53 protein-coding genes and 1 tRNA gene (1 of these 54 running past the window's edge) are annotated in these 55,961 nt (G+C 66.9%); 17 read left to right on the forward strand and 37 right to left on the reverse strand.

Annotated features, from left to right (window positions below):
* Nucleotides 1–242: 242 nt before the first annotated feature.
* Nucleotides 243–1,124, reverse strand: coding sequence for a LysR substrate-binding domain-containing protein (locus tag DXK93_RS22710; RefSeq protein ID WP_119451198.1), 882 nt, complete (start codon nt 1,122–1,124; stop codon nt 243–245).
* A 238-nt stretch (nt 1,125–1,362) separates the two neighbouring features.
* Between DXK93_RS22710 and DXK93_RS22715 the strand changes: the two genes are divergently transcribed.
* Complete coding sequence (locus DXK93_RS22715; protein WP_054455202.1) at nt 1,363–2,124, forward strand: aspartate/glutamate racemase family protein; 762 nt, start codon at nt 1,363–1,365, stop codon at nt 2,122–2,124.
* Nucleotides 2,125–2,140: 16 nt separating this feature from the next.
* Here the strand turns inward: DXK93_RS22715 and DXK93_RS22720 are convergent, their stop codons facing one another.
* The 11 genes from DXK93_RS22720 to DXK93_RS22770 form a co-directional block, all read right to left on the reverse strand.
* The gene (locus DXK93_RS22720) at nt 2,141–2,770 is read right to left on the reverse strand and encodes an ANTAR domain-containing response regulator (RefSeq protein WP_054455204.1); all 630 of its coding nucleotides are present in this window, start codon (nt 2,768–2,770) and stop codon (nt 2,141–2,143) included.
* Nucleotides 2,770–3,924: a transporter substrate-binding domain-containing protein gene (locus DXK93_RS22725; RefSeq protein WP_054455892.1), complete on the reverse strand. Its 1,155-nt coding sequence runs from the start codon at nt 3,922–3,924 to the stop codon at nt 2,770–2,772. The genes DXK93_RS22720 and DXK93_RS22725 overlap by 1 nt, the downstream gene beginning before the upstream one ends.
* 97 nt (nt 3,925–4,021) lie before the next feature.
* On the reverse strand, nt 4,022–6,001 hold the full coding sequence (locus tag DXK93_RS22730; RefSeq protein WP_225590430.1) for a nitric oxide reductase activation protein NorD: 1,980 nt from the start codon (nt 5,999–6,001) through the stop codon (nt 4,022–4,024).
* A 2-nt stretch (nt 6,002–6,003) separates the two neighbouring features.
* Nucleotides 6,004–6,810, reverse strand: coding sequence for a CbbQ/NirQ/NorQ/GpvN family protein (locus DXK93_RS22735; RefSeq protein ID WP_054455209.1), 807 nt, complete (start codon nt 6,808–6,810; stop codon nt 6,004–6,006).
* A gap of 69 nt (nt 6,811–6,879) precedes the next feature.
* Nucleotides 6,880–7,917: an aliphatic amidase gene (locus DXK93_RS22740; RefSeq protein ID WP_119451200.1), complete on the reverse strand. Its 1,038-nt coding sequence runs from the start codon at nt 7,915–7,917 to the stop codon at nt 6,880–6,882.
* Between the two features lie 25 nt (nt 7,918–7,942).
* A complete protein-coding gene (gene urtE / locus DXK93_RS22745) occupies nt 7,943–8,632 on the reverse strand; it encodes an urea ABC transporter ATP-binding subunit UrtE (RefSeq protein ID WP_054455212.1) in 690 nt (229 codons plus the stop codon).
* Between the two features lie 14 nt (nt 8,633–8,646).
* Nucleotides 8,647–9,408, reverse strand: coding sequence for an urea ABC transporter ATP-binding protein UrtD (gene urtD / locus DXK93_RS22750; protein ID WP_082401110.1), 762 nt, complete (start codon nt 9,406–9,408; stop codon nt 8,647–8,649).
* A gap of 32 nt (nt 9,409–9,440) precedes the next feature.
* Nucleotides 9,441–10,487: an urea ABC transporter permease subunit UrtC gene (urtC, locus tag DXK93_RS22755; protein WP_119451201.1), complete on the reverse strand. Its 1,047-nt coding sequence runs from the start codon at nt 10,485–10,487 to the stop codon at nt 9,441–9,443.
* A gap of 4 nt (nt 10,488–10,491) precedes the next feature.
* Nucleotides 10,492–11,394 carry an urea ABC transporter permease subunit UrtB gene (urtB, locus tag DXK93_RS22760; protein ID WP_054455216.1) on the reverse strand — a complete coding sequence of 301 codons (903 nt, stop codon included), beginning with the start codon at nt 11,392–11,394 and terminating at the stop codon, nt 10,492–10,494.
* 69 nt (nt 11,395–11,463) lie between these two features.
* Nucleotides 11,464–12,657: an urea ABC transporter substrate-binding protein gene (gene urtA / locus DXK93_RS22765; RefSeq protein ID WP_059377226.1), complete on the reverse strand. Its 1,194-nt coding sequence runs from the start codon at nt 12,655–12,657 to the stop codon at nt 11,464–11,466.
* Between the two features lie 355 nt (nt 12,658–13,012).
* Nucleotides 13,013–13,936, reverse strand: a complete 924-nt coding sequence (locus DXK93_RS22770) for a LysR family transcriptional regulator (protein WP_119451202.1) — start codon at nt 13,934–13,936, stop codon at nt 13,013–13,015.
* A gap of 100 nt (nt 13,937–14,036) precedes the next feature.
* On the opposite strand from DXK93_RS22770, the gene pcaD reads away from it, so the two are divergent.
* On the forward strand, nt 14,037–14,834 hold the full coding sequence (gene pcaD / locus DXK93_RS22775) for a 3-oxoadipate enol-lactonase (RefSeq protein ID WP_119451203.1): 798 nt from the start codon (nt 14,037–14,039) through the stop codon (nt 14,832–14,834).
* Between the two features lie 4 nt (nt 14,835–14,838).
* Here pcaD and DXK93_RS22780 read toward each other — a convergent pair whose 3' ends face one another.
* Nucleotides 14,839–15,741: an NAD(P)/FAD-dependent oxidoreductase gene (locus DXK93_RS22780; RefSeq protein ID WP_054455224.1), complete on the reverse strand. Its 903-nt coding sequence runs from the start codon at nt 15,739–15,741 to the stop codon at nt 14,839–14,841.
* Between the two features lie 124 nt (nt 15,742–15,865).
* Here DXK93_RS22780 and folB point away from each other — a divergent pair, with 124 nt between their 5' ends.
* On the forward strand, nt 15,866–16,225 hold the full coding sequence (gene folB, locus DXK93_RS22785; protein ID WP_008164827.1) for a dihydroneopterin aldolase: 360 nt from the start codon (nt 15,866–15,868) through the stop codon (nt 16,223–16,225).
* 2 nt (nt 16,226–16,227) lie between these two features.
* Nucleotides 16,228–17,196, forward strand: a complete 969-nt coding sequence (ttcA, locus tag DXK93_RS22790) for a tRNA 2-thiocytidine(32) synthetase TtcA (protein WP_054455226.1) — start codon at nt 16,228–16,230, stop codon at nt 17,194–17,196.
* A gap of 63 nt (nt 17,197–17,259) precedes the next feature.
* Here the strand turns inward: ttcA and DXK93_RS22795 are convergent, their stop codons facing one another.
* The 5 genes from DXK93_RS22795 to apaG form a co-directional block, all read right to left on the reverse strand.
* The gene (locus DXK93_RS22795) at nt 17,260–18,216 is read right to left on the reverse strand and encodes a D-2-hydroxyacid dehydrogenase family protein (RefSeq protein ID WP_119451204.1); all 957 of its coding nucleotides are present in this window, start codon (nt 18,214–18,216) and stop codon (nt 17,260–17,262) included.
* 61 nt (nt 18,217–18,277) lie between these two features.
* The gene (locus DXK93_RS22800; RefSeq protein ID WP_054455230.1) at nt 18,278–19,075 is read right to left on the reverse strand and encodes a DsbC family protein; all 798 of its coding nucleotides are present in this window, start codon (nt 19,073–19,075) and stop codon (nt 18,278–18,280) included.
* A gap of 142 nt (nt 19,076–19,217) precedes the next feature.
* Complete coding sequence (locus DXK93_RS22805) at nt 19,218–20,387, reverse strand: UbiH/UbiF family hydroxylase (RefSeq protein WP_054455232.1); 1,170 nt, start codon at nt 20,385–20,387, stop codon at nt 19,218–19,220.
* Nucleotides 20,384–21,685, reverse strand: coding sequence for a murein transglycosylase A (locus DXK93_RS22810; RefSeq protein WP_054455234.1), 1,302 nt, complete (start codon nt 21,683–21,685; stop codon nt 20,384–20,386). The genes DXK93_RS22805 and DXK93_RS22810 overlap by 4 nt, the downstream gene beginning before the upstream one ends.
* A 38-nt stretch (nt 21,686–21,723) precedes the next feature.
* Nucleotides 21,724–22,098 carry a Co2+/Mg2+ efflux protein ApaG gene (apaG, locus tag DXK93_RS22815; protein WP_039882644.1) on the reverse strand — a complete coding sequence of 125 codons (375 nt, stop codon included), beginning with the start codon at nt 22,096–22,098 and terminating at the stop codon, nt 21,724–21,726.
* A gap of 129 nt (nt 22,099–22,227) precedes the next feature.
* Here apaG and rpe point away from each other — a divergent pair, with 129 nt between their 5' ends.
* The 7 genes from rpe to DXK93_RS22850 all read left to right on the forward strand — a co-directional run bounded on the left by rpe (nt 22,228) and on the right by DXK93_RS22850 (nt 28,793).
* Nucleotides 22,228–22,956 (forward strand): ribulose-phosphate 3-epimerase, encoded by a 729-nt coding sequence (rpe, locus tag DXK93_RS22820; protein ID WP_054455236.1) that lies wholly within the window; start codon nt 22,228–22,230, stop codon nt 22,954–22,956.
* Nucleotides 22,957–22,971: 15 nt separating this feature from the next.
* Nucleotides 22,972–23,679, forward strand: coding sequence for a phosphoglycolate phosphatase (locus tag DXK93_RS22825; protein ID WP_054455239.1), 708 nt, complete (start codon nt 22,972–22,974; stop codon nt 23,677–23,679).
* 258 nt (nt 23,680–23,937) lie between these two features.
* Nucleotides 23,938–25,458, forward strand: coding sequence for an anthranilate synthase component I (gene trpE, locus DXK93_RS22830; RefSeq protein WP_119451205.1), 1,521 nt, complete (start codon nt 23,938–23,940; stop codon nt 25,456–25,458).
* 56 nt (nt 25,459–25,514) lie between these two features.
* Nucleotides 25,515–26,081 carry an aminodeoxychorismate/anthranilate synthase component II gene (locus tag DXK93_RS22835; RefSeq protein ID WP_054455244.1) on the forward strand — a complete coding sequence of 189 codons (567 nt, stop codon included), beginning with the start codon at nt 25,515–25,517 and terminating at the stop codon, nt 26,079–26,081.
* A 12-nt stretch (nt 26,082–26,093) separates the two neighbouring features.
* The gene (gene trpD, locus DXK93_RS22840; protein WP_054455246.1) at nt 26,094–27,125 is read left to right on the forward strand and encodes an anthranilate phosphoribosyltransferase; all 1,032 of its coding nucleotides are present in this window, start codon (nt 26,094–26,096) and stop codon (nt 27,123–27,125) included.
* Nucleotides 27,122–27,910: an indole-3-glycerol phosphate synthase TrpC gene (trpC, locus tag DXK93_RS22845; protein WP_054455247.1), complete on the forward strand. Its 789-nt coding sequence runs from the start codon at nt 27,122–27,124 to the stop codon at nt 27,908–27,910. Before trpD ends, trpC begins: the two co-directional genes overlap by 4 nt.
* Before the next feature lie 19 nt (nt 27,911–27,929).
* Complete coding sequence (locus DXK93_RS22850) at nt 27,930–28,793, forward strand: LysR family transcriptional regulator (RefSeq protein ID WP_054455250.1); 864 nt, start codon at nt 27,930–27,932, stop codon at nt 28,791–28,793.
* Nucleotides 28,794–28,802: 9 nt separating this feature from the next.
* Here the strand turns inward: DXK93_RS22850 and DXK93_RS22855 are convergent, their stop codons facing one another.
* The 8 genes from DXK93_RS22855 to DXK93_RS22890 all read right to left on the reverse strand — a co-directional run bounded on the left by DXK93_RS22855 (nt 28,803) and on the right by DXK93_RS22890 (nt 37,623).
* The gene (locus DXK93_RS22855; protein WP_054455252.1) at nt 28,803–29,975 is read right to left on the reverse strand and encodes a thiolase; all 1,173 of its coding nucleotides are present in this window, start codon (nt 29,973–29,975) and stop codon (nt 28,803–28,805) included.
* Complete coding sequence (locus tag DXK93_RS22860) at nt 29,972–30,358, reverse strand: Zn-ribbon domain-containing OB-fold protein (RefSeq protein ID WP_054455254.1); 387 nt, start codon at nt 30,356–30,358, stop codon at nt 29,972–29,974. The genes DXK93_RS22855 and DXK93_RS22860 overlap by 4 nt, the downstream gene beginning before the upstream one ends.
* Complete coding sequence (locus DXK93_RS22865; protein WP_119451206.1) at nt 30,355–31,599, reverse strand: CaiB/BaiF CoA-transferase family protein; 1,245 nt, start codon at nt 31,597–31,599, stop codon at nt 30,355–30,357. Before DXK93_RS22865 ends, DXK93_RS22860 begins: the two co-directional genes overlap by 4 nt.
* Nucleotides 31,600–31,634: 35 nt before the next feature.
* Entirely contained in the window at nt 31,635–33,713 is a 2,079-nt protein-coding gene (locus DXK93_RS22870) for a 3-hydroxyacyl-CoA dehydrogenase NAD-binding domain-containing protein (protein ID WP_119451207.1), read from the reverse strand.
* Nucleotides 33,714–33,750: 37 nt separating this feature from the next.
* Nucleotides 33,751–34,728, reverse strand: coding sequence for a tripartite tricarboxylate transporter substrate binding protein (locus tag DXK93_RS22875; RefSeq protein WP_147400262.1), 978 nt, complete (start codon nt 34,726–34,728; stop codon nt 33,751–33,753).
* A 38-nt stretch (nt 34,729–34,766) separates the two neighbouring features.
* Entirely contained in the window at nt 34,767–35,159 is a 393-nt protein-coding gene (locus DXK93_RS22880; RefSeq protein ID WP_119451209.1) for a MaoC family dehydratase, read from the reverse strand.
* A gap of 10 nt (nt 35,160–35,169) precedes the next feature.
* On the reverse strand, nt 35,170–35,604 hold the full coding sequence (locus tag DXK93_RS22885; protein ID WP_054455264.1) for a MaoC family dehydratase: 435 nt from the start codon (nt 35,602–35,604) through the stop codon (nt 35,170–35,172).
* Between the two features lie 156 nt (nt 35,605–35,760).
* On the reverse strand, nt 35,761–37,623 hold the full coding sequence (locus DXK93_RS22890) for a sigma-54-dependent Fis family transcriptional regulator (protein ID WP_119451210.1): 1,863 nt from the start codon (nt 37,621–37,623) through the stop codon (nt 35,761–35,763).
* A gap of 304 nt (nt 37,624–37,927) precedes the next feature.
* Here DXK93_RS22890 and adh point away from each other — a divergent pair, with 304 nt between their 5' ends.
* Together adh and DXK93_RS22900 are read left to right on the forward strand one after the other, a co-directional pair.
* Entirely contained in the window at nt 37,928–39,457 is a 1,530-nt protein-coding gene (gene adh / locus DXK93_RS22895; protein ID WP_054455268.1) for an aldehyde dehydrogenase, read from the forward strand.
* A gap of 57 nt (nt 39,458–39,514) precedes the next feature.
* A complete protein-coding gene (locus DXK93_RS22900) occupies nt 39,515–39,892 on the forward strand; it encodes a DUF779 domain-containing protein (protein ID WP_054455269.1) in 378 nt (125 codons plus the stop codon).
* Nucleotides 39,893–39,922: 30 nt separating this feature from the next.
* Here DXK93_RS22900 and DXK93_RS32185 read toward each other — a convergent pair whose 3' ends face one another.
* From DXK93_RS32185 to DXK93_RS22910, 3 genes are read right to left on the reverse strand one after another with little or no spacing between them, the layout of a single operon-like run.
* On the reverse strand, nt 39,923–40,090 hold the full coding sequence (locus tag DXK93_RS32185) for a hypothetical protein (RefSeq protein ID WP_166738452.1): 168 nt from the start codon (nt 40,088–40,090) through the stop codon (nt 39,923–39,925).
* Between the two features lie 41 nt (nt 40,091–40,131).
* Nucleotides 40,132–40,785 carry a 2-hydroxychromene-2-carboxylate isomerase gene (locus DXK93_RS22905; RefSeq protein ID WP_119451211.1) on the reverse strand — a complete coding sequence of 218 codons (654 nt, stop codon included), beginning with the start codon at nt 40,783–40,785 and terminating at the stop codon, nt 40,132–40,134.
* 23 nt (nt 40,786–40,808) lie between these two features.
* A complete protein-coding gene (locus DXK93_RS22910; RefSeq protein ID WP_082401069.1) occupies nt 40,809–41,018 on the reverse strand; it encodes a DUF2917 domain-containing protein in 210 nt (69 codons plus the stop codon).
* 171 nt (nt 41,019–41,189) lie between these two features.
* On the opposite strand from DXK93_RS22910, the gene DXK93_RS22915 reads away from it, so the two are divergent.
* Both DXK93_RS22915 and DXK93_RS22920 read left to right on the forward strand, forming a co-directional pair.
* Entirely contained in the window at nt 41,190–42,107 is a 918-nt protein-coding gene (locus DXK93_RS22915) for a LysR substrate-binding domain-containing protein (protein ID WP_054455278.1), read from the forward strand.
* A 95-nt stretch (nt 42,108–42,202) separates the two neighbouring features.
* Nucleotides 42,203–44,269 (forward strand): LTA synthase family protein, encoded by a 2,067-nt coding sequence (locus DXK93_RS22920; RefSeq protein WP_119451212.1) that lies wholly within the window; start codon nt 42,203–42,205, stop codon nt 44,267–44,269.
* A gap of 22 nt (nt 44,270–44,291) precedes the next feature.
* On the opposite strand, the gene selD is transcribed toward DXK93_RS22920, so the two are convergent.
* Nucleotides 44,292–45,356 carry a selenide, water dikinase SelD gene (gene selD / locus DXK93_RS22925; RefSeq protein WP_119451213.1) on the reverse strand — a complete coding sequence of 355 codons (1,065 nt, stop codon included), beginning with the start codon at nt 45,354–45,356 and terminating at the stop codon, nt 44,292–44,294.
* 139 nt (nt 45,357–45,495) lie between these two features.
* On the opposite strand from selD, the gene DXK93_RS22930 reads away from it, so the two are divergent.
* Together DXK93_RS22930 and DXK93_RS22935 are read left to right on the forward strand one after the other, a co-directional pair.
* Nucleotides 45,496–46,596, forward strand: coding sequence for a transglutaminase-like domain-containing protein (locus tag DXK93_RS22930; RefSeq protein WP_119451214.1), 1,101 nt, complete (start codon nt 45,496–45,498; stop codon nt 46,594–46,596).
* Between the two features lie 31 nt (nt 46,597–46,627).
* A complete protein-coding gene (locus tag DXK93_RS22935) occupies nt 46,628–47,167 on the forward strand; it encodes a TlpA disulfide reductase family protein (protein ID WP_119451215.1) in 540 nt (179 codons plus the stop codon).
* Nucleotides 47,168–47,183: 16 nt separating this feature from the next.
* Here the strand turns inward: DXK93_RS22935 and DXK93_RS22940 are convergent.
* The 7 genes from DXK93_RS22940 to fdnG all read right to left on the reverse strand — a co-directional run.
* Nucleotides 47,184–47,279: transfer RNA gene (locus DXK93_RS22940), tRNA-Sec, on the reverse strand.
* Between the two features lie 24 nt (nt 47,280–47,303).
* Nucleotides 47,304–49,238 carry a selenocysteine-specific translation elongation factor gene (gene selB, locus DXK93_RS22945; RefSeq protein ID WP_119451216.1) on the reverse strand — a complete coding sequence of 645 codons (1,935 nt, stop codon included), beginning with the start codon at nt 49,236–49,238 and terminating at the stop codon, nt 47,304–47,306.
* On the reverse strand, nt 49,235–50,665 hold the full coding sequence (gene selA / locus DXK93_RS22950) for an L-seryl-tRNA(Sec) selenium transferase (protein WP_119451217.1): 1,431 nt from the start codon (nt 50,663–50,665) through the stop codon (nt 49,235–49,237). The genes selB and selA overlap by 4 nt, the downstream gene beginning before the upstream one ends.
* A complete protein-coding gene (gene fdhE, locus DXK93_RS22955) occupies nt 50,665–51,609 on the reverse strand; it encodes a formate dehydrogenase accessory protein FdhE (protein WP_119451222.1) in 945 nt (314 codons plus the stop codon). Before fdhE ends, selA begins: the two co-directional genes overlap by 1 nt.
* Before the next feature lie 139 nt (nt 51,610–51,748).
* Nucleotides 51,749–52,381 (reverse strand): formate dehydrogenase subunit gamma, encoded by a 633-nt coding sequence (locus tag DXK93_RS22960; RefSeq protein ID WP_119451218.1) that lies wholly within the window; start codon nt 52,379–52,381, stop codon nt 51,749–51,751.
* A complete protein-coding gene (gene fdxH / locus DXK93_RS22965) occupies nt 52,374–53,273 on the reverse strand; it encodes a formate dehydrogenase subunit beta (protein ID WP_054455293.1) in 900 nt (299 codons plus the stop codon). The genes DXK93_RS22960 and fdxH overlap by 8 nt, the downstream gene beginning before the upstream one ends.
* 10 nt (nt 53,274–53,283) lie before the next feature.
* On the reverse strand, nt 53,284–55,961 hold the 3' portion of the coding sequence (fdnG, locus tag DXK93_RS22970; protein ID WP_147400263.1) for a formate dehydrogenase-N subunit alpha. It continues 391 nt past the right edge of the window; the window shows 2,678 of its 3,069 coding nt (coding positions 392–3,069); the start codon falls outside the window, past its right edge; the stop codon is at nt 53,284–53,286.

Here is a 55,961-nt window from a genome sequence, read left to right on the forward strand (position 1 = left end):
AGATGTGTATAAGAGACAGCCCTTGGGCTTATCGACGCCCCGCGCCACCGGCCGGGCCGCCGCGCCAGGCTGTGCTGTTTGAATCTTGACGCGACCTGGGGCGAGCTGTGTTCTTGGCGTTCTCGCCTCGGTCGGGGATAGTGGCGAGGATCTTGTAATGCCCGCCCCCGGCCGGCCGCGCGGGCGGCCTTTGGGGGCTTACGCGATGTCTTGCAGTTTCGGGGGATGCTGCGCGGTTGCCATCATGCCTCCTGCATCTGGGCAGCGGTTTGCAGGAACGTGTCCAGTGCGCGCCTGCGTCCTTGCCGGCGTGTGACGGCGTAGACCATGGCGCGCGCGATGTCGGCGGGCAGCGTGCAAACGGCAATGCGGTCGGTTGCATGGCGGCATGTGGAACGCGGCACCAAGGCCACCCCCAGGCCCGCGGCGACCAGAGCCAGCTGGGCCGGGACTTCGGCGACGGTTTGGGCGGCGGACAGGGGCAGGCCGGCGCGCGCGCAGGTTTCGGCCAGCGTGCGGGCGAAGGCGGAGGTGTCCTGGCGCAGCATGACGAAGGCCTCGCCGGCGAGGTCGCCGAGCGCCAGCCGCTTGCGGGCGGACAGAGGGTGGCCCTTGGGGAGCACGGCCACGACGGGATCAGGCCATAGGGGCATGGACTGTAGTTCCTCGTCGTCGACGGCGGTGCGGGAGATGCTGACGTCGATGCGGTGGCCGCGCAGCGCGTCCAGTTGCGCGGCGGGGTTCATTTCGTTGAGCAGGACTGAGACCTGGGGGTGGGAGGCCTTGTAGCGGGCGATCAGCGCGGGTACCGGGCCCATGAAGTGCGAGCCGGACAGGCCGACCTCGATGCGGCCGGCCAGGCCCTGGTCCACGGCGCGGGCTCGGACGGTGGCGTCCTTCAGGCTGGCGAGGAGCGCACGCACGTCGTTGAGAAAGGCTTCGCCGGCTTCGGTCAGGGTGACGCGGCGGTTGTTGCGGTCGAACAGCTTGACCTCGAGTTCGCGCTCCAGCTGCGCGATCTGGAGGCTGAGCGGCGGTTGCGAGATGTGCAGGCGCGCGGCGGCCCGGGTGAAGTTCAGCTCTTCGGCCAGCACGGCGAAATAACGGAGTTGGCGGATTTCCATGGCGGCCAGTTATTTGGGAAAGATATCAAACCAGATAAAAACTATATTGGAAAATATCGTTCCCGGCGACCAGAATAAGCCTTGCCGATAGAGCACACGACAAACATCCGGGGACCTGCCATGAGACCAGCGCTCACCGCCGCAGGCACTGCCACCGGCTGACATCCGTATTCCGCATTGCCGGGTTCCCGCGCGCCGCCGCGGGCCGGCCCTCTTACGCCTTTCGAGGAGCATCGCCATGACCGCATCCCCCCGCGCCCTGCGCATCGGCCAGATCGTCCCCAGTTCCAACACCACCATGGAAACGGAAATCCCGGCCATGCTGCGCCTGCGCGAGACCATCGCGCCGGAGCGTTTCACTTTCCATTCCAGCCGCATGCGCATGAAGCAGGTGACGGCGGCGGAACTGGCGTCGATGGACCGGGAGTCGGACCGTTGCGCACAGGAACTGTCCGATGCACGCGTGGACGTGCTGGGCTATGCCTGCCTGGTGGCGATCATGAGCCAAGGGCTCGGCTATCACCGCGTCTCGCAGGAACGCCTGCACCAGGCCACGGTGGACAACGGCGCGCCGGCGCCGGTGATCTCCAGCGCAGGCGCGCTGGTGGAGGGCCTGCACGCCATCGGCGCGCGCAAGGTCGCTATCCTGACGCCCTACATGAAGCCGCTGACCAAGCTGGTGGTGGACTACATCGAGAACGAAGGCATCGAGGTGCAGGACAGCCTGTCGCTGGAGATTCCCGACAACCTGAAGGTTGGCGCGCAGGATCCGATGGCGCCGGCCAGCCACGTGGAACGCCTGAACACGCGCGGCGTGGACGCAGTGGTGCTGTCCGCCTGCGTGCAGATGCCGTCCCTGGCGTCGATTCAGCCGGTGCAGGACCGCCTGGGTCTGCCGGTGGTGACGGCGGCCGCGGCCACCGTCTATCGCATGCTGAAGGTGCTGGACCTGGAAGCGCGCGTGCCCAACGCGGGCGAGTTGCTGACGGGCAAGTACTGAAGCTGCGCGGCGCGCCCTACTTGCCCAGCGAAAGGATTTCGTTGGCGTTGACGATGGCGCCGGCGATTTCTTCAGTAGTGACGCGCTTGTTCATGGCCTGCTCGCGGATCAGGTCGTAGGCCTGGTCCTCGGTGACGTTGCGCGTGCGCATGAGGATGCTCTTGGCTTCCGCGATGCGGCGCACGCCCAGGAGTTTTCCCTCCAGCTTGCGCAGGCGCCGGGCATGCGACTTGATGTCGTCGTAGACCTGGCGCGCCACCACCAATGAAGACAACAGGCCGAACGAGCGCACGGGCGAAGGCAGCACTGCTTTCGCGCCGATGCGCAACACGGCCTCGACGATGGTCGGATTTTCGTAGGTGACGATGGCGATGACCATGGGCGCGTCTTCGCTCTTGGCCCATTCGAAGCCCAGGTCGATCACATCTGGCCGCACGGCCAGGAACACCGCGTCCAGCCCTTCGGGCAACGTGGGCGCCGGAGGCCAGAAGGTCTGCACCTGACAGCCGATCCGTTGCAGCTGCTGCGTCAGTTGGCGGCCGTCGGCGTCGTCGGGATGATAGACGGCGATCCGCAGCGTACGCAGGTCCTTGAGCAGGGATGGCGTCGCGCGCTCCGCGCGCTGGCGGCTGGCGGTATCGCCCATCAGATATCCAGCGAACTCAGGGTGGCCGTCCAGTCGCCCAGCGAATGGGTGACCAGGTACGGATCGGGATGCACGGGCCGCGTGGCCTCGCGCACGATGGTGAACTGGCCCTTGCCGTTGACCCGGCCGACGCGCGGATACAGGCAGGTGTGGTGGTTGGTGGGGTCGATGCGCACGCGGCCCTGGGGCGCCTGGAATTCGCTTTGCAGCACGCGCGGCAGGATCTGCGCGATCTCGTCGGTGCCGGTGTCGCGGAAAGCGTTGGCGAAGATGTGCATCTGGAAGTACGCCGCTTCCCAGCAGAGATTGGGCACGCAGTCATGCCCGAAGCGCCGCCGCAATCGTTCCAGGCAGCGCCGGTTGATGTCGGAATCGATGGATTGGAAATACGGCGCGGAAGTGAAGTGGCCGGCGGCGACCTCGGGCTCCATCTGGGAGATCTCCGCTTCGGACGTCGTCAGGCTGGCGATGGGCATGGTCTTCGGATCGAAGCCCGCGTCCGCGTAGGCGCGGTACAGGCAGGCCGTGGAATTGCCCACCACCGTGGAGAAAATGAAGTCCGGACGCTTGTTGCGGATGTCGTCCAGGATCTCCCGGTAGTCGCGTTCCGTCGCGGTCAAAGGCACATAGCGTTCGCCCAGCTTGGCGCTGTCCTGCCGCTGCAGCACGAGTTCGCCCATGATGCGGTTGGACTCGTAGGGATAGATGTAGTCCGAACCGATCAGGTAGACCCGCGCGCCGAAGTTGGCGGTCATGAATTCGGCCAGTTGCACGCTGTTCTGGTTGGGCGCGGCGCCGGTGTAGATGATGTTGTTCGAAAACTCGAACCCTTCGTACAGCGTCGGGTAGAACAGCAGGCGGTTCCATTTCTCGACCACCGGCAGCACGGCCTTGCGGCTGCTGGACATGTAGCAGCCGAATATGACGTTGACGCGGTCTTGCGTGATGAGTCTTTCAGCCAGCACGCTGTAGGTGGCGGGGTCCGATCTCGGGTCGTAGCGCACCGGCACGATCTCGCGGCCGTCGACCCCGCCCGCCTCGTTGATCTCGTCGATGGCCAGCAAGGTGCCATGGAGCTGGGACCGGCCTATGGTCGATGTGGCACCTGTTTCGGAAAACAGCACGCCTACGCGGATAGGATCTTTGTTTGCCATGATCGGGAGGCCCGCTGGCGCGGACATCCATCCTTTGTCGAGTTCATCAGTTTCAGCACAGCCGCAGCCGCCGTCAACACGTGGATTCCTGGGGTGGTCATGGCGCGGTCCTGGCATAGGCGCGAACCAGCGCCTGCGGCAATGCCGCCGGGTTCGTCACGATCCGGTAACCGCGAAAGCCGAACATCGCGCGCAACTGCGGTTCGGCCTGCGCGTCCAACGCGACGCAATGCACGCTGACGCCTCGCCCGCGCAGTTCCAGCACCGCCTCGCGCGCATCGTCCACCAAATAGCGCGGGTCGTGCACATCGACATCGGAGGGTTCGCCGTCGGTGACGACGATGATGGCGCGCCGCTCTCCCGGCGCCTGCAGCGCCAGCGCGCCGGCATGCCGCAGCGCCGCGCCCAGGCGCGTTGAATAACGGGCCTGGGCGCCGCCTATGCGGCCCAACGCCGCCGCGACCGGGGCGCCGGATTCAAGCAGGCGGTAGTAGTACACCGCCGCCCGCGTGTCCGAACAAAAGCCGTGCACGGCGATCAGGTCGCCTTCGCCTGATGTGGCCTGCGCCAGCAGCATCGCCGCCCGCTTCTCCAATTCCAGCACTGTCGCCCCTGCGTCGGACGCCAGGTCGTTGGCCGAGGCCGACAGGTCCAGCAGCACCAGCGTGCTGCTGGCGCAGGGCTGGCTGCCCGGGCGCATGAAGAAGCGGGCGTCGGGCGCCAGGTCCAGGCGCCGGTCGATCAGGACCTCGATCGCGGCGTTCAGGTCGATGTCATCGCCCTCCCATTGGCGCCTCAGACGGCGCGCGCGGCTCAGGCGGCGCGACTGCGGCAGGGCCAGGCGCTGCGCGGGTCCGGCGGGCGCGGGCGGCGGCATGCCGGTCCAACCCGGCAGCTTCTCGATCACGGTGCACCAGTCCGGCCGGCTTCGGTCCAGCTTGTAGTCCCATTCGGGATAACGGTAGCGTCCCAGTTCCGTTTCGCTGGCCGCTCGCGCGGGCTGCTCCTGGCCTTGCGGCGCGGCGTCGCGCCGCTCGGGCGCCACACCCTGCGACCCCAGGGTCAGCTCAGGCGGCGGCTCTGCCGCGTCGCCGTAGTCCCACAGATAGGCGTTGTCGTCGCGGTAGGGCACGGGTACGGCGTACTGCTGTGGATTGAAGCGCACCCGCATCTGGCCCAGGTCATTCGCCAGCACCGACGCCAGGCGACGGAAGGCCGCCGTGTCACGCAGGTCGGCGGCCTGCGCCTCGAATAACGTGCGCGCCTTGTTCACCCAATGGTTGTCGTCGTGCAGCGACGGATCCATCAACAGCCGGCTCATGCGCTGGATCAGGGCCGCGAATCCCAAGTCCGCCGGATCGGGCGGCGGCGGCACGAAGGACAGGAACCAGCGCCGCACGCCGGGATAGTCGGCCGCCAGCAGCCGCTCCACCCGCGCATCCTCTATGGCGGATACCACCGCCACGCCCATGGGCTTGAGGCTCAGTACCGGCTGCGCCGCTGGCGAGTAACGCAGATGGGCGGCCGCATGCGCCACCGCCGCGCGGTACAGCGCCCAGCGGTCGGCGCCGTCCAGCACGGTGTAGCTGTCCGGCACCAGCAGGTGCGAGGGCGCGAGGATGGGGCGCGACGGCGGGCCGTCCAGCGCCGGACGCCGCAAGGCTTCGACCGCCATGCCCCTGCCCGACAGGCCGCACAAGAGCCACGCCAGCCTGGCCTGCGCGGCTTCCAGTTCCGGCGCGCCTGCTTCGCCGTTCAAGGCCTCGCGGGCGTAGGCGTCGCGCAGTTGGAAATATGCGCGCAGAGGACCGGGCTGGCGCTCGTAGCGCCGCAGGCCCGCCAGCATCCAGCGCCCCAGCCCGCCGGCCGTCAACTTCGCCATCAACTGGTCGAACCGCTCTGCCACCGCGGCAGCGCAATCGGGGTCTTCGCCGTGCAGCGCGTCGATCCAGCGCCGCGCTTGAACCGCCTGGTCCTCGCCGCTGCGCGCAGCCAGCCGGCGCAGTTTGTCATCCAGCGTCCCGGCCAGGCCTGCGCCGGCGCCAGCCCCTTCCCCCGCGGACAGGACGGCTCGCATGTTCATTCCAGGTTCGCGTCGACCAGCGCCCGCAGCGCCGCGGCCATGTCGGGGTCGTCGGTCAGCGCGCGCGTCATCGTCATGTCGCAGCTCTCGGCGGGGCTGACGCCGTCGCGGATGAGGATGCCGGCGTAGATCAGCATGCGGGTGGACACGCCCTCGTCCAACCCATGGCGCTTGAGTTCGCGCGAACTGTGCGCGATCCGCACCAGCCGCTGCGCCAAGCCGGTGTCTATGCCGGCCTCGTGCGCCACGATCTCCGCTTCGCGCCCGGGCTCCGGATAGTCGAAATCCAGCGCCACGAAGCGCTGCCGGGTAGAGGGCTTGAGATCCTTGGCGCTGCTTTGGTAGCCGGGGTTGTAGGACACCACCAGTTGGAAGTCGGGATGGGCCCGCACCACCTCGCCCTTCTTGTCCAGGGGCAGGATGCGCCTCGCGTCGGTCAGCGGATGGATGACCACCGTAGTGTCCTGGCGCGCTTCGACGATCTCGTCCAGGTAGCAGATGCCGCCATGGCGCACGGCCTGCGTCAGCGGGCCGTCGTGCCATGCGGTGCCGTCAGCGTCCAGCAGGTAGCGGCCCACCAGGTCGGAAGCGGTCATGTCCTCGTTGCACGCCAGCGTGACCAGCGGGCGTCCCAGCTTCCAGGCCATGTACTCCACGAAGCGCGTCTTGCCGCAACCGGTGGGGCCCTTCAGGATCATGGGCAGCCGGTGCGCGTACGCATGTTCGTACAGCGCGGTTTCCCGCCCGGAGGGACGGTAGAAGGGTTCTTGCGCAATCCGGTAGGTTTCGAGCGGAGACGGCACGGTTCATGTCCTCGGGAATCGTCCGTCCGGCGCGGCGGGCCGGACGGACCGGATGGTCGGCAGGCACGCCTAGCGGTGCTTGGCGTCCTCGTTGGGTATGCCGTCCATGGGGCACTCCGGCGTACCCACGGTGGACCGGGTGAAGGATTCGACCATCTTGCGCGTGCCCTCCGGATCGTTGATCCAGTTGGCGTAGAAGTTGTACGGGCATGCCGCGACGCCGGTGGTCTCTTCGCCGGAATTGATCTTGCCGGTGTAGCCGCGGTGCACCAGCTTGAACAAGTGGTTCTGCGACTGCATGTTCTTGCGCGCGTCGCGGATCAGGCTGGTGGAGAGCTCGGCGTACTGCACGCCCATGTCTTCTTCACCGCATTCGCCCAGCGTGCGGCCGTCGAAGCCGATGATGGCCGAATGGCCGAAGTAGGAATACACGCCGTCGAAGCCCGCGGCATTGGCCACCGCCACGTAGACGTTGTTCATCCACGCCATGGCCTTGGACACCATGACCTGCTGGTCCTTGGCCGGGTACATATATCCCTGGCAACGCACGATCAGCTCGGCGCCGCGCATGGCGCAATCGCGCCAGATCTCGGGGTAATTGCCGTCGTCGCAGATGATGAGGCTGATCTTCAGTCCCTTGGGGCCTTCCGACACATAGGTGCAATCGCCCGGATACCAGCCTTCGATCGGCACCCAGGGCATGATCTTGCGGTACTTCTGCACGATCTCGCCCTTGTTGTTCATCAGGATGAGCGTGTTGTACGGCGCCTTGTTCGGGTGCTCTTCGTGGCGCTCGCCCGTCAGCGAAAACACGCCCCATACGTTGGCCTTGCGGCAGGCGTCGGCGAACACAGCGGTCTCTTCGCCCGGAATGGCCGAAGCGGTTTCGTACATTTCCTTGGCGTCGTACATGATGCCGTGGGTGGAGTACTCGGGGAAGATGACCAGGTCCATGCCGGGCAGGCCGCGCTTCATGCCCACGACCATGTCGGCGATCTTGCGGGCGTTCTCCATCACCTCCGCGCGGGTATGCAGCCGCGGCATCTTGTAGTTCACGACGGCCACGCCCACGCAATCGTTGCTGCTGGAGATATCTCCGTGTCTCATGACAATGCTCCTCGGTGGTTGACGGTCATACCGTCAGGAAAGATCTGACTTTGTCCTGGTCCAGGCTCTCGCGGCAGGCCTCGTGCACGATGCGGCCCCGGTCTATCACCAGGAAGCGGTCGGCCAGGTCCAGCGCGAAGCTCAGCATCTGTTCCGACACGACGATGGCGAAGCCGCGCTCCTCGCGCAGCGCGTTCAGGATCCGTGCGATGTCCTTGATGATGGAGGGCTGGATGCCTTCGGTGGGCTCGTCCAGGATCAGCACGCGCGGATCGGAAATCAGCGCGCGGGCGATCGCCAGTTGCTGCTGCTGCCCGCCGGACAGGTTGCCGCCCTTGCGCCGGCGCATCTCGTGCAGCACCGGGAAAAAGCGGTACAGGTATTCCGGCACGGCCTTCAGGCCGCTGCGCTCCGCGCCGGTCAGGATGTTCTGCTCCACGGTCAGGAAGGGAAAGATCATCCTGCCTTGCGGCACGAAGGCCAGCCCGTTGCGCACGCGCTGGTAGCTCTCCATGCCGGCCAGCTCCACGCCGTCCAGCCGGATGCTGCCCGAGCCCGACCGCAGCATGCCGATCAGCGCCTTGAGCAAGGTAGTCTTGCCCATGCCATTGCGGCCCATGATGGCCACGGATTCCCGGGGCGCAACTTCGAAGCACACATCGTGGACGACGTGCGATTCGCCGTAACTCACGTTCAACCTGTCGATCCGGAACATGGCGCGTCCTCCTCTCAATGGCCCAGGTACACGTCCAGCACACGCGGGTCGGCCTGCACTTCGCCCACCGTGCCTTCGCTCAGCAAACGTCCCTGGTGCAACACCGTGACCTTGTGCGCGATGCGCTTGACGAAATCCATGTCGTGCTCGATGACCACCATCGACTTGCCGCGCGAGATGCGCGCCAGGAGCTCGGCCGTCTGTTCACGTTCGCGCGGACTCATGCCGGCCACGGGTTCATCCAGCAACAGCAGCTGCGGGTTCTGCATCAGCAGCATGCCGATCTCCAGCCATTGCTTCTGTCCATGGCTCAGGCGGCCAGCCTTCTCCGCCAGGCGGTCCTGCAGGAAAACCTGCGCGGCCATGTCCTGGATGCGCTCGCGGATTTCCGCCGTGCGCCGGAACCGCAGCGAGCGGACCACCCCGTGGGCGTTCGGCAGCGAGATCTCGAAGTTCTCCAGCACCGTCAGGTCTTCATAAACCGACGGCGTCTGGAACTTGCGCCCGACGCCGGCCCGCACGATATCGAATTCCGCCATGCGCACCAGATCGCGGCCCTGGAACATAACGCGGCCCGCCGATGGCCGGGTCTTGCCGCAGATGATGTCCAGCAGCGTGGTCTTGCCCGCGCCATTCGGGCCGATGATGACGCGCAGCTCATCCTGCGCCACGCGCAGGCTCAGGCCGTCCACTGCGCGAAAGCCATCGAACGAGACCGTCAGGTCCTCGACGCTCAGGATGGCGCCGGGCGCCGGGCGGTCGCTGCTCATTTCCATGCTGGCGGGCTCCTGCAGGTCCAGGGTGGCACTCATCGCGCGCTCCCCGCGGCGCGGCGCGCCTGAATCTGGCCGAACACGCCGGCCAGGCCGTTGGGCATGACCACGACGACCGCGATGAAGATGGCCCCCAGGAAATACAGCCAGACTTCCGGAAACGTCTCTGACAAGTAGGACTTGAGAAAGCCGATCAGCAAGGCCCCGACCACGGCCCCGGGAATCGACAGCCGGCCGCCGACGGCCGCATAGATCACCATCTCGATCGACGCCACCACGCCGATCGCTCCTGGAGAGATCAGCCCCACTTGCAACGTGAAGAAGGCGCCGCCGATGGAGGACAGGACCGCCGCCACGCAAAAGATGCAGGCCTTTACGTGCGCGGTGTCGTAACCCGAGAACCGCACGCGGTCTTCGCGGTCTCGGATGGCGATCAGGATCTTGCCCAGCCGGCTGCGCACGATGGCCAGCGCCGCCAGCATCGCCACGACCAGTGCGCCGGCTTCGATGAAGTACAGCACCTGCTTGCCTTCGTCGCCGACGATGTCCCAGCCCAGCAGCGTGCGGAAGTCGGTAATGCCGTTGGCGCCGCCCGTGTCCCCCTGCTGGCCGATGATGAGCACGGTCAGCGTCATCGCCAGGGCCAGGGTCACGATGGCGAAATACACGCCGCTGACCCGCTTGCGGAAGATCGCCAACGAAAACAGGTACGCGGCCAGTCCCGGCAGGACCACGATCAGCAGCAGCGTCAACGTCAGCGAGTGGAACGGTTGCCACCAGACAGGCAGGCTCTCCACGCTGCTCCACACCATGAAGTCGGGCAGCTCCGGCGCGGACGCCTCCAGCTTCAGGAACATGGCCATCATGTACCCGCCCAACCCAAAGAAAATGCCTTGCCCCAGGCTCAGCACGCCGCTATAGCCCCAGGTCAGCACGATGCCTATCGCCACGAAGGCGAACGCCATGTACTTGCCGACCAGGTTCAGCCGGAACGGATCCAGCGACAGGGGCAGGACGGCCAGGATCAGCGCCGCGACCAGCAGGATCGCGATCTCTTCGGTTTTCCGATGCAGGGTCTTCATCGCATCACCCCCGAGTCTTGTTGGCGAACAGCCCGTTCGGGCGGAAATAGAGGACCAGGATCACCAGGACGAGGATCGTGACCTTGGCCATCGAACCGCTCATCAGGTACTCCAGCGTGGTCTGCGACTGTGCGATCGCAAGGCCGGAGAACGCCGTTCCCAGCAAGCTCTGCACGCCGCCGAACACCACGACGATGAATGAATCCACGATGTAGAGCTGGCCCGTGCCGGGGTTGGTCGATCCGATCATGGTGAAGACGCAGCCCGCGATGCCCGCCAGGCCGGAGCCCAGCGCGAAGGTCAGCGCATCCACGCGCCGCGTGTTGATGCCGACGGCGCCCGCCATCGCGCGATTCTGGGTGACGGCGCGCACGCGCAGTCCCCAAGCGCTGCGGTAAAGCAGCAGATACACGCCCACCGCCACCAGCAGCGTCAGGCCCAGGATGAAGATGCGATTCAGCGGGAACTGCAGGTCGGGCGTGGGCTCCCACGCGCCGCTGAGCCAGGAGGCCAGCGGCACGCTGACCTCCTGCGCGCCGAACAGCGAGCGATAGGCCTGCTGCAGGATCAGGCTCAGGCCCCAGGTCGCCAGCAGCGTGTCCAGCGGACGGTTGTAGAACCAGCGGATGAAGCCGCGCTCCAGCCCATAGCCGAATGCGAAGGTGACCAGGAACGCCAACGGAATGGCCGCGAACAGGTAGACGTCCATCCAGCCGGGCGCCCAATGCTGGAACGCCACCGAGACCAGATAGGTGGTGTAGGCGCCCATGGCCATCAGCTCGCCGTGCGCCATGTTGATGACGCCCATCAGGCCGAACACGACGGCCAGGCCGATCGCCATCAGCAGAAGGATGCTGAACAGGCTGATCCCGTTGAATAGCTGCATTGCCGCGATGTCGATATTCATGGTCACGTTCCTGGCTGCGCCGGCGGCAAGGCCGCCGGCCAAGGGCTTGCGCGCATTGGCAAGCGCGGGCTACAGCTTCGGGAAGGGATTGGGCTCGATCAGGTCGGCCGATTCCCAGACAATGTCGAACTGCCCGTCCGGCCTCGCCCGGCCCACCCGCACCTTCTTCCAGACGTGATGGTTGGTCTCGTGCACGCGCACGGTCCCCTCCGGCGCCTGGAGCGTCAGCCCGGCGGACGCCGCGATCACCTTGTCGGGATCGAACGAACCGGCCTTCTCCACGCCGAGCTTCCACAGATACACGCTGTTGTAGGCAACCTCCATCGGGTCGCCGATGACCCGGTCCTGGCCGTACTTGGCCTTGAAGGCCTTGACGAATTTTTCGTTGGCCGGATTCTGCAGGCTCTGGAAGTAGCCCATGCAGGCGTAGTAGCCCGCCGCGTTGTCCTTGCCGATGCCTTCGATCTCGTTTTCGGACACCACGGTGGACAGCAGCACGACGCGCGTGCCGTCCAGGCCGGCCGCGCGCAGCTGCTTGTAGAACGCCACATTCGAGCCGCCCACCACGGTGCTGTAGATGCACTCGGGCTTGGCGGCCTTGATCTTGTTGATGATGGAAGAGAACTCGGTGTGGCCCAGCGGCGCGTACTCCTCGCCCACCACCTTGGCATTCATGCGGGCGATGGCCGGCTTGGCGATCTTGTTGCAGGTGCGCGGATAGATGTAGTCGGAGCCGACCAGGAAAAAGGTCTTGCCCTTCTCCCGCGCCATCCACTCCACCGCCGCGATCACGGACTGCGTGGCTTCCTGCGACGGATAGAACACCCGCGCGTCCTGTTCCTGGCCTTCGTAATAGGTGGGGTAGTAGAGCAAGCCTTTGCTGCGCGCGAGCACCGGCAACAGCGCCTTGCGCGAAGCCGAGGTATAGCAGCCCACGATGGCGGCCACCTTGTCGCGGTCGAGCAGCTTGCGCGCCTTCTCGGCAAACACGGCATTCTCGCTCGCGCCGTCTTCGACCACGGGTTCGATCTTGCGCCCCATCACGCCGCCCGAGGCGTTGATCTCTTCGATCGCCAGCTTCTCCGCGTCCACCAGCGACGCCTCGGCGATGGCGATGGTGCCGGACAGCGAATGCAGCAGGCCCAGTTTGACTGTGTCTTGGGCATAGGCCTGGCGGGGCAAGGCTGCCATCCCCGACGCGGCGCTCAGTAGGACCATGGAGCCGCTGTGCTGCAGAAAGCGGCGGCGGTTGTATACGCTCATCGTTGCGCTCCTGTGCGTTTCTGAAGGCAAGCCTCCGGCTGGGGCTTGCACGCAAGCCCTGAACTGCCCGGGATTGGGCAGGCGCCTTTGCCCACCACATCACGACGACTGCCGTCCGCCCGCTGCCTGCCACGTTTCTTCAGGCAAAGCTGCGCCCACGGCGCAGCGAAACGCCATTCGAAGAAAAGCGATGGACAAACGGAAAACGAAAAGGCCCGAGCCGGAAATTCCGGCTCGGGCCTTTTTGCCCTACGCCTGACTGGCAACACTGGCAGTCGGCGAAAATTTGAAGACGAACTTGCGTCTGGAAGGCATTCTGAAGAAGCGTGTGGCGCTATGCCATGCGTATTTTCCCTTAGCGGCCGCGGCTCGCTGCCAAGGCGCGGCGCAAGGCTGGCGCGGCATTCTGCATGTAGCGCCACAAGCGGTTCGAGACCGGGCCTTGCGCGCGGTCCGTGCGCCGCGCCGCGACCAGTTCTTCGACGCTGCCCGGCAGATGGCGGTTGGCAATCGAGATCAGGCGACCGTCCCGCAGTTCCTCATCGACGAGAAAGCGCGGCATGTGGCCCCAGCCCATGCCTTGCAGGATGATTTCCTTCTTCATCAGCTGGTCCGCCACCGTGCACTGGCGCGCGCCTTCCACGGTGAAGTAATCCTGCGGCGGCGTATGCCTGGCGGTGTCGCGCATGACGCATTGCGTGTAGTCGCGCATCAGTGCGGGCTTGATAGCACGCGGCACGGGCTCACGCAGAAAGCCGGGCGCCACCACGGGCACGAAAGGCACCTTGGCCAGGTCGACCCATTCAATGCGGGCATCGTTCTTGTCGACGCGATGCAGGATGAGGTCGGCCTCGCCGTCGTAAAGGCGTTCCAGCGGCCCGGACACGGCCTCGAAGTGCAGGTCCAGGCGCGTGGCCTGGCAGTCGGCGAAAAAGCGGCTCAAGAGACCCAGCACATAAGGGCGCGGACAGAAGTCGCCGATCACGATGCGCAGTTCGGTTTCCTCGCCCATGGCCAGTTGCTCGGCGTGCGCGCGCAAGGCGGTCAGCTCGCGCAGCAGCGATTGCGCACGCGTATGGAAGGACTGCCCCGCAGCCGTCAAGCTCACGCGGTAGCCGCTGCGGTCCAGCAAGGCCAGACCCAGCTGCCGCTCCAGCTTGGCCACGGCGGCGAACACCGCCGGGTGCGAGCGGTGCAGCGTTGCCGCGGCCGCCTGGAAGCCGCCGTCGCGCGCCACCGCATCGAAGCATTGGAGATCGTGCAGCGTGAATTCGCTCATGTCTATTTTTCCGACAATGATTGTGCGAACTTTGTAATTTTTTCTTTAACGACGCGCAACTACGATTTGCCTTACACCCATCACCCAGAGGCGAATCATCATGCAAGACATCTCCTACTACACCGCCGGCGACGGCGCCCGCATCGCCTACCGCTACGATGGCCGCGCGGACCTGCCCACGCTGGTGCTGGCGAACTCCATCGGCACCACCCTGCACATGTGGGACGCGCAGATTCCCGCGCTGACACGCCACTTCCGCGTGCTGCGCTACGACTACCGCGGCCATGGCGCGTCCACCGTGCCGCAAGGCCCCTACTCTCTGGACCGCCTGGGCCGCGACGTGCTGGAGCTGATGGACGGCCTGGGCGTCGAACATGCGCATTTCCTGGGCTTGTCGCTGGGCGGCATCGTCGGACTATGGCTGGGCCTGCACGCGCCGCAGCGCATCGACCGCCTGGTCCTCAGCAATACCTCGGCCTATCTGGGACCGGCGCCGCAATGGGACGAGCGCATCGCCGCCACGCTACAGGCAGAGAACATGTCGGAAACGGCCGAGACCTTCCTGAAGAACTGGTTTCCCGCGGCCTGGCTGCAGCAGAGCAATCCCGCCGTCGAACCGTTCCGCGCCATGCTGCTGAACACCGACAAGCATGGCCTGGCGGGCGCATTCGCCGCGGTGCGGGACTTCGACCTGCGCCGCACCATGGCGCTGATCCCCAATCCGACGCTGGTCATCGCCGGCCAGCACGACACGGTCACCGCGGCCAGCCACGGCGAGCAGATCGCCGCAACCATCCCCGGCGCCAGGCTGCTGACGCTGCCGGCCGTGCATTTGGCGAACATCGAACTGCCCCAGGCCTTCGAGGCCGCGGTGCTGGAGTTCCTGCTCGAAGGCTGAAGAGCTAGTCCGCGCCGCGCTCCCAACGGCGCTGGATGGCCTTGGCCGCGACTACGCCGTCGGCCATGGAGGTCACCACGCAGGGATGCATGCGGTGCGCCACCTCGCCCACGGCGTAGATGTCGGGCACGCTGGTCTCGGCGGTGGCGAAGTCCGTACGGATGTAGCCGCGCTCGTCGCGGGCCAGGTGCAGGCTGTCGGCAAAGCCGGCCTGAGGCTCCCAGCCGTAGAAGACCAGGATCAGGTCGTACTGCTTGCCGTCCACGCTGCGGGTGGCGGGGTCCACCTTGTATGGGCCGATATGCACGCCTTCGCGGCCGGCGCGCGTCACCCATTGCTGTTGGGCGCGGACGCTGCGGGCATAGAGATGCACGCTGCGGGCGCCGCGGTTGCGCACGTAAACGTAGTTTTCGAAGGCGTTGTCGCCCCCGCCCAGCACCGCCACCGACAGGCCCGAATAGTCCTGCGCCACGATGGGCGAGCCCGGGCCGATCAGCACGCCGGGCCAGGATGCGCCCGGCGGGTGGTCCGGCAGCCCCTTGGCGCGCACGCCCGAGGCGATCACCAGGGTGCGCCCGCGCACCAGGGATTCGGCGCCGTCTGCGTCTGCCAGCGTCGCCTCGATGCCGCCTTTGCAGGGACGCACCCCGGTTACGCGGGTTTCCAGGCGCAGCGGCACGCCGGCCGCGCGCACGCTGGCGTCGATGTTGGCAGCCACCTGCTGTCCGGTCACGCCCGGCAGCACCGCGATCCAGTCGTCGGCGAAGGGATTGTCATTGCCCAACCCGCCCAGCCGGGGGCCAGCCTCGACCAATAGCGGGGACAGGCCCAGGCGCGCCAACCACAGGGCGCAGGAAGCGCCGGCCGGGCCGCCGCCTACAATGACCGAATCGTGCATCTGTTGCATTTCACCCCTTATTGACTGCGCCGGCGCCTCACGGACGCCCGGACATGGCCGGATTGTAGCCAGCGCGCCGCCCCCGTTCCGCTGTCGCCTTACAATTCCGGGCTACCCCACCCAGGTTTTCATCATGCCTACACGCCGCATCATTCTTTCCGGGCTTGCGCTCGACGCCCGCATCGGCATCCTCGAGCACGAGCGCCGCGCCACCCAGCCCCTGCATGTCGACGCCGACTTCGACGTGGACATCCAGCGCTCGGTCGACGACCACGACATCCACAGCGTGCTGGACTACCGCCGGCTGCGCGAGGCCATCGTGGAAGAATGCACGCAGGCGCACGTGAACCTGATCGAAACCCTGTCGGAGCAGGTCGCGGCGCGCCTGCTGGCCGACTTCCAGGAAATCCGCGCGCTGCGCCTGCGCATCAGCAAGCCCATGGCCTTTTCCGACTGCGCGGCGGTAGGCGTGGAAATCCAGATCACGCGTTGACCATGAACGATATCGCTACCCCTGAGGTGCGCTTTCGCACCGAGGCCGAAGAAAAGGCCCGCCACGAAGGCAACAAGCTGACCAAGCGCCTGGCCCGCGAAACCACGCGCGCCCTGTCCGACTACAACATGATCGAAGCAGGCGACCGCGTCATGGTCTGCCTGTCGGGCGGCAAGGATTCCTACGCGCTCCTGGACATCCTGCTGCAGCTGCAGAAGCGCGCCCCCTTCAAGTTCGAGCTGATCGCGGTCAACCTGGACCAGAAGCAGCCGGGCTTTCCCGACCACATCCTGCCGCAGTACCTGACGGAACTGGGCGTGCCCTTCCACATCGAGACGCAGGATACGTATTCCATCGTCACGCGCGTGCTGGAAGAGGGCAAGACCATGTGCTCGCTCTGTTCGCGCCTGCGCCGCGGCATCCTGTACCGCGTCGCCTCTGAACTGGGCGCGACCAAGATCGCGCTGGGCCATCACCGCGACGACATCCTGGGCACGTTCTTCCTGAACCTGTTCTACGGCGGCAAGGCCAAGGGCATGCCGCCCAAGCTGGTGTCCGATGACGGCCGCCACACGGTGATCCGCCCCCTGGCCTATGTGCCGGAAACCGACCTGATCGCCTACGCGGAGCTCAAGCAGTTCCCCATCATTCCCTGCAATCTCTGCGGTTCGCAAGAGAACCTGAAGCGCAAGGAAGTGGGCCGCATGATCAAGGAATGGGACAAGCAGCATCCGGGCCGCTCGTGGAACGTGTTCAACGCGCTGTCGCGCGTGGTGCCTTCGCACTTGATGGACCGCGACCTGTTCGACTTCGTGGGTTTGAAGCCTACTGGCCAGCCGGACGCCAATGGCGACACGGCGTTCGACGCCGAGGATCCGCAGGAAGATGCTGGCGAAGCCTGTGGCGATACGCCGCAAGCGCTGGAGCCCGGCGCCATTGTCGAAAAGAAGGTGACGTTCACGCGCAGCTGAAAACTGCGCGCAGAAATGAAAAAGGCTGCCCTGCGCAGCCTTTTTCATTTGCAGGCGCTACGCCTACGCGTTCAGCACGCGGATGGGCTTGCCGGCTTTCCACGCCTTCACCGCTTCCAGCGCATTCTGATAGAAGGCTTCGAAGTTCTCGCGGCTGACGTAGCCCAGGTGCGGCGTCAGGATCACGTTGTCCAGGTCCCGCACGGAATCCGTGGGCGACAGCGGCTCTTCGGGATAGACGTCCAGGCCGGCGCCGGCGATGCGGAACTTCACCAGCGCGTCCATCAAGGCTTCCTGGTCCACCAGGCCGGCGCGCGAAGTGTTGACCAGGTACGCGGTCGGTTTCATCGCGGCCAGCGCGGCCGCGTCGACCACATGGCGGCTGCGCTCGGACAGGATCAGATGCAGGCTGACCACGTCGGACGTGGCGAAGAGTTCGTGCTTGTCCACCCGCTTCACGCCCGCCGCCTCGGCGCGCTCGTCGGTCAGGTTGGGGCTCCAGGCCACCACGTCCATGCCGAAGGCCAGGCCTACCTTGGCGACCGCCGCGCCCAGCTTGCCCAGGCCCAGCACGCCCAGGCGCTTGCCTGCCAATGGTTCAGGCATGGCCGTCTGCCACATGCCGCGCCGCATGGCCGCGTCTTCGGCCGGCAGGTGCTTGAACAGGCCCAGGATGTGCGCCCAGGCCAGTTCGGCCGTGGCGGTGTTGGCGTCGGCGCTGCCGGGCGCGCCGCAGACGACGATGCCCTGCTCGGCGCAGGCCTGCATGTCGATGGCGTTGTTGCGCATGCCGGTGGTGACCAGCAGGCGCAGGTTCGGCAGGGCGCGGATCCGCTCCGCGGGGAACGGCGTGCGCTCGCGCATGGCGACAATCACGTCGTAGGGTTCAAGCGTGGGCTCGACCTGTTCTTCGGGAATGAAGTTGTTGAAGATCTGCACCTCGGCGTCACCGCCCAGCGAGGTCCAATCCGCATAGCGCTTGGCTACGTCGTGGTAATCGTCGAGTATTGCGATTTTCAAAAGCTGTCTCCGGGGGCTTGGCGCCTGTGGCGCCAGCCTCCCGGCCGGCGCCGCGCGCCGGTCAGTTCAAGCGGGCTTTGAATTGCTCCAGCGGCAAGGCGCCGCTGACGCGCGAGCCGTCTGCAAAGAACGTGGTCGGCGTGCCGCGCACCATCAGCTTCTGGCCCAAGGCCAGCAGCTTGTCCTCGGGCACGTCGCAATTGGCGGTGGCGGGCTTCTTGCCGCGCAGCATCCAGTCATCCCAGGTGGCGCCCGGGTCCTTCGAGCACCACACATCGCGCACCTTGTCCTTGGAATCGGGCGACAGGATGGGATAGAGGAAGGTGTAGACGGTGATGTTGTCGACGTTTTCCAGCGTCTTGCGCAATTGCTTGCAGTAGCCGCAGTTGGGGTCTTCGAAGATAGCGACCTTGCGCGAACCGTCGCCCTTGACCTGCTTGATGGCGAGATCCAGCGGCAACTGGTCGAACGACACGGCGCTCAGGCGTTCCTGCGTTTCGCGGGTGACGTCGCGACGCGTCATGGCGTCGATCAGCGGACCTTCCATGACCCACGTCACTTTTTCATCCGTGTAGATGAGGTCCATGCCCAGCTGCACTTCGAACAGGCCGTAGGGCGTGCGGCGCACGGCCGTGACGTCCATGCCGTCGAAACGCTGGCGGAAACGCTCCTTGACCGCGTCCGCCACGGGATCGGCCGGCGCCACCTGGGTGGTGGAGTAGCTCTTGTCGCCCTTGGCGGGCTGCCCTACGGACTGGGTGGAGACAGACTTGTCGCCCTGGGCCGCCACGCCGGCGGACATGCCCAGGCCCGCGGCCAGGAAACAAGCCGCCAAGGTGGCGGATATGCGGAAATTCATCGGTACTCCTGTACTCATCTATCGTGTTCTTGTGCGGAAAGGGTAACCGATCCGCGCCTGGGCGAATCCGGTCTGCGGGCAGGCGCCCCCTAAGGATCAGACAATCCGCCCGCGGGCGAGGTTCCGCGGGACCGATCCGGCCCTAGTTGGCCGAGGCCCCGGTTATCAGGCGGCGCTTGATCAAAGGCGCCCGCTCTACCCAGTGCATGCCGGCATTGCGCAGCCAGACCAGCGGCGTCGCCCGCGACGCGAACAGCTTGTGCAAGCCGTCAGTGGCCAGGCGCATGGCCAGCACCGGCTCGGCGCGCGCGCGCTGGTAGCGGTGCAGCACGCGCAGGTCGCCCGCCGAGCGATAGGCTTCACGGCCCGCGACCACGCGGGCCAGCGCCTCGACGTCGCCCAGGCCCAGGTTCAGCCCCTGGCCCGCCAGCGGGTGCAGGCGGTGGGCCGCGTCGCCCGCCAGCGCGATACCCGGCGCAACCATCTGGGCGCGCTCCAGCGTCAAGGGAAAGCCATGCAGCTTGCTGCGGACCTTCAGCGCGCCCAGGCGGCCTTCGGCGGCGTCGGCCAGCAGGGTTTCGAGGCGAGCGGCCTGCTCCTCGGGCGGCAGGGCCAGCAGTGCCTGGGCCAGCTCGGTGCGCATGGACCAGACCATGGAAACCTGCGGACCGGCAGAGGTATCGGGCAGCGGCAGCAGGGCCAGCACGCCGTCGTCTCGGAACCACTGGAAAGCGGTGCCCTGGTGCGGACGCTCAGCGTCCAGGTGCACCACCAGGCCCGTGTCGTCGTAGGACACGGATTCATGCTTCAGGCCGGCGGCCTCGCGCAGCGGCGACGCCGCGCCATCGGCGCCCACGAACAGCTCGGCCTCGATGCGCGCGCCGCTTTCGGTGTCGATGGCGCCGTCGCGGTAACCCGTGCAGCGGTCCTCCAGCCAGGGGATGCCGAACATGCGGACCGCCTGGATCAGCACGCGCTCGATTTCGCCGGACTCGACGATCCAGGCCAACTGCGGCAGCGCCGCCTGCCAGGCGCTCAGGTTCACCTGGCCGTCGGCGTCGCCGTGGATTTCCATGGCGTTGACCGGCGTCAGCCGGGACGCGGGCATGGCGTCCCACACGCCGAGCTCGGCCAGGAAACGCTGGCTGGCGGGCGAAATGGCATAAACGCGCGGGTGGTAGCGGTCGGGATCGGCCGGCGGCACGCTGGCGCGCGGCGCCAGCACGGCCACGCGCTGGCCGCGGCGGGCCAGCGCCAGGGCAGTGGACAGGCCGACGATGCCGGCCCCGCAAACGACGATCTGATGGCTCATCTTGCGCTCGGCTCCCCAGCCTGTTTCGGCCACAGCACCCACATCTGGCCGCGTTGCTTCATGCGGCCGGCCTGCTGGCCGGCGTCGTCGCCGTAGCCCCAGTAGAAGTCGGCGCGCGCGGCGCCGCGGATGGCCGTGCCCGTGTCCTGGGCCAGCACCAGGCGCTGCAGCGGCCGGTCGGACGCCGGATAGGTCGTGGCCAGGAACACCGGCGTGCCCAGCGGCACGAAACCCGCGTCGACCGCGATCGAACGCATGGGGGCCAGCGGCACCGCGTAGGCGCCCTTGGGACCTTGTTCCGGATCGACTACCGCCTCTTCGCGGAAGAACACCACCGCCGGGTTGGCGTTGAGCATTTCCGGCACGCGCTTGGGATTGCGCTGGGCCCAGGCGCGGATGTTCTGCATGGAAGCCTGGTCGGCCGACAACTCGCCGCGGTCGATCAGCCAGCGGCCGATGGAGGCGTAAGGCTGGCCGTTGTGGTCGGCATAGGCCACGCGGATGGTCTTGCCGGAATCGGGACCGTCGGTCAGCTGCACGCGGCCCGAGCCCTGCACCTGCAGGAAGAAGTTGTCGACGGGGTCATCCACCCACACCAGCACAGGCGGACGCCGGCCGGAGGACTCGATGGCGGCGCGCGAGTCATAAGGCACCACCCGCTTGCCGTCCAGCTTGCCGCGCACGCGCTTGCCCGCCAGTTCCGGATAGATCGAGCCCAGGTCGATGGTCAGCAGGTCCGCGGGCACGGTGTACAGCGGCCACTGATGGCTGCCGCCCTGGCGGCGCGAGCCGCGCACCAGGGGCTCGTAATAGCCTGTCACGGTGTTGGTGGCCGGCTTGCCGTCGGCGGCGTTCAGACGCCAGGGCTGCAGATAGGTCTGCAGGAAGCGGCGCACGCCCTCGCCATCGCCCGCAGCAGGCGCGCGGGACGGATCCGCGGCGGCCGCGCAGACCGGCTGCCAGGCCCGCGGCGTGGCGCGCGCGGGCGCGGCCAGGTTGCCGCTGGTCGGCCGCATCAGGCCGCGGCAATTGCGCAGGAACAGAGGCCAGAAGCGCGACAGGTCATCGTTGGTCCAGCCGGGCATCTCGGCCCAGTTGGCCGCCTTGTACTTGCCAGCCAGCGCGCGCGGCGGAGTATCGGGCAAGGACGCCAGCGACGGCACCACCAGCGGGCCGTCGGCCGCGGGCGCGGACGGGCCGGGGATGCCGGTCGAACCGGAGTCGGGAGGAATGTCAGAGGGGGTGGAACATGCCGCCAGCAATACGGACAGCACGGACAGACTGAGAATGCGCTTCATGAGCAAATAAAAAAACGTGCGACGGATGGCCGGGCCATTCAATGCAGGGTACGCGGCATGGCCAGGACGAATTCGGAGATCGGCACTTCGAACGGTATGCCGTTCTCGCCGACGCAGTGGTAGGTGCCGCGCATCGTGCCCACCGGCGTGGGCAGGGGACAGCCGCTGGTGTACTCGAAGGTTTCGCCGGGCGCGAGCAAGGGCTGCTGGCCCACGATGCCCAGCCCGCGCACTTCCTGCACGCGCTGGTTGCCATCGGTGATGATCCAGTGGCGGCTGATCACCTGGGCGGGATGCTCGCCGGTATTGGTGATGCGGACGGTATAGGCGAACACGAACTGCTGTTCGCCAGGATCGGACTGTTCAGGCACGAAGCGCGGAGAGACAGAGACGCTCAGGTCGTAAGGTTTCACAGTCCTTCCCTGTGTGGTGCTGGCGGGCGGCCGTGGTACGGCGCCGGACGCTGGAAAAGACGCGGTTCCCGGACCCGCCGGGCCGGGCCATTCCCGGTACCGCGCCTCAAACTGCAATAATGGCACATTATGCCCTCCCCGATCCCGAACATCATGTCTACCCAACAGGCTTCCACCCGCATCACCCCCAGCATCCTGTCGGCCGACTTCGCCCGCCTGGGCGAGGAAGTCCGCAACGTCGTCGCCGCCGGCGCCGACTGGATCCACGTGGACGTGATGGACAACCACTATGTCCCCAATCTGACCATCGGCCCGATGGTGTGCGCGGCCATCCGCCCCCACGTCCAGGTGCCGATCGACGTGCACCTGATGGTGGAACCGGTGGACGACCTGGTGCCGATGTTCGCCAAGGCCGGCGCCGACTACATCAGCTTCCACCCTGACGCCAGCCGCCACGTGGACCGCACGCTGTCGCTGATCCGCGAAAACGGCTGTAAGGCCGGCCTGGTGTTCAACCCCGCCACCCCGCTGTCCTACCTGGACTACGTGATGGACAAGATCGACCTGATCCTGATCATGTCGGTGAATCCGGGCTTCGGCGGCCAGAGCTTCATCCCCGGCGCGCTGACCAAACTGCGCGAGGCGCGCGCGCGCATCGACGCCTGGACGCAGGCCGGCGGCCAGGAAATCGTGCTGCAGGTCGACGGCGGCGTGAAGATCGACAACATCGCTGAAATCCGCCGCGCCGGCGCCGATACCTTCGTGGCCGGCTCCGCCATCTTCGGCAAGCCGGACTATGCCGGCATCATCAAGTCCATGCGCGAACAGATCGCCATCGGCGAAACCACCGCCATCTAAGCTCCGGGAACCGACATGACCGCTTTTCGCGCCGCGCTGCTGGACCTGGACGGCACCCTGCTGGATTCGATTCCCGACCTGGCCTTCGCCGCCAACGCCATGCGCGTGGAGCTGGGCATGTCGCCGCTGCGCGAAGACGTGGTGGCCACCTTCGTGGGCAAGGGCGTGGACAACCTGGTGCGCCGCAGCCTGGCCGGCAGCCTGGACGCGGCCGACCCCACCGCCGCCGAGTTCGATGTCGCCCGCGCCGCCTTCTATCGCCATTACCACCTGTCCAATGGCGAAAAAGCGCAGATCTACCCTGGCGTCATCGACGGCCTGAAGCTCATGCGCGAGCAAGGGCTGAAGCTGGCCGTCGTCACCAACAAGCCCACCGAATTCACCCTGCCGCTGCTGCAACGCACGGGCCTGGCGGGCTTTTTCGATGCCGTGGTCTGCGGCGACACCTGCGAGCGCCGCAAGCCCGATCCGGATCAGGTGGTGCATGCCTGCGACCTGCTCGGCGTCGCTCCGCACGAAGCCGTGACCATCGGCGATTCCGTCAATGACGCGCAGGCGGGCCGCAGCGCCGGCACCCAGGTCCTGGTCGTGCCTTACGGTTACAACGAAGGCCGGGACGTGCGCGAGCTGGATGTCGATGGTATAGTTGACACGCTAGTCGCCGCCGCCCAGTGGGTCGCGCTCTGGAATCAAAACCAGAACGCGGCAAAAACAGGCTCCTGAACAACGGCGGCTCACCGCGAATTCAATACTGAACAAAGCTCAATGAACGTTTCCATCCAGAACCAAATGCTCGGCGCCTCGTGGCGCTGGTGGCGTTTGTCTTCCGGGTGGCGATGATCCCTCCCGGCCCTGGACGCGTATGCCGCCTAGTGCCGTAGCTGTGTAAACACAGAGCCAAGCCCGGAACCAGTAACCTGGACCGGGCTTTTTTGTTGCGCGCCTGGTCCGATAGCAGATAAATCGCTCACGAGACCCGACATGACCGAAATCGAATTCAAGGCCCTCGCCGCACAAGGCTACAACCGCATCCCGCTGGTCGCCGAAACCTATGCCGACCTGGACACGCCGCTGGGCATCTACCTGAAGCTGGCGCACGCCGGCCCCCAGGGCGGACGCATGACCTGCCTGATGGAGTCGGTGGTGGGCGGCGAACGCTTCGGCCGTTATTCCTTCATCGGCCTGCCGGCCCGCACGGTGATCCGCGCCAGCGGCACCCGCACCGAGGTGCTGCACGACGGCAAGGTCGCCGAAACCCATGACGGCGATCCGCTGGCCTTCATCGAGCAATACCAGAGCCGCTTCAAGGTCGCCCTGCGTCCCGGCATGCCGCGCTTCTGCGGCGGCCTGGCGGGCTACTTCGGCTACGACACCGTGCGCCACATCGAGCCCTGCCTGGGCCCGGCGGTCAAGCCGTTCCCCGCCGGCATGGAAGGCGGCACGCCCGACCTGATGCTGATGCACGTGGACGAGCTGGTCATCGTCGACAACCTGGCCGGCCGCATCTACCTGATGGTCTACGCGGACCCGGGCCAGCCCGAGGCCTACAGCCGCGCCCAGCAGCGCCTGCACGACCTGCGCGCCCGACTGCGACGCCCGGTGGAAATTCCCTACAGCCACGCCAGCATGCAGACCGAAGAGCGGCGCGACTTCAAGAAGGAAGACTATCTGGCGGCCGTGCACCGCGCCAAGGAACACATCGCCGCCGGCGACCTGATGCAAGTGCAGATTGGCCAGGTCATCGCCAAGCCCTTCCGCGATTCCCCCCTCTCCCTCTACCGCGCCCTGCGGTCGCTCAATCCCTCCCCCTACATGTACTTCTGGAACTTCGGCGACTTCCAGGTGGTCGGCGCGTCGCCGGAAATCCTGGTGCGCCAGGAACGCGTGGTGGAAAACGGCGAACCCAAGTCGCAGATCACGATCCGTCCCCTGGCCGGCACCCGCAAGCGCGGCGGCACGCCCGAGGAAGACACCGCCCTGGCCGCCGAACTGAAGGCCGATCCCAAGGAAGTGGCCGAACACGTGATGCTGATCGACCTGGCGCGCAACGACGTGGGCCGCGTGGCCCAGGTGGGCTCGGTCAAGGTCAGCGACACCATGGTGATCGAACGCTATTCGCACGTGATGCACCTGGTGTCCAACGTCACCGGCACGCTGAACCCGGGCATGAGCAGCATGGACGTGCTGCGCGCGTCCTTCCCCGCAGGCACCCTGACCGGCGCGCCCAAGGTCGAGGCCATGAAGATCATCGACGAACTGGAACCCGTGCGCCGCGGCATCTACGGCGGCGCGGCCGGCTACCTGAGCTACGGCGGCGAAATGGACGTGGCCATCGCCATCCGCACCGGCGTCATCAAGGACGGCACGCTGTACGTGCAGGCCGCCGCCGGCATCGTGGCCGATTCCAACCCTGAAGCCGAATGGGCCGAAACCGAAGCCAAGGCCCGCGCGGTGCTGCGCGCAGCCGAACAGGTGCAGCACGGCCTGGACGAGCCCATCTGAGGCCCCGCCCCCACCGGACATATCCGGGCCGCCGGGCGGCCCCACAGGAGAATTAAATGCTGTTGATGATCGACAACTACGACTCTTTCACCTACAACCTGGTGCAATACTTCGGTGAACTGGGCGAAGACGTGCGCGTGGCGCGCAACGACCAGATCACGCTGGAAGAGATCGCCGCCATGAACCCGGACCGCATCTGCGTGTCGCCCGGCCCCTGCTCGCCGGCCGAGGCAGGCATCTCGGTGCCCGTGATCCAGGCCTTCGCGGGCAAGAAGCCCATCCTGGGCGTGTGCCTGGGCCATCAGGCCATCGGCGCGGCCTACGGCGGCGACATCGTGCGCGCGCAGCAGATCATGCACGGCAAGACCGTGCAGATCTCGCATACCGGCACGGACATCTTCACCGGTCTGCCCACCCCGTACACCGTGATCCGTTACAACTCGCTGACCATAGACCCCGCCACCCTGCCCGACTGCCTGGCCGTGACGGCGACCGCGCCGGACGGCGACATCATGGGCGTGCGCCACAAGACCCTGCCGCTATACGGAGTACAGTTCCATCCCGAGTCGGTGCTCAGCGAGCACGGCCATGCCCTGCTCCGCAATTTCCTGAACCTCGCCTAAGAAGGACGCATCGTGACTATTTCCCCCGCCGAAGCGCTGACGCGCTGCATTGAACACCGCGAAATCTTCCACGACGAAATGCTGCATCTCATGCGCATGCTGATGCGCGGCGAAATGTCGCCGCAGATCGCAAGCGCCTTGCTGATGGGCCTGCGCGTGAAGAAAGAGACCATAGGCGAAATCACCGCCGCCGCGCAGGTCATGCGCGAATTCGCCACGCCCGTGGTCACGCCCAACCCCGCCGACCTGCTGGACATGTGCGGCACCGGCGGCGACGGCAGCCATACCTTCAACATTTCCACCACCGCCATGTTCGTGGCGGCGGCGGCCGGCGTGCCGATCGCCAAGCACGGCAACCGCAGCGCCTCGTCGTCCAGCGGCAGCGCCGACGTGCTGGAAGCCCTGGGCGCCAACCTGGTGCTGACGCCCGAACAGGTGGCCGAGTGCATCCAGGCCACCGGCATCGGCTTCATGTTCGCGCCCGCCCACCATGGCGCCATGAAGAACGTGGCCGCCGTGCGCAAGGAACTGGCCGTGCGCACCATTTTCAACATCCTGGGCCCGCTGACCAATCCGGCCGGCGCCGCCAACCAGTTGATGGGCGTGTTCCACCCCGACCTGGTCGGCATCCAGGTGCGCGTGCTGGAACGCCTGGGTTCGCGCCACGTGCTGGTGGTGCACGGCAAGGACGGCATGGACGAGGCCTCGCTGGGCGGCGCCACCCTGGTCGGGGAACTCAAGGACGGAAAGGTCCTCGAATATGAGATCCATCCCGAGGACTACGGGCTATCCATGATGTCCAACCGCAGCATCAAGGTGTCCAATCGCGAACAATCGCGCGAGCTTGTCATCGAGGCGCTCGAAAATGTCGAGGGCACCGCCCGCGACATCGTCGCGCTCAATGCGGGACTCGCCATTTATGCTGGCAATAAGGCCGATTCCATTCCCGAGGCATTGGCTCTAGCATTTGAACTTATCTCCACCGGCGCGGCGCGAGCCAAGCTGGAAGAATTCTGCGCATATACCCGGAAATTCCTGAAATGAACGATATTCTCGCGAAGATCCTCGCCGTCAAGGCCGAGGAAGTCGCCGCCGCTCGCCAGATGCGCAGCGAAGCCGAAGTCCTGCGCGAAGCGCAGGCGCGGCAGGACGTGCGTGGCTTTGCCCAAGCCATCGAAGACAAGATCTCGCAAGGCAAGCCCGGCGTCATCGCCGAAATCAAGAAGGCCTCGCCGTCCAAGGGCGTGCTGCGCGACCCTTTCAATCCCCCGGAAATCGCCGCCACCTATGCGGTTCACGGCGCGGCCTGCCTGTCGGTGCTGACCGACGTGCAGTTCTTCCAGGGCTCCCACGACCATCTGCGCCAGGCGCGCGCGGCCTGCTCGCTGCCGGTGCTGCGCAAGGACTTCGTGATCGATCCCTACCAGATCATCGCCGCGCGCGCCATGGGCGCGGACTGCGTGCTGCTGATCGTGGCCGCGCTCAGCCCGGCGCAACTGCGCGACTATGAAACGCTGGCGATGGAACTGGGCATGGACGTGCTGGTGGAAGTGCATGACGCCAAGGAACTGGACGTCGCGCTGACCATGAAGACTCCGCTGCTCGGCATCAACAACCGCAACCTGCGCACCTTCGAGACCAGCCTGTCGAACACCCTGGACCTGCTGCCCCGGATTCCCGCGGGCAAGCGCGTCGTAACCGAAAGCGGCATCCTCAAGCCGGAAGACGTGCAGCTGATGCGCCAGCACAAGGTCGACGCCTTCCTGGTGGGCGAAGCCTTCATGCGCGCCAAGGATCCGGGCGCGGAACTTGCGCGCCTGATGGGCTGACCGGCCGGCCCGGGAGCCCATGGACACCACCTTCCTGCTCAATTTCATCCAGGTCATCGAGCAGGGTTCGATCGCCGAGGTTGCGCGCAAGAACGGCCTGACACCGGCGGCGGTCAATCAGCGCATCAAGAAGGTCGAGGACGAACTGGGTTTCAAGCTGGTGGTGCGTTCCGGCCGCACCGTCAAACCCACGGTCGAAGGCGCGCAGATCCTGGCGCAGGCCAAGCACGTCATGGAAGAGGTGCGCAACCTGAAGGCCGCGTCCCAGGGGCCGGTGGTGTTCGGCCACCTGACCCTGGGCGCGTTCGATTCGGCCATGACCACGCTGATGCCCACGCTGCTGGCGCGTCTCATCGACCGGCATCCCAATCTCGAAATCAGCCTGGTCAAGGGCTATTCCGTCAATCTCTACAGCAAGATCTGCGACGGAGAGATGGACGCGGCACTGATACTGCAGCCGCAGTTCCAGATGCCCAAGAACCTGGAATGGCGCCGGGTGCGTGACGAGCCGCTGGTGGTGCTGGCGCCGGCCTCGCTCGCCGAGACCGACCCGCACCAGCTGCTGCGCGCCAATCCGCTGATCTGCTATGACCGCAAGCTGTGGGGCGGGCAGCTCGCCGCCAACTACTTCCGCCAGCACAGCATACGGCCCAAGATACGCATCGAAACCGCTTCCATCGAGGTCATCGCGCTGCTGGTAGGCCAGGGACTGGGCGTGTCCCTGGTGCCGGACGGCGCAGGCGAACTGCGCCCGGACTCCGGGCTGCGCAAGATCCCCCTGCCGGACGACGAGCACTTCCGCAGCGTCGGCCTGCTATGGAACCGGCAATCGGTCCGCGCCGCCCTGATCGAGGAAATCTACGAGATCGCGCGGGCCGCCTGAGGCGGGGCCTCAGCAGGTTCCCTCGGCGCCCAGGATGACCGTGGACTGGCTGGACAGCGTGCCGCCGTTGCCGTGCGCCAGGGCCAGGCGCGCATCCCGGACCTGGCGCTCGCCCGCCTGGCCGCGCAACTGGCGCACCGCTTCGATCACCAGGAACACCCCGTACATGCCCGGATGGACGCAGGACAACCCGCCCCCGTTTGTGTTCACCGGCAGCCTGCCACCCGGCGCAATGCCGCCGCCGCGCACGAAGGCCCCGCCCTCGCCCTTGGCGCAGAATCCCAGGTCTTCGAGGAACAGGATGGTGTTGATGGTGAAGGCGTCGTATAGCTGCGCCACGTCGATGTCGGCTGGACGATAGCCGGCCATTTCGAACGCCAGCGCGCCCGACTGGCGCGCCGCGGTGGTGGTCAGGCTCTCCATCGCGGATATCTGGCGGTTCCATACGGCGGTCGCGCTGCCCAGGATGTAGGCGGGAGGCTGTGGCAGATCCCGGGCGCGGTCGGCCCGCGTCATCACGAAGGCGCCCGCGCCATCCGTCACCAGGCAGCAATCGCGGACAGTCAGCGGATCCGATACCCGGCGCGCGCTCAGCACCTCATCAATTGATAGTGGATCGCGCGAATATGCTTCGGGATTGAGTTGCGCCCAGCGGCGCGCCGCCACCGCAACTTCGGCCAAATCCTCGCGCCGGGTGCCAAACTCGTGCATGTGGCGCCTGGCGGCCAGCGCGTAGGCGCTGGGCGGATTCAAAGGTTCATACGGCATTTCGTAGGGCTGAGGGTCCAGCGCCTTGCGCGTGGCCGCAATCGCCGAGCGTCCGACGGCAGCTGTCTTCTGCGCGCTGCCGTAGCAGACCAGCACGGCATTGCACTGCCCCGAATCCAGCGCATGGGCCGCGGCCAGGATGTAGGACATGAAGCTGGAGCCGCCCAGGCAGGTTCCATCGATGTAGGTGGGGCGGATGCCCAGGGTCTCGATGACGGACATAGGCCACATGCTGGCCGCCACGCTGGAGGTCGCGATGCCGTCGATGTCGCGCATCTGCAAGCCCGCATCCCGCACCGCCGCATGGGCGGCCCGCACCAGCAGCTCCATGTCCGTGTAGCCCGGCGCCTGGCCGAGGCCGAAGTGGCCAACGCCGGCGATGACCGTCTTACCCCGCAATTGCCGGTAGTTCATTGCTGCGCCTCCTCGAACAACACGGCGGCGGCGCCGTCGCGTTCGCCGATTACGGCCCTTACGGCCATGCCGATGCGCACCTGGTCAGGCGGCATGCCCACGACGTTGGACATCATCCGCACGCCCTCCTCCAGATCGAGCAGCGAAACGTTGTAGTCGCCGCCGGCCTCGGGCTTGCGCGCGACAGTGGTGCAACTGTAGACAATGGCCCGACCCGTCGGTGCGACCCAGGTCAGCGCCTCGCTGCCGCAATGTGGGCAGATTTCGCGCGGCTGGAACACGTGCCGCGCGCAATCGGCGCAGCGCTGGATCAGGAAGCGGCCCTGCGCCAGGTGGTCGAAGTACTGCTTCTGGGTGCCTGCATTGGCGGCTGCGCTGTTCATCGCGATTCTCCCTGGCTTGCGGGCTGCTGCAGCGCCGCGATTTCAGTGTCGCTGCATCCGAGCCTGGCGCTCAGGACGCTCTGCGTATCGGCTCCCAGCAAGGGAGCCGCGTTGCGGTAGGCGACCGGGCTTTCCGAGAAACGCATCGGACTGCGGACCTGCGGCACGCTTCCGCAGACTGGGTGCGGCAACGAGAATTTCAGGCCGCGGGCGCGCACCTGCGGATCCTCATGAACCTGGGCGATGTCGTTGATCACGCCTACCGGCACGCCTGCGGCATCCAGCAGGCCGACCCATTCGTCGCGGCCTCGCGTGAGAAACAGCCGCTCGAGTTCGGGAATGAGCACGCCCTTGGCGAGCACGCGCCCGGTATTGGTCAGGTAGCGCTCATCTTCAGCCAGATCGGGCCGGCCCGCCGCGGCGCAGAATTTCTGGAACTGACCGTCGTTGCCAACGCCCAGCACCACATGCCCATCCGCCGCCTCGAACACCTGATAAGGGGCCAGGTTGACATGCGCGTTGCCTTCACGGCGGGGCACCTCGCCCGACAGAAAGTAGTTGAAGTTCTGCACGCCCAACGCCGCCACCTGGCAATCCAGCATGGAGATATCGATCTGTTGGCCCAGGCCGCTGCGGCCGCGCTCATGCAGCGCCGCGAGGATGGCGCTGGTGGCGTACATGCCCGCCATCAGGTCGGCGGCGGCGTTGCCGGCCTTCTGCGGACCGCCGCCAGGCAGCGCGTCCTTTTCCCCAGTGATGCTCATCAGACCGCCCAGCGCCTGGATCACGAAGTCATAACCGGGCTTTTCCGCGTAGGGACCGTCCTGGCCGAACCCCGTGATGGAGCAATAGATGAGCCTCGGGTTCAGCTCCCGCAGGCTGGCGTAGTCCAGGCCGTACTTGCGCAGGCCGCCCACCTTGAAATTCTCGACGAAGATGTCGCATCCGGCTGCCAGCCGGCGCACCGCGTCCGCGCCAGCCTGGGTTGCGATGTCCAGGGCCAACGACTTCTTGTTGCGGTTGGCGGCCAGGTAATACGCCGACTCCTGCGTGCGCCGGCCTTCGGCGTCCATCAGATTGGGCGGCCCCCAGCCGCGGGTGTCGTCGCCCGATAGCGGGCGTTCGATCTTCAGTACTTCGGCGCCCAGGTCGGCCAGGTTCTGCGTGCACCAGGGACCCGCCATGATGCGGGTCATGTCCAGCACGGTGATGCCGCTAAGCGGAGGTTCTCTGTTAGACATAGGATGTGTGTACGTGGATGACGGAAGGGAAAGCCTCAGCGAGGGTAAAAGCCGCCGCCGTCGCGCGCCTGGGCGAGCAGCAGCGGCGCGGGCGTCCAGTACTGCTCGCCTGCCAGGCTGGCGTAATGGCGGATGCGCTCGCAGAGGCGCGCCGCGCCGATCTGGTCCGCATGGAACATCGGGCCGCCGCGGAACCGCGGAAAGCCGTAGCCGTTGAGCCAGATGGTGTCGATGTCCTCCGGCCGGCTGGCGACGCCCTCCTCCAGGATCAGCGCCCCCTCGTTGATCATGGCGTAGAGGCAGCGCTCCAGGATCTCTCCGTCGGAAATCTCGCGCCGCCTGATGCCGCGCCGTTCCGCGTTGTGCACGATCAGTTCGGAAATGGCCGGGTCCACCGACCGTTTGCGCTGCGCATCATAGGTATAGAACCCTGCCCCGGTCTTCTGCCCCAGCCGTCCCGCCGCGACGATCTCGTCCAGGATGTTGCAGGCCACCTCGCGTGGGCTCAAACGGTCCAGCCGGCTTTGGCGGTTGCGCCAGGCCACATCCAGGCCCGCCAGGTCGTTCAGCTGGAACTGTCCCATCGGAAAGCCGAACTCGCACAGCACGCGGTCGACCTGCTCGGGCAACGCGCCTTCCTCCAGCATGAAGTAACACTCGCGGGTGCGTCGCGCCAGCATGCGGTTGCCGACGAAACCATCGGACACCCCCACCATCACCGCCACCTTACCCAGGCGCTTGCCCAAGGCCTGGATCGTGGCCAGCGCGCGCGGCGAACTGCGCGCGCCGCGCACGTTTTCCAGCAGCTTCATGATGTGGGCAGGGCTGAAGAAATGCATGCCGACGACGCTCTCCGGGCGGCGCAGGTCCGCCGCCAACGCATCGATGTCCAGGAACGAGGTGTTGGTGGCGATCAGCGCATCCGGCCGCAGGTTCTCTTCGATGCTGGCCAGTACCTGCCGCTTGACGCCCATGTCCTCGAAGACGGCCTCCACCACGAGGTCGCAGTCGCACAGCGGCTCGTATTGCTGCGTCGGCGTCAGCGCGCCGCTCCGCGCACGCTGCGTGGCTTCGGTGATGCGGCCCTTCGCCACATCGTTGCTATAGGTCTTGCCTATGGTCTCGACGCTGGACGCCAGCACCTTTTCGTTCTGCTCGACCAGCACGACGGGGATGCCCGCATTCAGAAAGCACATGGCGATGCCCGTGCCCATGGTGCCGGCGCCGACCACGCCGGCCTTGCGCACCGGCGCCGCGTCCTCGGCGGGCAGGCCGGCGGGCTTGGTCGCGATGCGCTCGGCGAAGAACGCGTGGCGCAAGGCTTGCGCCTGCGGCGACGCCACCAGTTCCCGGAAACGCTCACGGCCATAGGCCACGCTGTCCTCGAAACTCGAAGCGACGCTGCGCATGGCCACGTCGACGCAAGCCTGCGGCGCCAACTGGCCTCGATGGCTGACCTGGAACCTGGCGCGTGCGGCCTCGAACAACTGAGGTTCGCAGGCCGGAACCGGCAATTCCCGCGTACGCCGCGCGCCCTGGCCCTCCGCCAGCAAGCGCTGGGCGTACGCAATGGCGGCGGCCCGGACATCCTCCTGTGCTAACGCGTCCGCCAAACCGGCTTCCAGCGCCTCGGCCGCGTCTATTGGTTTGCCGCCCGCAGCCATGTCCAGCGCCTTCTCGACGCCCGCCAGGCGCAGCAGCCGAGGAATACCGCCCGCCCCGGGGATGATACCCAGGGTGGACTCGGGCAGGCCCAGGCGGGCTCGCGCATCCACCACCCGGTAGTGGCAGCCCAGGGCCAGTTCCAGCCCCCCGCCCAGCGCGGAACCGTGGATCGCCGCGACCACCGGCTTGGCGCTGGATTCGATGGCGTGTATCACCTGCGACAGGTGCGGGTCCAGCGGCGGCTTGCCGAACTCCTTGATATCGGCCCCGGCCACGAAGGTAGCGCCGGCGCAGGCAATGACGATGGCCCGGGTATCGTCATCGCCTGCCGCCTGCTCCATGGCATGCAGCAGGCCGGCGCGCACCGCCTGGGACGTGGCATTGACCGGAGGGTTGTCGATGACGATGACGCGGATGTTTCCGCTAAGCGTGGAAGTTACGGCTTGCATGGTTGTCCTGGAGTGATGGCGGCCTCGCCGCCGGTGTTCAGCGCGATGCCTGCAGCGGCACCTTGGCCGTCTTGATGACCTGCGCCCACTTGTCCTTTTCCTGGCTGATGTAACGCCCGAAGCCCTCGGGCGTATCGGTCTGCGGCTCCATACCCTGTTGCCGCAGCCATTGCGTGAAGTCGGGCTTGTCCACCATCTCGCGCAGCGCCGCGTTGAGCTGCGCGACGATCGGCTGCGGCGTGCCGGCGGGCGCGAGCAGCCCATACCAGCCTGCCGCCTGGAATCCCGGATAGCCGGATTCGGCCACGGTTGGCACCTGGGGCAGCGACTGGATGCGTTGCGCGGTTTCCACCGCGAGAGGCACCAATTGCCCCGACTGGATCAGCGGCACCAGCGTGATCGCGTTGTCGCTGACCGCGGAGATCAGGCCCGACTGCACGTCGACCAGCGCCGCCGAACTGCCCTTGTAAGGCACGTGCAGCATGTCCACGCCCGCAGTCGACTTGAGCAGTTCCATGGACAGATGCTGCGTCGATCCGGTGCCGGCCGACCCGAAGGTCAGCTTGCCAGGATCCTTCTTAGCCAGGGCCAGGAATTCACCCAGGGACTTCGGTCCGAGCTTGGGACTGACGGCAATGACCAGGGGCGAGACCGCCACGATGGTGATGGGCGCGAAGTCCTGGACCGGGTCGTAGGGCAGTTGCTGGTACAGCGAAGGATTGATGGACATCGCGCCCGAGAAGGTCATGCCCAGGGTGTAGCCGTCGGCGGGCGCCTTGGCGATGGCGGACATGCCCACGATGGCGGCCGCGCCGGGCTTGTTCTCGATGACCACGGGCTGGCCGAATTTCTCCGTCAATCCACGGCCTATCATGCGCGCCAGCGTATCGGCGGCGCCGCCGGCCGCGGCCGGCACGATCATGCGGATAGGCTTGTCGGGATACGGCGCGGCCCAGGCGGCCGTCGCGGCCATGACCGCGCAAGAGAGGGCAAGACTCTGCAGGATGCGTTTCAAGATTGTCTCCTTATGCTTGTTATGTGTTGCGGCCGGGTTCAGCCGCGGCGGCGGGTGATGGTTCCCACCTGGACCTTCTTTCCGTCAGCCAGGGTGCAGGCGTAGGCCAGCTCCAGCCATCCGGGTTCGCTGCGGGTCACTTCGAATGCAACGTCCACGGCCTCCCCCGGCCGCGTGAACGCCACGAACTTCGCCTCGATCTCACTGCCGTCGAGCCACGTATCGCCAAGCAGATCGGCGGCCATGTCGAGAACTGGCGCCATCACCAGCGCCCCCTGCACGATGACTCCGCCGAAAACGCTGTTGCGCGCATATTCGGGATCGGTGTGCGTCCTGCCGGTGGTACCGTGCAGCGCGCCGAAGCGGTTGATGTCTTCCTGTTCCGCGCCGCGCGCGACGCTACGGAACTTGTCGCCTACCTTGAATTCCATGCCGGCCTCCTCAGTTGGGCCAAACCAGGCTGCGCTCCGCCACCAGAGCGACGCGCGCGTTTTCCAGCTTGCGGACGGTGATCTCCAGCACCACGAAGCGCTTGTCGTTCTTCAGGTACTTGTCCTTCACCAGCACGCTGGCCTCCAGCTCCTCTCCTGGATACACGGGCGCCAGCAGACGGACTTTCTCGCGGGCGTGCAGCACGCCAGTCGGCCAGGCAAAGGCCGCGTGCTGCGGTTGAAAGCTGCCGACCAGCACCGGATGCACGCTGCGCACGGGCGCGCCGCCTTGCGCCAATACGGCGCGGCCGCTGCCGTCGAGGACCGGAGTGTGTTCGAAGGTGCCGATGAAAGCGTCGCTGTCTGCGGCGCCGATGCTGTAGCGGCTGGGAGGAAAGAGACGGCCTATTTCGAAGTCGTCGTAGAACAGCTCGTTGCTTGCCATGTCATCACCTGGGTTGAAGGGGATGCGGGCATCGTAAGCAGTTCTTCCCGTGTGCTGGGATAGTTAACCTATCTTCAAAAGATAGTTTTTGTGCACGCCTTGCGTACACGTGGCAAACACCGGCGCAGCGCCGCGCGCAAGGAACGGAAAATTCCGCTAGGCCGGACGCGGCAGGCGGCGATAAAGCGTGCTGCGGTGTACGCCCAGCGCGCGCGCTGCGCGGCTGACATTGCCGCCGTGGGCGGCCAGGGCGTCGCGGATCGCGGCGTCCGTCATGGCTTGCAGATTGGTCGGGTCATCGACGCCCGCAGCGGGCGGCGGTGGCGCCGCGCCACGGATATCGGCAGGCAGCATGTCGGCCTCGACGACACCGGCAGGTCCCGCCAGCACGTGCAGCGTGCGCAGCACGGCCACCAGTTGCCGGTAATTGCCGGGCCACGCGTACGCAACCAGGATTGCTTCGATGTCGGGCGGCAGGACCGGCCCCGCGCCTTGCGCCGCCCACAGGCCGCGCAGCAGTTCCAGGCGGTCGGCGCGCGCGCGCAGCGGTTCCAGCGTGACGGTGTATTCGGCGATGCGGAAATACAGGTCCGGGCGCACCGGCGCATCGGGCCCTTCATGGGCCAGCGGCCGGTGCGTCGCGCATACCAGCGCAAAGTCCACGGCCACCGGCCTCGCCGCGCCCAACGGCGAGACTTCGCGCGTCTGCAGCACACGTAGCAGGCGCGATTGCAGCATCAGCGGCATGTCGCCGATCTCGTCGAGGAACAGCACGCCGCCGTGCGCCTGGCGCAGCAGCCCTTTGCTGCCCTGGCGCCGCGCGCCGGTGAAGGCGCCGTCTTCGTAGCCGAAAAGTTCGGATTCGATCAGGCTCTCAGGCAACGCTGCGCAGTTCACCGCCACGAACGGCCCGCAGGCGCGCTTGCTGCGCGCATGCAGCTGACGCGCGAACACTTCCTTGCCGACGCCGGTTTCGCCTTGCAGCAGAATCGACACACCCGCATCCGACAAGTGCACGGCGCGCGCCAGCGCGCCCAGGGTTGGGGCATCGAAACTCGGCGCAGCGGGGCGCGAGCCGGCCGCTGGCGGCAGTGACGGCAGTGACGGCGCTTGCGGGGCGCGCGAGCGCGGCCAGCGCAAGCGCGCGTGGTACACGACGCCCGAACGCGCCTGCACCCGGCCCGCCGCGTCGGGGCAGCGTTCCATGTCGCCGTCGAACACGTCGCCGTAGCGGTACACGCCCAGAGCCGTGGGCGCCAGGCCGAGCGCCTGCAAGGCGCGGCGGTTGGCGCCGATCAGCAGGTCGCCCTGGAAGGCCAGCAAGCCCTCGCCGGGCGCGCCCAGTCCGGAGCGATCCACATGCAGCCGCAGCACGGCGTGCTGCTCGTAGGCTTGTTCGAACAAGCGGTGCTCGATCAGGTCGACGGCGGCGCGCACCAGTTCCAGCACGTCGGGCCGCAGGTCGCGCGCCGGGCTGGACAGGTCCAGCACGCCCAGCGTGCGGCCCTCGCTATCGGTAATGGGGACAGCAGCGCAGGTCAGGATGCGGTTGGGTTCGAAATAGTGTTCCGCCCCGTGCACGGCGATGGGCCGGCCTTCCACCAGGGCGGTGCCGATGGCATTGGTGCCTGCCGCCGCTTCGTCCCAAGGCGCGCCGGGCATCAATGCCACGCGCGAGGCGCGCTGGGCGAAACCGGTGTCGCCGTCGGAATCCAGCACCAGGCCCTGGGCATCGGACAGGATCACCAGGCCGCCGCTGCCGCCAGCCTGGCGGCGCAGCATGGACATGGCGGGTTCGGACAGCCGGCGCAGCGCCTCGTTACGCTGCTGGGCCTCGCGCAGCTCGCCCTGGGTCATGAGTTCGGCGCGGCGCACGCCGCGCATGTCGAAGCCCAGGTCGGCGCAGCGCCGCCACGACCGCAGGATGGGCTCGGCGACCACGCCGCCGGGCACCGCGCCTTGCTGGTTGAACAGCAGGCGCGCTTGCGTCAGCGCATGCTGACGGGATTGAGTGGCCATGCATGTCTCCTGGGACAGGCGTTCTGCGACACCTGTTCCGCGACGATGTCGCAAAAAGCGACAGGGAAGGCCCCCACGCCGCACCCGCTACGCGGGCTTGCTGCCCCCAAGGGGACTGGCCCGCCTTGGGACGGCCCGGCGGCGGGCCGGCCCTCGAGGGGCTCTACTGCATATTGCCCGTTCTGAAACCTACTTTCGCATGCAAGCCGCGGGCTGTCCAGCGGGGAAGCACCGACTGGCACGCTCCTTGCTTGATACGGGACAGGCAGCCGACTGCCGCACCCCCACAATACCGGAGACAAGCATGGACATCGCGACCCGCATCACCCCCGACTCCTACGGCACCCGCCTGGACCTGAAAACCCAGTACGACAATTTCATCGACGGCAAATGGCAGAAGCCCGCCGACGGCGAATACTTCGACAACGTCACGCCGGTCACGGGCCAGGTGCTGACGCGCAATGCCCGCTCCAAGGAGCGCGACATTGAACTGGCGCTGGACGCCGCGCACCGCGCCGCGCCCAAATGGGGAGCGACCCCGGCCGCGCAGCGCGCCCGCATGCTGATGCAGATCGCCGATGTAATGGAGGCGAACCTGGAACGCCTGGCCACGGCCGAAACCTGGGACAACGGCAAGCCCATCCGCGAAGCGCGCGCCGCCGACATTCCGCTGGCAATCGACCACTTCCGCTATTTCGCTTCCTGCATCCGCAGCCAGGAAGGCTCGCTGTCCGAGATCGACCACGACACGGTCGCCTATCACTTCAACGAACCGCTGGGCGTGGTCGGCCAGATCATTCCTTGGAACTTCCCCATCCTGATGGCGGCATGGAAGCTGGCGCCGGCCCTGGCCGCAGGCAACTGCGTGGTGCTCAAGCCCGCCGAGCAGACGCCGCTGGGCATTCTGCTGCTGATGGAACTGATCGGCGACATCCTGCCGCCCGGCGTGGTGAACGTGGTCACGGGCTTCGGCCTGGAAGCCGGCAAGCCGCTGGCGTCCAACAAGCGCATCGCCAAGATCGCCTTCACCGGCGAGACCACCACCGGCCGGCTCATCATGCAGTACGCCTCGCAGAACATCATCCCGGTCACGCTGGAACTGGGCGGCAAGTCGCCCAACATCTTCTTTGCCGACGTGGCCGCGCAGGACGATGACTTCCTCGACAAGGCGGTCGAGGGCTTCGTCATGTTCGCGCTGAACCAGGGCGAGGTCTGCACCTGCCCCAGCCGCGCGCTGATCCAGGAATCCCTGTACGACAAGTTCATGGAACGTGCGCTCAAGCGCGTGGCCGAGATCAAGCAAGGCAATCCGCTGGACGCGGACACCATGCTGGGCGCGCAGGCATCCACCGAGCAGCTGGAGAAGATCCTGTCGTACCTGGACATCGGCAAGCAGGAAGGCGCCGACGTGCTGGCCGGCGGCTCGCGCGCGCAGATGCAGGGCGCGCTGGAAGGCGGCTATTACGTGCAGCCCACGGTGTTCAAGGGCCACAACAAGATGCGCGTGTTCCAGGAGGAAATCTTCGGGCCGGTGGTGGCCGTGACGACCTTCAAGGATGCCGACGATGCGCTGGCCCTGGCCAACGACACGCTCTACGGCCTGGGCGCGGGCGTGTGGTCGCGCGACGCCAACACCTGCTATCGCATGGGCCGCGCGATCAAGGCCGGCCGCGTGTGGACCAACTGCTATCACGCCTATCCGGCGCATGCGGCGTTTGGCGGCTACAAGCAATCGGGCATCGGACGCGAGAACCACAAGATGATGCTCAACCACTATCAGCAGACCAAGAACCTGCTGGTGAGCTACTCGCCGAAGAAGCTGGGTTTCTTCTGACCCCGCCATGGCCTGGCGCCGGGCCGCGAGGCCCGGCGCGCCTCAAAGGAGCCTGACATGGCAGAGCAAACGCCGCGCGTGGTCGCCACCGACGAGGCGCGCAGCCTGATCGAGACCCTGCGGGCCAAGCATGGCCCGCTGATGTTCCACCAGTCCGGCGGCTGCTGCGACGGCAGTTCGCCCATGTGCTACGCCCAGGGCGAATTCATGGTGGGCGGTTCGGACGTGCTGCTCGGCGAACTGGAAGGCTGCCCGTTCTACATGGGCGAGGACCAGTTCGCGTACTGGGAGCACACCCAACTCATCATCGACGCCGTGCCCGGCCGGGGCGGCGCGTTTTCGCTGGACAGCGCGGAAGGCAAGCGCTTCCTGCTGCGTTCGCGGCTGTACTCGGACGAGGAGTGGGCGCGGGTGGCGCCCGTCAGCAAGGGCTGACTGGCCCCTGCCGGCGTATGGCGCGGGGCCCTAGCGGCCCCGCGAGCCGCCTTGCGGACTGCCCTTGTCCGGCATGCCGACTGCTGCGGCCTGTTTCCACTGGAACGACACGCGCCGGATGCGCGCGGCCCGGAATTGCGTGAACGAACGGCCGCCCGGCATGGGCGCGCCGCGATAGGCACTGCTGGCGTTTTTCATTGCTGAAGTTGGGTTGACGAAAAAACTTGTTTGGGCGGCGCTCAGGCGCGCGTGGCCGATGCATTCCAGGCGCTGGCGGGCGCCTCGCGGCGGGTCCATTCCAGCGCGTCTTCCAGGCGGTCGTTGCCCCAGAACATCTCTCCGTCCACAAAGAACGTGGGTGCCCCGAACAGCCCCAGGTTGCGGGCACGGTCGACCCGGCGGCGCAGCGCCTCCTTGGCGGCTTCGGACTTGCCGCGGGCGATCAGCGCCGCGGCGTCCAGCCCCAGGTCCGTCAGCAGCCCGTGCACCACGTCCTCGGACTGGATGTCCAGGTCGTGCTGGAAATTGGCGCGGAACACCGCCACGCAGAAATCGCGGCCCCAGGGCTCGTCCTGCCCCAGCAGCGCGATGCGGGCGGGCAGCACGCTCATGCGCGGAAACAGGCGGGGACGGTTGTAGACCAGGCCGTACTTTTCGGCCAGGCGGGCGATGTCGCGCATCATGTAGGCGCCCTTGCCCGGAAACAGCCGGAACGGCGTGTCGTTCCAGCCTTGGGCCTGGAAGATAGGACCCAGCAGGAAAGGGCGCAGATCGACCCGCACCCCGGCCTCTTGCGCCAGGGCGTCGATGCGTTCGATGGCCAGATAGCTGTACGGGCTGGCGAAATCGAACCACATCTCGATGCGGGGCGTGTCGGGCAGGGACGCGGTCATGACTGGAGCTCCGGGGCAAGCTGCTACGAAATTAGCGCGACCTGCGCATCCGGCAGGCCGCTGAGAACGACATCGCGATCGCTGCCGACGGTGATGGAATCCCCGGCTTGAAGCACGCTGTCATCGAAGCGCCGGTACTCGGAAAGCCACAAGGTGCCGGCGTGACACACGATGCGGACGCCCGAGGCGTGCTTGAGCAGCATAGTCGAGCCGCCGGCCAAACGGAATGACATTCCCGCAGTGCAACATACCTGGATCATGGCGTACCCCTGGGCCGCGGCGGCGGCGATCGCGGCGGATTGCCGGGCTTTGCGCCCTTACACCCGTCGTCTGAGTCCTATTGAACGCCCTGGAGGTACTATTGCTCAAGCGACATTTCCGTCCGATACGCATGAGTTTTACGAATGCCATATCCGCTGGCCAAACTCCCGCCGCTTGATCTGGTCCGAGGCTTCGTGGCCGTCGGCCGCCGCATGAGCATCACGCTGGCCGCGCAGGATCTGCATGTGACCCAGTCGGCCGTGAGCCGCCAGATCCGGGCGCTGGAGGCCCACCTGGGCGTAGCCCTGCTGGTGCGCGGATTCCGCAGCGTGTCGTTCACCTCCGAGGGCGCGCAGCTGTTCCGAATGGCCGACGTGTGGCTGAGCCAGCTGGGCGACCTGACCGAGCAGCTGCGCGCACCCGAGCGCCGCACGCCCGTTACCGTCACCACGACCATCGGGGTGGCCTCGCTGTGGCTGTTGCCTCGTCTGGGGGACTTCCAGGCGGCGCATCCGCACATCGACGTGCGCGTGGCGGCCGACAACCGGCTGATCGACATCGACCGCGAAAGCGTGGACATCGCCATTCGCTACAGCCTGCGCGATGGCGTGCCAGACAGCGCGGCCTGGCTGTTCGGCGAGGCGGTGGTGCCGGTGGCCCACCCCTCGCTCAAGGCCCGCCTGCTGGATGCCGAGGAACTGCAACGCCATGTGCTGCTGGAATTCGACGACCCGACGCGCCCCTGGCTGCAATGGTCGGAATGGCTGAATGCGCGCGGCCTTGCCCGGGTGCCCGCCCGGGGCATGCTGCGCTTCAACCAGTATGACCAGATCGTGCACGCGGCGCTGGCGGGCCACGGCATCGCGCTGGGCCGGCTGGCGCTGATCGCGCCGATGCTGGCCGACAAACGGCTGGAGGCCGTCGGCGGCCAGGCCGCCAGCGCCACCGAGCACGCCTATTGGCTGGTGCGCAATACACGCCGCGCCACGCCGGACGCCGAGGTCGTCACGCGCTGGCTGATCGAACAGGCCGAAGCCACCGCGCGCGACCTGACCGTGTAGACGCCGCGCCGCGCTACAAAATCCATACAGATCTTCATAACTTGGGATGGCTACTCCGGTAGATTGCGGCGCTGGTCCGTAACCCTGCTCCCAAGATGTTGATTAGGCTTTTCCGTCCGGCGTTCGGGTGGCAAGACTGGTTCGTCAATTTTCAACGATCCTTTCTGGTCCTGCTGGCCCCCTGGCTGATCAGCGTCCTGGCGCAAAGCGCCGGGCGCGGCTACCTGCTGCTGCGCTATGCCGCGCCGGGGACCTATGACGCGTTGCCGCAGGACGTGCGGCGCACCCTGGCGACAGGGCTGCTGTTCGACATCAAGGTCGCCAGCATCGCCTGTTCGGCGCTGCTGCTGCTGTCCATGGCAGCGGCGGCCAGACCCGGCCTGCAACGGCGCTGGCAGCGCCATCTGCCGGGGCTGGGCGCAGCCATGGCGACGCTGTTCGCGGCCATCACGATCATCAGCGTCTTCTACTTCGCCACATTTTCCCGTTCGATCGACATCTTCGTGTTCGGGCTGGTGGACGACGACACCCAGGCCATCCTGATGACCCTGTGGCATGGCTACCCGCTGGCGCAGGCTGGCCTGCTGCTGGCGGCGGTGCTGGCGGGAACCTGGTGGCTCGGCCGCCGTTGGCGTGGCTGGGTGCAAGGCATGCTGTTCAAGCGCCGCGCGTTCATCCCCAGCCTGTTGCGGTTTGCGCTGATCATAGGCGTCACCGTGCTGGCCTGCAGAGGATCGCTGGGCAAGTTTCCGCTCAACAAGGACGACACCAGCATCTCGTCGCTGCGCCTGCTCAACGACATCGCGCCCAATGGCGTCTCTGCCTTTTCCTGGGCCCTGTCCGACCGCGGCAACGACAAGCGCTTCGAACCCGTCACCTTGCGAGAGGGGCGCCAGCTCTATGAGCGCTTCCTGGGCTGGCCGGATGTTGGCCTGCGGCCCTTCATGGCCGCAACCGGGCCCCATCCGGCGGCTGCGGCGCGGCCTCCGCACGTGGTGCTGCAAGTCATGGAGAGCATGGGGGCACACCTGAACTCGTATGACCGTCCGGGGCGCGACGTGCTCGGCGCGCTGCGTCCGCACTGGAGCGAGGACTGGGTGTTCGAGCGCTTCGTGGCCGAAGGCAACGGCACCATCGAATCATTGAGCCTCCTGCTGGTGCGTAGCCCCATTGCGGCCGTCGGCCAATCGTCGGCGGTGGACGCGCCATTCGCCAGCAATGCCTTCACGCCCTTTTTGCAGCGCGGCTACCGGGTCGTCTTCGTTACGTCCGGCGCCGCCACATGGCGCAACCTCGGCGTCTTCGCCACCAAGCTGGGCGCACATGAATTCGTGGACCAGCAGACCCTCAAGGTGCGCTATCCCCAAGCACGGACCGGAACCTGGGGCGTACCGGACGAGTACATGTTCCGCTATATCGAAGAACGGCTGGCGCAAGGCAATCAGGACAGCCAGCCGCTCTTCATCATCGCCTTGTCCACCACTCACCATCCGCCGTTCATCGTGCCCGACGGCGGGCAGCGCGGCGGCCTGCCCCTGGACGATGTGGCCAGCCTGCCCTACTTCAAGACCTGGGATGCGCTGGCTGCCGCATTCGACACGCTGCGTTACGCCAACGATCAGCTGGGTCGCTTCCTGACGCGCCTGAAGGCATCGGACTATGCGTCCCGGACCATCGTCGCCGTGACCGGCGACCACAACATCCTGGGTATCGATTATCAGGACCCGAAGGACGCGGCGCTGGCGCGCGCGGTGCCGTTCTACCTGTACGTGCCGCCGGCCTACCGGGCGCAGGCGCGCTACGACCCGGCGCGCGTGGGCAGCCACAAGGACATTCTGCCCACGCTGTATCACCTGAGCCTGCCGCAAACAGCCTACTTCCGCAGTGGCTGCGACCTGCTGGCCGCCCAGCCCGACCCGGCCTGGTGCTTCGGCTTCAACAGCAAGCACGTGCTGCTGACCGATGAAGGCGTATTCCGGCCGGACAAGCCCGGCCGCATCCTGCCCTGGGCAGGTCCATCAGGGCTGGCGCTGGAGGAAGAGCAGGACGCGACGGCGGAACAATGGGCGGAGCAGGTTCGCCTGAACGCCTACACGGAGCTGCTGCACTGGCAGATCAACTACCAGGTGCAGGAATTGGGCCGCGCCGGCCAGGCGCGCTAGCGCCCAGGCCAGCCAGAGGCCTTCAGTCGACGCGCACTTCCGGCTCGCCCGCCCGCATGTCGCCGATGATGGCCGCCTGCTCGAAGCCGTGCTGGCGGAACAGGTCCAGCACGGCCTGCGCGGCGTCCGGCGAGCAGGCCACCAGCAGTCCGCCGGCGGTCTGCGGATCGGTCAACAAGGCCCGCTCCGTGTCGCTCACGCCCTCGCCCAGGCGCGCGGACGCGCCATAGGAAGCCCAATTGCGGCCGGACGCGCCGGTGATGACGCCGTCCGCGGCAAAGGCCTGCACGCCGGGCAGCCAGGGCAGCGCATCGCGCCGCACATGCGCCGTCAGCTGCGCGCCGCGCGCCATTTCCAGCGTATGTCCCAACAGGCCGAAGCCCGTCACGTCAGTGATGGCGTGCACGCCATCCATCGCGGCCAACGCCGGACCCGGCCGGTTCAGACGGGTGGTCTCGGTGATCATGGCGCGGTAGCCGGCGTCGTCCAGCCGGCTCTTCTTCAGCGCGGCCGACAGGATGCCCACGCCCAGCGCCTTGCCCAGGATCAGCACGTCGCCGGCGCGCGCATCAGCATTGCGCTTGATGCGGCCGGGATGCACCAGGCCCATCGCCGCCAGGCCGTAGATGGGTTCGACGGAGTCGATGCTATGGCCGCCCGCCACGGGAATGCCGGCGTCCTTGCAGACGGCTTCGCCGCCGCGCAGGATGTCGGCGATGACGCTGTGCGGCAGCACGTTGATCGGCATGCCCACGATGGCCAGCGCCATGATGGGCGTGCCGCCCATCGCGTACACGTCCGACAGCGCATTGGTCGCGGCGATGCGGCCGAAGTCGTAGGGGTCGTCGACGATGGGCATGAAGAAATCGGTGGTGGCGATGAGCGCCTGCTCGTCGTTCAGCCGGTAGACCGCCGCGTCGTCGGCCGTCTCGGTGCCCACCAGCAGATCAGGGTAGCTGACCGCCGGGCCGAAGCGCTTGAGCAACTCGGACAGCACGCCGGGTGCGATCTTGCAGCCGCAGCCGCCGCCGTGCGAAAGCGAAGTCAATCGCGGCACCGCCGCGCTGGCAACATCCTGGGTGGTCATCTGAATCTCCATAGGTCAGTGGAAAAGGATAGCACCGCCCCCGGGATTGGCCCTATGATGATCCGGCAGCACGCAGCAACGGACGGCCGCCCGGCCCCGGGCGCACCGACAGCCAATCTTCACCGTGAGTGAGGGCTATATGGATCGCCGACATTTCCTCCGTTTCTCGGGCGCCCTGTGCGCCGCCAGCGCGGCCCTGCCCAGGGCGGCGCACGCGGGACTCGCCCCTGTCAGCGCCGGATGGCGCGCCTTCGAACTGACCACCGACATCACCGTGCAGGATCCGGGCGCGCACGCGCGCATCTGGATCCCGGTACCCTACTCCACTGACACCACCTACCAGCGCGGCGCGCAGAGCGCCTGGCAGGTCAGCGGCGGCGGCGTGGCCCAACTGACCCAGGCGCCCGGCTACGGCGTGCAGATGCTTGCCGTGCAATGGCCGGACGCGCAGGCGCCGCGCCAGGTCACGGTCACCAGCCGCTTCCAGACCCGCAACCGGCGCGTGGACCTGAGCCAGCCGCCCGCGGCCGACGTCCCCCGTGAAAGCGCGGCCGCGCTACGCGAATTCCTCCAGCCTACCGCGCTGCTGCCCACCGACGGCATCGTCAAGAGCACCGCCGACCGCATCACCCGCGGCCACCGCGGCGATCTGGCGCAGGCCCGCGCCATCTACGAATGGGTGGTCGAGAACACCTGCAGAACCGCGTCCACCCGCGGCTGCGGCGTGGGCGACGTGCGCTACATGCTCACGGCCAATGATCTGAACGGCAAGTGCGCCGACATCAACTCCCTGTTTGTCGCACTGGCCCGCGCCGCCGGCATACCGGCCCGCGATGCCTATGGCCTGCGGGTGGCGGACTCCGAGTTCGGCTACAAAAGCCTGGGCAAGGCGGGCGACGTCACCAAGGCGCAGCATTGCCGCGCCGAGTTCTATGCCGCGGGCTACGGCTGGGTGCCGGTGGACCCTGCCGATGTGCGCAAGGTCATGCTGGAAGAGCCGCCCGGCGAACTGCCGCTGACCGATGCCAAGGTTCGCGCCGCGCGCGTCATGCTGTTCGGCGCCTGGGAGATGAACTGGGTGGCATACAACCACGGCCACGACGTGGTCCTGCCGGGCGCTGCCCACGGTCCCGTGCCTTTCCTGATGTATCCCAACGGCGAAACCTCGGACGGCCGACTGGACAGCCTGGATCCCGCCAGCTTCAGCTACAAGCTCAGCGCCAGGCCGCTTTCCCTCTGAGTCCGCCTGCTGCCCACCCACGGGGACCGCCATGATCAGCCGCCGTCTACTCCTGCAGTCCGGCCTGTCGCTGGCGGCCCTGCCCTGGTATGCCCGGGCCGCCAGCGACGATGCGCTCAAGAAGGCCACCGGCCCGGACTGGGCGCCCTGGACCGCATCCACGCCGCCGCTGGCCCTGCCCGATCTGGCCGGCCGCGAAAAGAAGCTCGCCGCCTGGCGCGGCAACCTGATCATCGTCAGCTTCTGGGCCACCTCGTGCGACCCTTGCCGCGATGAAATCCCCATCATGTCCGCCATGGCCAAACGTCACCGCGAAGAAGGCCTGCGCCTGGTGGCCGTGAACGTCGGCGATTCGGCGGCCAGGATCAACGCCTTTCTGGCGAAATGGCCGGTCGCGGGTACCGTGCTGCACGACAGGAACAGCACGGCGTCAAAGCAATGGGATGCAGTCGGCCTGCCCGCAAACTATCTGGTGGACCGCGGCGGATCCGTCCGATATTGGCATCTGGGACAACTGGACTGGAAATCGGACCGGGTAGGCGGCGTGGTGACAGGGATGCTGCGGGCTTAGCGCGCCGCGCAAGGGATGGCGGAAGGCAGCAGGAGTCGAACCTACCTGGGAACGTCTGACGCCCCCAACTGGGTTTGAAGCCCAGCCGTGCCACCGGGCACGAATGCCTTCCACGGTGGCCGCCCATGATACCGGGTTACTGCGCCTGCCGCGGGCTTCCGTAGGCGCTTTCCTGGCGCAACACGTGCGTGTCGCGCAAACGCCGCGTGTACCCCACGCGGTCGAAGAACTCCAGGATCTGGATCGCGCGCTTTCTGCCCAGGCCCGTAGCGTCGCGGAACGACGCGGCGTTCAAGCCCGCGGGCTGCGCCGCCAGGCCTTGCGCAAGCACTGCCAACGCCGCCACCTGGTCGCGGTGATAGAACAGGTCCTTCACCACCTGGGCCACTTCGCCGCGCCGCAGCAGCTTGCGCAGCAGCTGCCGCATGCGGTCCTCGGGCTCGCCCAGCGTGCGGGCGAGATCCCGCACCCAGGGCGGGTCGAAGGCGCCGGCCGCCAGCAGGGGCAGCACGCGCCCGGCCAGCGCCGACTCCTCGGGCGCCAAGGTTGCGCTATGACCCGGCAGGTGCAGCCAGGGACCATTGCGCACGATGCGGCCATCGCGCTGCAGATCGTCCAGCGCCGCCTGCCACAGCGCATCCGGGCCGATGGGCATGGCCATGCGGCGCAAGCGCGGGCCGTCAGGGCCTGGCTCGTCGGGCGCGCCTTGATGGAAGGCCGCCAGCGCCTGTTCCACGCGCGCGCGCAGCGCGTCCCAATGGGCAGTCAGGATCAGGGTGCGCGGCGCCTGCGGCGTGCGCGCCTCCAGCCATACCGCAGCGGGCGGCGCAGCGATCTCATTTACAGGCTTGCCCGTCAGGCGCTGCAAGGCGTCTTCGTCCAGCCCCAGCGCAGCGTGCTCCAGCACGGGATGCAGGCCGGCGCCGTCCAGCATGGCCGCCAGCGCCTGCAGCCACTGCATGCGCGCGGCGGACCGGCGCTTGCGGTCAGGAGCGTTCGGGTCCAGCACCCGGCCGCCGCCGACCGTGCGCGTGGCCTGCGCGTTGCGCACAATGTAGCGGTCGCCCGGCATGACGCAGACGGGTTCGTCGAACACCAGCTGCACCCAGCCGGACTGTCCCGGGGCAAGCGATTCCGCGCTCAGCGGCACCACGTGCGCCACGTGACGCGCGGCGCCGATGTGCACATGCAGCGGCGCCCATGCGCGCACCGGCGCGTCGGCGGTTGCCAGCAGCGTCAGCGCCACGTCGACATGGCGCGACGGCAAAAAGCAGCGCGCATCCGCGATCCAGTCGCCGCGCGCGATGGCGTTCTTGTCCATGCCGGCGAGATTCAAGGCGCAACGTTGGCCGGCCGCGCCGGTTTCGCTGCGCTGGTTCTGGGCATGGATGCTGCGCACGCGTACGCGTGTGCCGGCAGGCATCAGCCGCAGGTCGGCAGCGTCGTCGTCCGCCCGCGCCAGTCCGGCATGGGCCGTGCCTGTCACCACCGTGCCGTGGCCGGCCAGGGTGAACACGCGATCGACGGCCAGCCGGAACAGGCCCGCGCTGTCGCGCTGGCGCAGGGCTTGAGCCTCGCCGTGCAGATAGTCTTTCAGTTCCGCCACGCCCGGGTCGCCGGCCTGCGACGCGCATACGGCGTACAGCGGCGCGTCCTGCAGGAAGGTACCCGCGGACAGTTCGGCGATTTCCGCGCGCACTGCCTGCAGCCGCCCGGCATCGGCGCGGTCGGTCTTGGTCAGCGCCACCGCGCCGCGTTCCACGCCCAGCAGGATCAGGATCGCCAGGTGTTCGCGCGTCTGCGGCATGACGCCGTCGTCCGCCGCCACCACCAGCAGGCCGAAATCAATGCCGCTGGCGCCGGCCGCCATGGTGTGCACAAGCTTCTCGTGCCCGGGCACGTCGATGAAGCCCAGCACGTCGCCGTTGGGCAACGGGGTGTAGGCATAGCCCAGCTCGATGGAAATCCCGCGCGCCTTCTCTTCCTTGAGCCTGTCGGTATCGATGCCGGTCAGCGCCCGCACCAGCGTGGTCTTGCCGTGATCGATATGGCCTGCGGTGCCGATGATCACGCCAGGCGCTCCGCGAGTTGCGCGGCGAAGGCCGGTTCGTCGCGCGCTTCCAGGCAACGCAGATCCAGCCATAGGGCGTCGTCCGCAATGCGGCCGATCACGGGCACGGGCAGGCGGCGCAATTGCGTCTCCAGTTTGTCCAGGTGCCGGCCGGCGCGGCCGCTGCCGGTGTAGCGCGCGGCCAGGCCGTAGCTGGGCAGCTGGTCCACGGGCAAGGCGCCGCTGCCGATCTGGCTGAACATGGGCACGGCCTCTACCGCGTAGTGCTCGCCCGCCGCATGCGCCAGGACGCCGCGCAGGCGCTCGGCCTGCGGCTGGATGTCGCGTTGCGGGCGGGTCAACAAGCGCAGCGTGGTCAAGCGATCGGCCAGGAATTCGGGCGCGCGGTACAGGCCCAACACCGGCTCCAAGGCCGCCAGCGTCAGCTTGCTGACGCGCAGCGCGCGCTTGAGCGGATTCTTCTTGATCTTGCGGATCAGGTCCTTGCGGCCCACCAGCAGGCCGGCCTGCGGGCCGCCCAGCAGTTTGTCGCCGCTGAAGGTGACCAGGTCCGCGCCGGCCGCGATGGTTTCGCGCACGGTGTCTTCCTTGGGCAGGCCGAACTGGGTCAGGTCGACCAGCGTGCCGCTGCCCAGGTCCACGGTAGCGGGCAGGCCGCGCGCGTGCGCCAGCGCCGCCACCTCGGCCACGCTCACGCTCTTGGTGAAACCGGTGACCGCGTAGTTGCTGCAATGCACCTTCATCAGCATGGCGGTACGCGGGCCGATGGCGTTTTCGTAATCGGCGGCATGGGTGCGGTTGGTGGTGCCGACTTCGACCAGCTTGGCCCCGGCGCGCTTCATGATGTCCGGAATGCGGAACGCGCCGCCGATCTCGACCAGTTCGCCCCGGGACACCACGACTTCGCGCCGGTCTGCCAGGGCATTGAGCATCAGCAATACGGCGGCCGCATTGTTGTTGACGACGGTGGCGGCCTCGGCCCCCGTCAGGTCGCACAACAGTTCGTCGATCAGGTCGTCGCGGTCGCCGCGCCCGCCGGTGTCCAGGTCGAACTCCAGGTTGGCGGGGGTGGTGAGGGCGCGCAGCACCGACGCCACCGCCTCGTCGGGCAGCAGCGCCCGGCCCAGATTGGTGTGCAACACCGTACCGGTCAGGTTGTACACGGCCCGCAGCCTGGGCTCGGCGGCGCGGGCCAGGGCCGCGGCCACGCGCGCCGCCACGGCGTCGGCTTCCAATTCCTGGCGCGGCAACCCGCCGGCCAGCGCGCGTTCGCGCATCGCGTCCAGGTCGCGGCGCAGGGCCGCCACCACCTGCGTGCGGCCGTGCCCGTCCAGCGCGGCGCGCATGGCCGGCGCATTCAGCAACCGGTCCAGCGACGGGATCTCCGAGACCGCGGCCACGCCGCCTGCGGGCGCTGGCGCGGCCATTACTGCTCTGCTCCCGGCTCCGATCCGTGCCACAGCAACGGATTGCCGCTGGCCCGCGAATAGCCGGCCTCGCCGACCAGCACGTCCAGCATCAGGCTGGCCAGGTCGTCGGCCACGGGCTCCACCTGCAGGTCCTTGTCCTGGTAGAAGATCTTGCGATAGGTGTGGCAGTGGTCGCAGGTTTCGGCCTTGATGGCGGGCGTGCGGCCCTCGATGGCCTGGTAGGCCACCGATTCCACGTCTTCGCAATGCGAGCATTTCACCCGCACCATGTGCCACTGGGTCGCGCACAGGCTGCAGCACAGGTAGCGGTAGCCTTCGAACTGCCCGCCCACGCGGACCACGCTGGCCACCGGCAGGCTGGCGCAAACGGGACAGACGCCAAAGGGACTGGCCACTGGCAACTGCTTTTCGTCGAAACGGCTGGCCAGATCGGTCCAATAGACTTGCAGGGCCGCCATCACGAAGGGCGCCGCGGCGCCGTCCACGCCCTGGTCCTGCTCGGACAGCACGGCCTCGGCCAGATCCTCCAGCGACTCCGGGGACTCGGTCAGCGCGCGGCGCAGGCCGGCGCAGACTTCGATGGCCTCGGCCGGCACGTCCTTGGCGCTGGCGACGAGGTCCAGCAGCTGGCCCAGGATGTTGCGCCACAAGGGGTCGCGCGGCCAGCCCACGGCCTGCAGGGGCGGCATGCCATGCGCCTGCGCCAGCGAAATGCGCTCCTCGGAGGCCGCGGGCGCGGCGCAATCCTGCAGGGCGCGGTGCTGGGCGTCGACCAGATGCGCCATCAGCAGCAGGTAGTCGGCCACCGGGCTATCCGCCGCCAGCTGCCGCAAGCGGGCTGCACGCGTGGCAAAAACCGACGCGCGGTCCGGCAGGCTGACTTGGGGAATGCGGTTATGGTCTAGCGCTTCGATCTCGCCGCGCGGAAGAATTCGCTGCACTTGCGTCTCCAGATAAAAAAACACGGCTGCCAGCCTTCAAGGAGAAGGATAGCAGCCGTTGGGCGGGTGCGTGGGCGCCAGGAGAGGCCCATTTGCCGCAGAGCAAGCGGGACGCGCCTGCCAGCGCGCCCCGTCAGCTTTATTTTCTGATTTGTTCGCGGAACCAGGCGCGGTGATGCTTCCACGCCCAACCCGCCGTCACATACCCGCGCAGCATCGCGGTCAGCGAACCCTTGACCCAAATGGCAGCGTAGATGTGCACGATGATGGCGCAGATCAGCACCAGCGCGCTGACGGCATGCACCACCGAGGCGGCGCGGATGACCCAGATCGGGAAGTAGAACGCGAAGTACTCGCGCCAGATCACGATGCCGCTGACGAACAGGCCCAGCATGCAGAGGATCAACACGTAGAACAGCAGCTTCTGGCCGGCGTTGTACTTGCCGACTTCCGGGAGCTTTTCCTCGCGGTTCTCGACCACGTCGTTCAGTTGCCGCATCCACTGGCGATCGGCCTTCGTCATGAGGTTGTGCCGCCACATGTGGCCGGCGAACACGACGAAGCAGACGAACATCACGATCCCGATGAAGGGATGCAGGATGCGCGTCCAGGGACCGCCCCCGAACAGGTTGGTCAGCCAGTACATGGACGGGTGGAACAGCGCCAGTCCGGACAGCGCCAACAGGATGAACGTGAAGGCGATGATCCAGTGGTTGGTGCGCTCACCTGGCGTGTAGCGCTTGATCCGGCGGTGATGGCGGTCTTCACTCATGGCGCACCTCCTCTTCGGCACGGCGTTCGTCTTCCTCGGACACCTCGTTGCGGCCAACGCGGGCGTAGTGGAAGAAGCCCGCCAGCGCGGTCAGGGCCATGGCGGCCACGCCCAGCGGTTTGGCCAGGCCCTTCCACAGCGAAACCATGGGGCTGATCTGCGGGTCCTTGGGCAGCCCGTGGTACAGCCCGGGCTGGTCGGCGTGATGCAGCACGTACATGACGTGGGTGCCGCCCACGCCCTGCGGGTCATACAGGCCGGCCTTGTCGAAGCCGCGCGACTTGAGGTCGACGATCCGCTCCTCGGCGTGCTGCGTCATGTCTTCCTTGGTGCCGAAGACGATGGCGCCGGTAGGACAAGCCTTGACGCAGGCCGGCTCCTGGCCGACGGCCACGCGGTCGGAACACAGGGTGCACTTGTACGCCTTGTGGTCCTTCTTGGAGATGCGCGGCACGTTGAACGGACAGCCAGTGATGCAGTAGCCGCAACCGATGCAGTTCTCTTCGTGGAAATCCACGATGCCGTTGTTGTACTGGATGATGGCGCCCGGCGAGGGACAGGCCTTCAGGCAGCCCGGGTCCTCGCAGTGCATGCAGCCGTCCTTGCGGATCAGCCATTCCAGGTCGCCTTGCGGATTCTCGTATTCGGAGAAGCGCATGACGGTCCAGGAATGCTCGGTCAGGTCGGCAGGGTTGTCGTAGACGCCCACGTTGGTGCCGATCTCGTCGCGCAGATCGTTCCATTCCATACAGGCGCTTTGGCAAGCCTTGCAGCCGATGCACTTGGAGACGTCGATCAGCTTGGCCACCGAGCCCGTGACGGGCTCGCGGATGCCCGGCGGCGGCGTGGTGGTGGCGGAGCGCCGCTTGATGTCTAGGGATTGCATGGACATGTCGGTCTCCTTAGGCCTTCTCGACCTGCACCAGGAACGACTTGAATTCCGGCGTCTGGGAATTCCCGTCGCCCACGAACGGCGTCAGGGTGTTGGTGAGGAAGCCAGGCTTGGCCAGGCCCACGAAGCCCCAGTGGATGGGGATGCCCACGTGGTGCACGGTCTTGCCCTCGATGGTCAGCGCGCGCAAGCGCTTGGTGACCAGCGCCACCGCCTTGATGTAGCCGCGGTTGGACGACACCTTCACGCGCGACCCGTTGGCAATGCCCAATTCCTTGGCCAGCGCCTCGCCGATCTCCACGAACTGCTCCGGCTGGAGGATCGAGTTGATGCGGACGTGCTTGGTCCAGTAGTGGAAGTGCTCGGTCAGGCGGTAGGTCGTGGCCACGTAGGGGAACTTGTCCACGGTGCCCATCGCGGCCAGGTCGTCCTTGAAGACCCGCGCGGCCGGATTGCTGGTGACGCCCTTGGCCTTAGGATACAGCGGGTTGTAGCCCAGCGGCGTCTCGAAGGGTTCGTAGTGCTCGGGGAACGGCCCTTCGGCCATGCCCGCCCGCGCGAAGAAGCGCGCCACACCCTCGGGGTTCATGATGAACGGACCCATGCCGCCGTCGGGATTTTCATCGCCCTTGAAGTCGGGGATGTCCGCGCCGGTCCAGAACTTGCCGTTCCAGGAGATCAGGCTGCGGCGCGGATCGAAGGGCTTGCCCGCCACGTCACAGGAGGCGCGGTTGTACAGGATGCGGCGATTGGCCGGCCACGCCCAGGCCCAGTTCAGGGTCTGGCCGATGCCGGTCGGATCGCTGTTGTCGCGCCGCGCCATCAGGTTGCCGCCAGGCCCCCAGGCGCCCGCGAAGATCCAACAGCCGCTGATGGTGGAGCCATCGTCGCGCAGTTCCGCGAAGCCGGCCAGTTGCTCGCCGGCCTTGCGGGTGACCTTGGAAGGATCCTTGGGGTCGGTCAGTTCCACCAGTGCCTTGCCGGTGTATTCCTTGGCCAGCTCTTCGGCGGTGGGATTCTGCGGATTGGAGTACGGCCACGACAGGTTGACGATGGGATCGGGATACTTGCCGCCCTCGTCCTGGTACATCTTGCGCAGGCGCGTGAACAGCAGCGCCATGATCTCGATGTCGCTCTTGGCTTCGCCCGGAGGCTCCGCGCCCTTCCAGTGCCATTGCAGCCAGCGGCCGGAGTTCACCAGCGTGCCGTCTTCCTCGGCGAAACAGGTGGTCGGCAGACGGAAGACCTCGGTCTGGATCTTGGACGGATCCACATCGTTGGCCTCGCCCGCGTTGCGCCAGAACTCGGAGGTCTCGGTGACCAGCGGATCCATGATGACCAGGAACTTCAGCTTGGCGAAACCGGCGTTCAGCTTGGCCTTGTTGGGCGCGGCCGCCAGGGGGTTGAAGCCCTGGGCGATGTAGCCATTCATCTTGCCCTGGTTCATGAGCTCGTAGACCTGCAGCATGTCGTAGAGCTTGTCCAGCTTGGGCAGGTAGTCGAACGCCCAGTTGTTTTCGGCCGTGGCGGACTTGCCCCACCAGGCCTTCATCAGGCTCACGTGGAACTTGCTGTAGTTCTGCCAGTAGCTAAGCTGATTGGGCCGCAGGGGTTTCTGCGTGCGCGACTCGATGTACTTGCCGTAGTCCTGCTCGGGCTCGTTGGGCAGGGTCATGTAGCCGGGCAGCAGGTTCGACATCAGGCCCAGATCGGTCAGGCCCTGGATGTTCGAGTGCCCGCGCAGCGCGTTCATGCCGCCGCCGGCGATGCCGATGTTGCCCAGCAGCAGCTGCACCATCGCGCCCGTGCGGATGATCTGCGAACCGATGGAGTGCTGCGTCCACCCCAGCGCGTAGAGGATGGTCGCGGCGCGGTTGGTGGTGGCGGTGGAAGCCAGCATCTCGCACACCTTCAGGAACTTGTCCTTGGGCGTGCCGCAGACGCGCTCGACCATGTCTTCGGTGTAGCGCGAGTAGTGCTTCTTCAGCAGCTGGTAGACGGTGCGCGGATGCGCCAGCGTCGGGTCCGTCTTGACGTAGCCGTCGTCGCCGCGCTCGTAGTCCCAGCTGGCCTTGTTGTAGGTGCGCTTTTCGGCGTCGTAGCCGGAATACAGGCCTGCGTCGAACGCGAAGTCCTCGCGCACGATGAAGGAAAAGTCCGTGTAGTTGCGCACGTACTCGTGCTGGATCTTGTCGTTGTCCAGCAGATACTTGATGACGCCGCCCAAGAAGATGATGTCGGTGCCGGTGCGTATGGGCGCGTAGAAGTCCGCCACGGATGCCGAGCGCGTAAAGCGCGGATCCACGACGATCAGCTTTGCCTTGTTATGGGCCTTTGCTTCCGTGACCCATTTGAACCCGCAAGGGTGGGCCTCGGCGGCATTGCCGCCCATGATCAGTACTACGTCCGCGTTCTTGATGTCGACCCAATGGTTCGTCATCGCTCCACGGCCAAACGTCGGGGCAAGACCTGCCACCGTCGGGCCATGTCAGACACGGGCTTGGTTATCGAACGCCAGTATCCCCATGCTGCGCACAGTCTTGTGCGTGATGTAGCCGACCTCGTTGCTGCTTGCCGAGGCCGCCAGCATGCCGGTGGTCAGCCACCGGTTGACGGTCTTGCCGTCCGCGGTCTTCTCGACGAAGTTCGCGTCGCGGTCCGCCTTCATGAGCTTGGTGATGCGGGTCA

The organism is Achromobacter sp. K91, assembly GCF_003576205.1.
Lineage (GTDB): Bacteria > Pseudomonadota > Gammaproteobacteria > Burkholderiales > Burkholderiaceae_B > Achromobacter > Achromobacter aegrifaciens.

What these genes read in the sequence shown, in the direction of transcription:
- DXK93_RS22710 (WP_119451198.1), bottom strand. Translation starts at nt 1,124, where the DNA reads ATGGAAATCCGCCAACTCCGTTATTTCGCCGTGCTGGCCGAAGAGCTG.
- DXK93_RS22715 (WP_054455202.1), top strand. Translation starts at nt 1,363, where the DNA reads ATGACCGCATCCCCCCGCGCCCTGCGCATCGGCCAGATCGTCCCCAGT.
- DXK93_RS22720 (WP_054455204.1), bottom strand. Translation starts at nt 2,770, where the DNA reads ATGGGCGATACCGCCAGCCGCCAGCGCGCGGAGCGCGCGACGCCATCC.
- DXK93_RS22725 (WP_054455892.1), bottom strand. Translation starts at nt 3,924, where the DNA reads ATGGCAAACAAAGATCCTATCCGCGTAGGCGTGCTGTTTTCCGAAACA.
- DXK93_RS22730 (WP_225590430.1), bottom strand. Translation starts at nt 6,001, where the DNA reads ATGCGAGCCGTCCTGTCCGCGGGGGAAGGGGCTGGCGCCGGCGCAGGC.
- DXK93_RS22740 (WP_119451200.1), bottom strand. Translation starts at nt 7,917, where the DNA reads ATGAGACACGGAGATATCTCCAGCAGCAACGATTGCGTGGGCGTGGCC.
- urtE (WP_054455212.1), bottom strand. Translation starts at nt 8,632, where the DNA reads ATGTTCCGGATCGACAGGTTGAACGTGAGTTACGGCGAATCGCACGTC.
- urtD (WP_082401110.1), bottom strand. Translation starts at nt 9,408, where the DNA reads ATGGAAATGAGCAGCGACCGCCCGGCGCCCGGCGCCATCCTGAGCGTC.
- urtC (WP_119451201.1), bottom strand. Translation starts at nt 10,487, where the DNA reads ATGAAGACCCTGCATCGGAAAACCGAAGAGATCGCGATCCTGCTGGTC.
- urtB (WP_054455216.1), bottom strand. Translation starts at nt 11,394, where the DNA reads ATGAATATCGACATCGCGGCAATGCAGCTATTCAACGGGATCAGCCTG.
- urtA (WP_059377226.1), bottom strand. Translation starts at nt 12,657, where the DNA reads ATGAGCGTATACAACCGCCGCCGCTTTCTGCAGCACAGCGGCTCCATG.
- DXK93_RS22770 (WP_119451202.1), bottom strand. Translation starts at nt 13,936, where the DNA reads ATGAGCGAATTCACGCTGCACGATCTCCAATGCTTCGATGCGGTGGCG.
- pcaD (WP_119451203.1), top strand. Translation starts at nt 14,037, where the DNA reads ATGCAAGACATCTCCTACTACACCGCCGGCGACGGCGCCCGCATCGCC.
- DXK93_RS22780 (WP_054455224.1), bottom strand. Translation starts at nt 15,741, where the DNA reads ATGCAACAGATGCACGATTCGGTCATTGTAGGCGGCGGCCCGGCCGGC.
- folB (WP_008164827.1), top strand. Translation starts at nt 15,866, where the DNA reads ATGCCTACACGCCGCATCATTCTTTCCGGGCTTGCGCTCGACGCCCGC.
- ttcA (WP_054455226.1), top strand. Translation starts at nt 16,228, where the DNA reads ATGAACGATATCGCTACCCCTGAGGTGCGCTTTCGCACCGAGGCCGAA.
- DXK93_RS22800 (WP_054455230.1), bottom strand. Translation starts at nt 19,075, where the DNA reads ATGAATTTCCGCATATCCGCCACCTTGGCGGCTTGTTTCCTGGCCGCG.
- DXK93_RS22805 (WP_054455232.1), bottom strand. Translation starts at nt 20,387, where the DNA reads ATGAGCCATCAGATCGTCGTTTGCGGGGCCGGCATCGTCGGCCTGTCC.
- DXK93_RS22810 (WP_054455234.1), bottom strand. Translation starts at nt 21,685, where the DNA reads ATGAAGCGCATTCTCAGTCTGTCCGTGCTGTCCGTATTGCTGGCGGCA.
- rpe (WP_054455236.1), top strand. Translation starts at nt 22,228, where the DNA reads ATGCCCTCCCCGATCCCGAACATCATGTCTACCCAACAGGCTTCCACC.
- DXK93_RS22825 (WP_054455239.1), top strand. Translation starts at nt 22,972, where the DNA reads ATGACCGCTTTTCGCGCCGCGCTGCTGGACCTGGACGGCACCCTGCTG.
- trpE (WP_119451205.1), top strand. Translation starts at nt 23,938, where the DNA reads ATGACCGAAATCGAATTCAAGGCCCTCGCCGCACAAGGCTACAACCGC.
- DXK93_RS22835 (WP_054455244.1), top strand. Translation starts at nt 25,515, where the DNA reads ATGCTGTTGATGATCGACAACTACGACTCTTTCACCTACAACCTGGTG.
- trpC (WP_054455247.1), top strand. Translation starts at nt 27,122, where the DNA reads ATGAACGATATTCTCGCGAAGATCCTCGCCGTCAAGGCCGAGGAAGTC.
- DXK93_RS22850 (WP_054455250.1), top strand. Translation starts at nt 27,930, where the DNA reads ATGGACACCACCTTCCTGCTCAATTTCATCCAGGTCATCGAGCAGGGT.
- DXK93_RS22855 (WP_054455252.1), bottom strand. Translation starts at nt 29,975, where the DNA reads ATGAACTACCGGCAATTGCGGGGTAAGACGGTCATCGCCGGCGTTGGC.
- DXK93_RS22860 (WP_054455254.1), bottom strand. Translation starts at nt 30,358, where the DNA reads ATGAACAGCGCAGCCGCCAATGCAGGCACCCAGAAGCAGTACTTCGAC.
- DXK93_RS22865 (WP_119451206.1), bottom strand. Translation starts at nt 31,599, where the DNA reads ATGTCTAACAGAGAACCTCCGCTTAGCGGCATCACCGTGCTGGACATG.
- DXK93_RS22870 (WP_119451207.1), bottom strand. Translation starts at nt 33,713, where the DNA reads ATGCAAGCCGTAACTTCCACGCTTAGCGGAAACATCCGCGTCATCGTC.
- DXK93_RS22880 (WP_119451209.1), bottom strand. Translation starts at nt 35,159, where the DNA reads ATGGAATTCAAGGTAGGCGACAAGTTCCGTAGCGTCGCGCGCGGCGCG.
- DXK93_RS22885 (WP_054455264.1), bottom strand. Translation starts at nt 35,604, where the DNA reads ATGGCAAGCAACGAGCTGTTCTACGACGACTTCGAAATAGGCCGTCTC.
- DXK93_RS22890 (WP_119451210.1), bottom strand. Translation starts at nt 37,623, where the DNA reads ATGGCCACTCAATCCCGTCAGCATGCGCTGACGCAAGCGCGCCTGCTG.
- adh (WP_054455268.1), top strand. Translation starts at nt 37,928, where the DNA reads ATGGACATCGCGACCCGCATCACCCCCGACTCCTACGGCACCCGCCTG.
- DXK93_RS22900 (WP_054455269.1), top strand. Translation starts at nt 39,515, where the DNA reads ATGGCAGAGCAAACGCCGCGCGTGGTCGCCACCGACGAGGCGCGCAGC.
- DXK93_RS32185 (WP_166738452.1), bottom strand. Translation starts at nt 40,090, where the DNA reads ATGAAAAACGCCAGCAGTGCCTATCGCGGCGCGCCCATGCCGGGCGGC.
- DXK93_RS22905 (WP_119451211.1), bottom strand. Translation starts at nt 40,785, where the DNA reads ATGACCGCGTCCCTGCCCGACACGCCCCGCATCGAGATGTGGTTCGAT.
- DXK93_RS22910 (WP_082401069.1), bottom strand. Translation starts at nt 41,018, where the DNA reads ATGTCATTCCGTTTGGCCGGCGGCTCGACTATGCTGCTCAAGCACGCC.
- DXK93_RS22915 (WP_054455278.1), top strand. Translation starts at nt 41,190, where the DNA reads ATGCCATATCCGCTGGCCAAACTCCCGCCGCTTGATCTGGTCCGAGGC.
- DXK93_RS22920 (WP_119451212.1), top strand. Translation starts at nt 42,203, where the DNA reads ATGTTGATTAGGCTTTTCCGTCCGGCGTTCGGGTGGCAAGACTGGTTC.
- selD (WP_119451213.1), bottom strand. Translation starts at nt 45,356, where the DNA reads ATGACCACCCAGGATGTTGCCAGCGCGGCGGTGCCGCGATTGACTTCG.
- DXK93_RS22930 (WP_119451214.1), top strand. Translation starts at nt 45,496, where the DNA reads ATGGATCGCCGACATTTCCTCCGTTTCTCGGGCGCCCTGTGCGCCGCC.
- DXK93_RS22935 (WP_119451215.1), top strand. Translation starts at nt 46,628, where the DNA reads ATGATCAGCCGCCGTCTACTCCTGCAGTCCGGCCTGTCGCTGGCGGCC.
- selA (WP_119451217.1), bottom strand. Translation starts at nt 50,665, where the DNA reads ATGGCCGCGCCAGCGCCCGCAGGCGGCGTGGCCGCGGTCTCGGAGATC.
- DXK93_RS22960 (WP_119451218.1), bottom strand. Translation starts at nt 52,381, where the DNA reads ATGAGTGAAGACCGCCATCACCGCCGGATCAAGCGCTACACGCCAGGT.
- fdxH (WP_054455293.1), bottom strand. Translation starts at nt 53,273, where the DNA reads ATGTCCATGCAATCCCTAGACATCAAGCGGCGCTCCGCCACCACCACG.